A 55,196-nucleotide genomic window follows, 5' to 3' on the forward strand; every position below is an offset into this window, starting at 1 on the left:
CTGAAAAGGCTCTGGGCCGCGCGCATATCACCTGCAACAAGAACGGCGTGCCGTTTGATCCGGAAAAACCGACCATCACCAGCGGTATCCGTCTGGGCTCACCCGCCGGTACCACCCGCGGCTTTGGCGAGGTCGAGTTCCGCCAGATCGCCGACTGGATCATCGAGGTGGTCGACGGGCTGGCCGCTAATGGCGAAGACAACAACGGCGCCGTCGAAGCAAAGGTCAAAGCACAGGTCGCAGACCTCTGCGCCAAATTCCCTATCTATCCGAACCTGTAAGCCCCACTGCTTATAGTGATTTGAACGGCGTCCTTTGGGCGCCGTTTTCTTTGACCAGTTGTAATTAGATAAAGCCGCGCCAGCGCAGAACGATCAACGCCAGCGCCGAAAGGGCAAGGAAACCCAAGGCCAGCGACCCTAGAAAGCTCAGAAACCAACCCCAACGTCGATCAGCCAAGTTGATTCCGCTCAGATGGTTCTGTACCTCCTCCGACGCATGCGCCAATGCCGACGTATCCAGGACCAGACGCAATTTGGGATGAGCCGCCATTTGTTCGGCATTTGCCAGTAGCAGCGCCTGTTTGTAAATCCGTCGGGGCAGCTGCCGCTTGGCCTTTCTGACCGACGCTGTCAGTGTCTTGTCCCGCACGCCGAGCTTTTTCCGCATCATCTGCAGAGTGTGCGCAATTTGGCTTTGGACATCAGAATTTTCGGTCATGACAAGGCCTCCAAGGCCGCCAATCTAACCGCCCGGAAAGAGGGCGACAATGGGGCTGGCTGTTTCTGTTTACCGCAGGTATCACAGCCGCATGCTGAATACGATCATACATGGCGAACGTACCACGAACCCTCCTTTGCTGATCGCGCATGGTCTTTACGGATCGGCACGGAATTGGGGGGTGATTGCCCGGCGGCTGTCAGATGAGCGGCAGGTAATCGCAGTCGATATGCGCAACCACGCCTACAGCATGTGGACGGAACAGCACAGCTATCCGGACCTCGCTAACGATCTAGCTGAGGTTATCGACCATTTCGGGGGCAAAGCCGATTTGGTAGGGCACTCTATGGGCGGCAAGGCGGCGATGATGCTGGCATTGCAACATGGAGAGCTGTTGCACAAGTTGGTCGTAGCCGACATTGCGCCTGTTAGCTACAGCCATAGTCAAATCCAGTTCATTGAGGCCATGCGCGCCGTTGATCTGTCCAAGGTCGAGCGGCGTTCGGACGCGTCAGAGCAATTGGCGAAATTAGGCGTCGAGCCTTCACTACAGAGCTTTTTCACGCAATCTCTGGATGTGAAAGGGCAACGATGGTTGCTGAACCTCGACGTGCTGGCCGCCGAGATGCCGAAGATCATGGGCTTCCCTGAACTGGAAACAAGCTGGGCCGGTCCAACCCTGTTTTTATCAGGTGCCGAGTCCGACTATGTTCTGCCCGAACACCGTGACCTAATCCGCGCTCGGTTCCCAGCTGCCAAATTTGCCAAGATACCTGGCGCAGGACATTGGTTGCATGCTGAAAAACCTCGAGAGTTTGAAGCAGCTGTCCGTGCGTTCCTGAACGCCTAAGGCTTAGACACCTCACCGCCAGAATTTACCCAATCGGACAATCCCCCAAGGTTGTAAACCTCCTGATATCCCATATCCTTCAGCAGCTTACCCGCCAATGCAGCGCGACCGCCAGCTGCGCAATACAGGACAATTGGACGATCTTTTTGAAGCTCGGCGTCATGAGATTTCAAGGAGTCATCGGCCCTGAACTCCAACATGCTACGCGGAATATGATGGGCACCATTGGCCCGACCCGTTTGCTGTAACTCAACCGCATCGCGTACATCCAGCAGCAAACCGCCCTGCCCCAAGACCTCTTGGGCAAAAGCAATGTCTACGCGTTTGACGACTGCGTTTGCGGCTTCCATCATATCTTTAACAGTTAATGGCATAAGCGATCCTCTGCTGATTTTTACAGAAGGTTAACATGCAAAAAATGGAAGGTGTAGACCGGCCGTCGATCCAGCCGAGTCAATGTTCGCGGAACGCACGCGACATACTGTCTGTGACTGGCTTGGCGATATACGACGCGAACGTCCGTTCTTCGGTCTGGATCATGATTTCGGCAGGCATACCCGGGGTCGGGATAAAGCCGCGAACACGCTCAATCTCTTCAAGCTCAAGGGAGATACGCGCCAAGTACACCTCTTGCGGCGTACCTGTTGAATCCTCGACCAGAGCGTCAGCCGACAGATAAAACACCTGACCGTTCAGAACCGGCGTTGTTCGCTGGTTCAGCGCGATTAGTCGCACGGTCGCATCTTGTCCGGTCACAACGCTGTCAATTTCAGTACGCGGAATTTGCGCTTCGATAATCAGCGGGGCATCTGCAGGCAAAATCTCGGCAATGTGCTCGCCTGTTTCGATTACACCACCGGGTGTATGATAGTGCAACCGCACCACTGTTCCCGACACCGGAGCACGTACAACGGCGCGGTCCAAAACACTGCGTGCCTGCCGCGCTTTTTCACGAACACTTTCCAAATCCGCTTCGATAACACCCAGTTCGTCCAGCGCAGCCTCGCGATAAGCCGCCCGGGTACGAGATATCTGTTCTTCATATTTTAGAAGCATCTGGCTAATTTCAGAGGCTTCAGCCCGAAGACGTGCCTGTTGTCCTTCGGCCTCGGTCTGCACTCGACGGATCGTGTTCAAGTCGCCTTTGCGGACCAGTCCCTTTTCGAAAAGAACCTGCTTGGTATCGTATTCCTCTTGCAGGATTTCTGAACGCCGCACCATGCTCTCAAGCTGTGCTTCGAAACCGCTAGAGCGAATTTTCAGGGCCTCCATATTGCTTTCAAGCAGAGCGATGTCATTCAACAAAGTCTTACGAGACAGGTCGAAACTGATCTTCTGGCCGTCCAGAATGGTCATAACCTCGGTGTCGTCTGCCTTGGCTAGTAGGTTAGGTGAAAACTCAAGCTTTTGCAGTTCCCCGTATTCTGCGTTCAAACGCTCGGACATTGCTTGCAATCGAACCTGTCGGATGAACAACTCTCGCTCATTGGCTTCGGCCGACGTCTGGTCCAGCGTCATTAACACTTGGCCCTGTTTGACGGACTGACCTTCGACAACTTTGATGTCCTGAATGATGCCGCCTTCCAAGTGCTGCACGATCTTGTTGCGACCGGTGGCGACAAAGCTGCCCTGCGCGATGACGGCAGCGGCCAGTGGCGCACTGAAAGACCAGACGCCAAATCCACCGAAACAAACCACCAACAGGATCATTCCGACAACAACCAGACGATTTATCGAACGCGGAACTTCGGCGTACCAGACGTCTGGGTCTTTGGGATCGTTATTGACGGGAACAAGTTCATTCATAACGCACCCCTTTACTGGTTTTGGATGCCGGGCGTGGAACCGCGCGGCGCGTTCAGTTGTTGCAGAACCTGTTCGCGCTGACCAAACAGTGCCACCCGCCCATCCGTCAGCAGCATAATTTTATCAACTACGTTCAACAGCGTAGGCTTCTGCGTGATGACCACCACGGTGATTTTGCTTTCTTTGGCCTGCTCAATCGCTCGGGCCAACGCTTTGTCACCGGCCACGTCGAGGTTCGAATTCGGCTCGTCCAGAACAACCATGCGCGGATTACCAAAGAACGCCCGAGCAAGCGCGATGCGCTGCTTCTGACCTCCGGACAAAGGTGAACCATCAGCAGCCACGACGGTCTCATAGCCTTGCGGCAGGGTTGCGATCATGTTGTGCACGTCGGCAAGAACAGCGGCATCGTGTATCTGTTCATCCGTCGCATCCGAACGCATCCGGCCGATATTATCCTTTATCGTTCCAGGGAAAAGTTGAACATCTTGAGGTAGGTAGCCGATGCTTTCGCCAAACTGGCGCGGATCCCAGTTCCGGATATCCATTAAATCCAGACGCACGCTACCCGATGTAGGCAGGATCGACCCGACTAATGTTTTACCCAGCGTAGTTTTACCTGCGCCAGAATTCCCAATGATCGCAAGTGTTTCGCCCGGGTTAAGCGAGAAACTGATCCCGTTCAACACAACGCGCTTGGTACCACCGGGTACATATAAAAGCCGCTCGACATCCACGCGGCCTTCGGGGCGTGGCAAGCGCAGCTTTTCAAATTGCAGCGCCGAGCTGGACAACAATTGATTAATCCGGCCATAGGCCGCACGCGTCAGTAAGAAGCTGTTCCACCCTTCAATCGATCCCTCAATTGGAGCAAAGGCTCGGCCCGCAATTATCGAAGCTGCAATAACCATGCCGCCGGTTATTTCACCTTGCAGCGCCAAATATGCCCCCCACCCCAGAATGGCAATCTGAGTCAGCAGACGCACAGCGCGGGAAATCGCGGCAAAGACCACGTTGCGGTCCTGAGCGCGTACTTGCCAAGTCAAAGATTGCGCGGTGTCGTGGCCCCAGATGCGCACAGCCTCGGGGATCATCGCCAAAGCGTTGATGATCTGACTGTTACGCGACATGGAATCCAGATGTTGGTTTGCAAGCGACTGCGCCTTGTTTGCCTTGGCAAAAGGTTTCGCTGTCATGCGTTGGTTGATAAACGCAATCGTCACCAGCAGAAGCGCTGTGACGATCACAATCGTTCCAAGCTGTGGGTGCACGAGAAAGATCATCAGGATAAACAACGGCGCGAAAGGCACATCCAAGAAGGAGATCAACGTGCCTGAAACCAAAAAACCCCGCACCTGTTGAAGATCGCCCAACGTCTGATACTCGCGCCCTGTGCCATGCAGCGAAGCGTGAGCGGCCGCGCTGAGGACCGGCGCGCCGAGACGCGCGGCTACTTCAACAGCCGTGCGCATCAGCATGAACCGTCGCACGGCGTCAAATGCCGATTGAAAAATCACCGCACCGGCCACGATGGCTGTAAGCATGATGAGGGTATCCAGAGATCGGCTGGTCAATACGCGGTCACTGATCTGAAACAGATAAATCGGGATCGCCAGGATCAAAATGTTTGTTGCACAGGTCAAAACCAGCACAAAGGCCAGATTGCGGTAAATTGCCCGCAACGAAGTGCGTAGCGTTTTCTGAAAATCTTCAGGTGGCGTTCGCTTGTGAAAAGTTCGGGGTGGCCCATTCCCATCGCCGCCACCAGAAGTACTGCGCAGCAATGGTTCATTCGCCTTGGCCTCGATCGTGGTGCCTATGCGATCACCGTCATTCCCGCGCGACGCAGGGGGTGTGCGGTCGCTTGTTTTGTCGACGGGTTCCTGATCGGGGCTTTCGGCATCGGCCACCCCAGCAGCGCGGCCCTGTTGGTCTTCATCTTCGGTAGGCTGCGGCTGCTTGCGCCGGGAGGGAGAACCGGCGCGCGGTTGCTGTTCCTTTTCATCGTGACGAGCAGATTTTTCGTTCACGGACTTTCCAGCCTTCGCGTTGCATTGTGCGACTGCCGGTTTCACATCCTGTGAATCATGTATGCGTAAGTCTTCACTCAAGCGTAACCTAAGCGCTTTCTTTGACTTCTTTTCAGCATTACTTGCAATTGGCGTCTCTGAAGAAGCCCCACCATTTCGATCCAATGGACTGGGGTATCGTCTTGGACGCGACGGAAATTCAATCGACATGTCAAAACTTTCAGGTCACTCGTAAAAAAATCAGGTAGTCACGCTAGCATCGTTTGTAGGCCATCGTCGGCAGAAGCCATTTCAGAAGTCGTAAGATTGGCGCCACCGTTCACATCGTTGGCGTCACCCGTTGCATCCATTTCTTCCATCAGGATCGCTATAGCTTCGTTGACAAGTTCAGTGTTTTCTTCTTCCAGGTTGTCGATCAGGCTGGCCTGATGCAGCATCAGGTCCGGATAAGCTTCTTCTTGCGCCATGATCACTGAGTCGATGCCAAGTTTGTTCACGCTGGCCGTATTTAGAACGGCATTGCCGCCGCCCAATGCAGATACCGTCTCTCCGCCGGGCGTTTCGACGTAGATGTCGTCGTCGTCCAGCATCTTGGTGACCTGTTCGATGATGTTGACCTGAAGCAAGTCACCCTCAATCTTGAGAACTCGGAGCAGCTCTGTTCCTGCAAACAAAGGATCGTTAAGCAGCGCATCTTCCAGAGCCTCGGCATCCACTTCTTGCATGCCAACAGTGCTGGCCAAATTATCGGTCAGCTTTTCGTGGGTATCTTCACCGGTAGTCTTCAGCGACACTTCGTTCATAACCAGGTTATGATCCTCATCTGTCGCGTGCGCACCGTGAACCACGTCGTTGTCCGAGAACGCAATCGTCTGGTTCACGACATCAAGTGATACCATGTCACCGCCGACAATGATCATGTCATAGAAATTGCCGGACTGCAGGATGTTGGTCACGTTGGTCATGATATTCTCGCCCAACGTGTAAGCACTTGAATCAGCTGTTATTTCCGTGAAAATCTGATCGATATCCGTCGTGTCTATGACTTGCTTAATAAAATTTGTCACAAGCACGTCACCAGGAATCCAGTCAATTGTGACGATAGGGTCTTGATCGGGTTCGGCGGCGATATTGTGTTTCATCCAGGGCGCCGTTTTGGCCTCGACATCAACTTCCGAAGCCTGGATTACATGAGTGTTGCTCTGCAAACCTTCGTCGATATCCCTGACAACAGCGACTTGGCTTATGGCGGCCAGATTCATCACGTCCCCACCGACCACGATGTTGGGCGCGTCAACCCAGCTAACGGTTAGGTTCACCTCATTGATCGCCAGGTTACCACCTGCGGTGGCAGAGTGGCCCTCTTGAAACTCTGGTTCATCGGGCCGGTTCCACTCAACAGGATAAAGATCGGGCGTGTCGTCCTCGCCTTCTTCGTTTTCCTCTTCCGGCCTGAGATGGGCAGGCAGAAGGTCTTCATACTCGGGCATTTCATCGACATATTCGCCATTGACGATTATGCCGGTTGCTTCGTCGCCGTGGAACTGATGCACTGTGGCCCCAGCAACCTCAATGGTTATGGGCGACTGAATCTGGTCAATCAGTTCTTCGACAGCCTCGCCAGACTGATAGTCTTCGATGTGTATGGATGGGATCAGGATTCCATGCAAAGACAACGCGAGGTCAAGCAACCCTTCGGCCTTTTCCATCAACGCTTCAACATCACGGAAGTCGCCTTCGCCAATAGTATCGTTATCATTTAAAATTATTGTCTGGAATGTGTATGTGACCGCTGAACCAATCAGTTCCTGAATGTACTCTGGCTCCAGGACTATGGTCAGCTGACCGAAGCCGCTGAAAGGCGGAGCTTCCGGAATTTGGAAATCGGGTTCAACCGCGGTACCAGAGATGACTTCCCCAAGCTTAAATAAAACCGGCAGCGGATCTTGAGGAGGCACTACACCCTGTGGCTCGGCAAATTTAAACGGAAGTGGGTCGTGTTTGCCCGGGTCCAACTTGAGGTCAGCTTTGATCTGAATACGGGTTGGATCGTCTAGATCCTCAAGCTCGGCTTTGCGCCTGAGAGCTGTAAATTCTTCGTACTGATCACGCAATCGCGCCTGCTCGGTTGTAATCTCAAATGCCCCAATAAAATGCGCAATTTGTTCCGTAATACTGTCGAGCGACATATCGGCTCCCTTCCCCGTTCCGGCTGAAATTTCCGGTTTGGGTTAAGTTGGGCCGAGGCCGCTTTTTCGCGGCCTCGGCGTTTTCTTGAATGAAAACAGAGCCCGCATGCGCGGGCTCTGGTTCTAGTTACACTTCTGTGTCGTCGCTGGCGTAGCTGGAAGTCATCGAACCACCAACCATTGTCGTATCGACAGAGTTTCCAAGGACATTGGCACCCATTACGATCGACTGGTTAAACGCCGAAGTATCGACAACTGCGGCTGCAGACGCATAGGATTCACCATTGATGATGCCGTCACCGCCGTTGTTGGAGCCCCAGGTTCCACCGTCTCCGCCGGCACCGCCGTCACCAGAGTATGCACCGGCCGAGCTACCGCCCGTAGCGGCACCACCCATGCTGTCACCGGATGCTACGTCGACGGTCGACTGACCACTCGCGCCACCTGCTGCTGATCCAGCAGCACCTGCACCGCCAGCACCGCTGGTTGATGTACCAGTGGCTTCACCCGTTGCAGACGAGTCCGAGTCATTGTCAGAAGCTGATGCGCCACCGTATCCGGCAATCGCTTCGGCCAAACTATCTGCGGAACCATTGGATTCGAATACCGAGTCCAAGGCGCCGGCACCGCCGCCACCACCATTGGCACCAGAATCCGCCGTGCCAGAGCCGTCAGCGGAAGCGTCGGACGCTGCAGAGCCGGTACCACCAGCACCACCAGCACCATCGGCTGCCGAACTACCAGTACCTGTTCCGTTACCGGTTCCGTTCGCAGTGTTTGTACCGCCAGCACCGCCATCGGCTGCTGCGTCCGTTGCGTTGTCGGCTGCACCTGCAACATCGCCAGAAGTCTGGTCGACATCCGGGCCAGAGGCAGACTGATCACCAACACCTTGACCATCAGCATTAGCAGCAGCGTCTCCGGCATTGCCGTCACCGCCGTTGCCGTCACCCGCCGTGGACGTATCAGAACCATTTTCGGCTCTGTTATCGCCGGTGCCCACTTCAGAGCTGCCAGGTCCACCTTCCGCGATTTCCTGCTGAAGACGCGCAATAGCTTCTTCTACGAGACGTGAGAAACCACCTTCACCGTCACCACCGGCTGCCGAAGTGTCGTTGTTGGAATCAGCGGTTCCCGAACCATCAGCAGTGTTGTCACCAGCATCGTTATCGCTGGCATCAGTGTTGTTGTCACTGCTGTTGTCTGCGCTGCCGTCAGCACTCGCATCACCGTCACCACCGTCTGCACCAGACGAGTCAGCGTCGTTGTCGGTTTCGCCGTAGCCCTTGGCCTTGGAAGCGGATTCATTGTCGCCGCCATCGGCGTCAGCATCTGAATCGCTTTCTGCTTTGGCTTTACCAGTGCCTTCCGCAAACGAGTCCGCGTAGCCACCGTCACCTGCGGTGTTGTCCGCGTCGCTATTGGAATCAGTCGCGTTGTCAGCACCCGAGTCACTGCCAGCTTCGCCACCGTAGCCGCCTTCGCTCTGGCCATCTGCTTCAGACTTTGACTTGGCTTTGCCGGTGCTTTCATTGTCCGCATCACCAGTGTCTCCACCCGATCCGCCTTTGGCGCGTGCGTCTGCACTGCCGGTATCACCGCTATCACCGTGGGCATCGCTTCCGATGGTTTTACCACCAAAGCCATCGCCACCACGGCTGTCGCCGCCCATACCAGAGCTCGCACCATCCGCAGATGATCCGATACCTTCCTGGGCATAGGCTTCACCACCATTGGCGTCGCCGTTCTGCTGGAAGTCTCCATAGTTTCCAACTTCGGCATTACCGAGGTTGTCGTTATCCTCAAGATCAGCGATCTGATTGTTGACAGCAACCATACCGGTTCCGGCACCGTCCAACGAGATGTTGATGTCATCGCCGGGGTCATAGTCAAGATCCCGACCAGCGACGACCACGTCGCCCATGCTCGCATCGTCGCCTAGATCCAGATCGACCTGATCGTCATCACGCGGAATCCATTCGCCACCACCAAAGTCGATGTTCACAGCGTTACTGTTGGAATTGTCGTTGCTGTCGTCACCACCATTATGGTTTTGTTGGTTCTGATCTTGGCCTTGCCCCTGATCTTGAGCCTGATCTTGGCCTTGGCCCTGATCTTGCGCCTGATCTTGGCCTTGGCCCTGATCCTGTGAGTCCGAGTTGTTTGCTGAGTTTTCGACGTCCTGAGCCTGCTCTTGTTCTTGAGCGTTCAGGTCGGCCTCGACAAAGGCTTCGTCCACTTGAATGTCAGTGGTTACATCAGCATCCAGGTTTTCTACTAGAATTTCGTCAACGGTCGTTACGTGGGTATTGTTTACATTGCGTCTCATATCAATTTTCCATTTTTAGAGCGCCTGACCGTTATTCATCTGCAAAACGGTTACCGGCGCGGCTCAAACAAAACTTCAAACATCCATGCGGATAATCCGCACGTGTGCGACTTCCATGTGTCGTGACGCTGCACCTCCCTTCCTCGGCCAAGCCGATGCTGTGGCTGCGATATTGAAACTCGCGCAAATTCGCGAATCGCAGCCAAGTCAGGAACAAAGCTTCCCAAATTGAAGCTCGTTCATGGTTGCAGCAGGAAAGTGTTCTGAATAGCTGCCCTAAAGCACTAGACGCCTTATGGGGTTATTTTTAAAAGATAAGTAATCCATTTGCCTTAAAATTGCCCCAATTTTGCAATTCGAAACGGCAAGTAAACCTATACTCACTTAAGCCCCTAATTTTCTTCGACTTTAAAATGAAGATCATTAATAAACCTATACAAAAGTGTTAGTCTGTTTAGTTATAGTTAATCTGATTGTTGATGATTTTTAGACTTTCAGGTATAATAACGCCTTATTTTATATCAATTTACTGACAGTTAAGTCCCGAAGCTTCGACGAGTTCGCCCAAAATATTGCGGCGTGGTTTCAAGGGGGTAGTGATGACCAATCCTTTGCAGGATAGTATTGCCCAAGAAAATGTTTGCACTGAAGATTTCTCGATCAATTTCATTGGTAAGGAACTCTTCTTCTCAAACCAGACACTTCGCAGCGTCGAAACAGAGTTCGGCGTCGCGGCACATCGATTTGACGACATCGCAAGTTTGAAAGCTGGTGGTCCGCTTGGTACGCCCGCTGGCAAAGTGGTTGTCGTAGACCAAATCATGCTGGATGATCTGCTAAACCGCCCAAACGTTTATACCGGTGAGGCGGGGTCCGGATGCCTGGCCTTCGCATATCGTAAAGACGACGCGGCCCGCCATTTGTTCGAAAGCTGGGACCGGGGGCAATTCGGAGACATTGGCTATCTCCCTATGAACGTGGCACCGGACGTCTGGAGATCCGTTTTACGCCTTCTAATGCATGAAGAACTTTATTTGCCAAGTTTTCTGGCCGACTGCGTGTCACTACCGAACGGCTCAAACGACGCCCCCAGCCTGACGAGAAAAATTGCTGAGCAGCCTAAACCAAAAGAACCCCATCCCGTTTTCTCTCGGCTGACACGGCGGGAAAAGCAGGTGCTGAGCCTCGTGTCAAAAGGTCAGAGCAATAAAGTCATTGCTTCGAACCTGGGCATAACCGAACACACTGTAAAGCTGCACATGCATAACATCGCGGGTAAAATCGGCGTAAGCAACAGAACTGCAGCTGCCCAGTTTTATTTTGAGGTGACTTCGGGAGAAATCCACGGCCAGGCAGATGGTTGAAACCTTGGAAACCCGGTTTGATCGACTGATCCTGTTGGTCGGCAAGCTAAATTACATGTGGACCAATACCGAAAGCTTGTTGATCCACCTTATTGCCGGCCTCAGCGACACGAAAAAAGATGTCGCTGTCATCATCTTTCTAACTTTGAACACAACGCGTGCCCGAATTGATCTTGTGGAACGTCTCGCCAAAATGGAAGGACGTAAACCTGAAATCCGGGATCCGATATTGGAACTCACCCAACGGCTAAGCAAACTGTCGTCAATCCGAAACAAGTATAATCACTGCATTTACTCGTTCGATACTGAAAGCGGAAATCCAAAAACAATTCTTATGCGCATAGCTGACAGGAAGACTGATATAAAACTTGGACGTGAAGATACCGTCGATGAACAAGCCATTCAGGATATCGAGAGCATCGTGGCAGAATTGTCTTCTGCGAACCGAGATATCTGGCGACTTATAGGCCAATTGGGGTTTCCGATCTGAATACCAAGGGTCAAAAAGGACAGTCTCTGTTTGCTGAATCCTGCGCCTCCGACCCAACCGTATGGCTAGAAGCAATGTGGGGCATTCAATTCGGCCAAACACGTAGATTCTGAGACGAAAACAAAACAAGTGCAGAACAGGAAAGTGTGATTTAGCTGTGTGAGTAAAACACTTCGAGCTATTCGGGACGTATCGGAACGACCCTGCAACTTATTGTTTTTAAACGTGGTGCGGATGGCGGGGATCGAACCCGCAAGCCCTAAGGCGAGGGATTTTAAGTCCCTTGCGTTTACCAGTTTCGCCACATCCGCATGCCACCAAACTTGCCAAGCGGGTGACGTCTGAACCTCTTACTGCTAACCGAACTAATTGAAAAGCCGTTAAGTTGGAATTTCCAATTTGAAACTGCGTGTGCTTAGCAATCCAACCGGTTGCATGAACAAGGGGGATGGCCTGGCACTGAGTATTGAAAATACTAAGTTAGCGCTGGACAAGTGGTGCCCCCACACAGCACCGAACACCTGACACCTTGTAACACACCATTTCACAAAAAGCCTTGTAATATTTGTGGTTTACCTTCAATTACACCTCTCAATACCACAGGACACCACAGAGTATATAGGTTAAGAATGGCGGGTAAAACGGCGGGTAAGCTAAAAGCGGCACAAGTGATGAAGCTGCCGGATGGTCGTCACTCAGATGGACGCGGATTGTACCTGTATGTGACGGGTTCAAGCCGCTCGTGGTTCTACCGCTATACCGACGAAAATAAGAAGCGACGCGAGATGTCCCTCGGCACCGTCGAGGTGTTGACGCTCAGGGAAGCACGAGACCGGCGCGACGAGTTGGCAATCAACAAGCACCGAGGTCGCGATCCGATGAAGGAGCGAGCCAAGGGTGGCCGCACGGTCGAGGAACTGGTCGAGGAAGCATTCGAGGCGATCCGGGGTGATCTCAAGGATGACGGGAATGCTGGCCGCTGGATGTCACCGGTGAAAGTCCACATCATACCGAAGCTAGGCAAGAAGGATGTCACCAAGCTGACCGCCATCGAGGTGCGCGACGCTCTGGCTCCGATCTGGCGCACCAAGACGAGCGCAGCATCCAAGGCTCTGAACCGCCTCGGCATCACCATGCGCCACGCTGCCGCCAAGTTTCCCGGCGAGGTCGACACGACTGTGGTGCCGAATGCGCGCGTCCTCCTCGGCTCTCAGGGGCATAAGGTGAAGCACATACCTGCAATGCCATGGAGAGACGTTGCCGCCTTCTACGCCTCACTGAGGCCGCAGACGGCGGAGCTTGCACTGCGGTTGCTGATCCTGACTGCCAGTCGGTCGACGCCTGTACGCCTCGCACACGTCGATCAGTTCGATGGCGACACGTGGACCATACCCGCCGAGAACATGAAAGGCGGCCAAGAGTTCCGCATCCCTCTATCGGAGGAAGCGCAGCGCGTCGTCGAAGCGATCAGACCTTTCGCCAGAGATGGTTTCCTGTTCTGCGCGCTGCGAGGTCAGCCGATCAGCGATATGGCCATGACGAAGGTCATGCAGCGCCGAGGGCTCGTCTACCGGCCACACGGGTTCCGTTCATCGTTTCGCGATTGGGCTGCCGAGACGGGACAGGATTGGACGCTTGCGGAGACGTCGCTCGATCACCGTGTTGGTGGTGCGGTGCAACGTGCCTATCAGCGCTCCGACCTATTGGAGCAGCGTAGATCACTGCTCAATGAGTGGTCAAATCTTTTGCTGACTCAAGAAAAACTACGATCAGAACCCCAACAATAGTCCTGGACGGCGTTCTAGCTTCCGGAAGTGCACTCGCTCCTTTACGCGAGAGCGCTCTATCTGTGTACGCTTCAAAAAACCCACTGTTATCAGGCTAACCAAATCTGCATTACAGGCGTCAGTTACCGACTTCCTCAACAGGCGCATCCCGACCAAAACTGCGTTACAGTAACTTGCCGAATGCAAATTGGTGTTGCTAGAAGGGGTGCGCCTTGTAGATGCTACAAAGGTCTGCTTAGGGCTCAACGCGATCATCCGCAGCAGTTCGCATGAACGACCACTTCGCGGACGAAACAGACGTTGGATTTTATTCGGCTAAACGCTGCAATTCTATGTCTGTAACTTTTGGAACTCAGCACATTTGAACGTGTTTTTGATAATCTGACGGTACAATCGAATTTGACGAGGTAGGACCGATTGATCCGCGACAACCCTAGAAAAAATGATCGAGCCATCAATCAGAGCTGGCAACATATCCGCTAATTCCTCCAAATCGATATCGAAGCTCTCCGGGTGACTTGCTGCGATCCTGTTCAACTGCTCCAACAAAATTTTACGCCACTGAAGCAGAATGTCAGATGCGACTTGCCGGACGCTATTGTTCAGAAGGCGGTCCTGATAACAACACGCGGTCGTCATACACCCAGGATGCCCGTCAGGCATGCCACTCATTTCTTCGGCAAGTAATTCCAAAAACGTAAGAAACTGCTCAAGCGGGTCTTTGCCGACTTCTTGTGACTTACTGATCAGGTCCGAGAACCACGTTTTGTCAATCTCATAGTTGCGGTCCAGAATGGCCTCAATCATCTGGGTCTTATCTTGGAAATGATAGAAAAACCCGTTCTTTGAAACGCCCACTTCGGCGATCAATTCCTCGATAGTCGTTGCTGAAACGCCCTTCTGAAGAATTGCGCGTTCTGCCGCATCAAGTATTTGATCTTTTTTCGAAGATCCCGTGGTCCTGGTTTGGTATTTCATCGTCTGAGCCCCTGAGCGACGCGCATGTGAAGTGGCATTATGTGTTTTGGACGGCGAATGGTCTACTGCACCATCGGTGAACTAGACGAGACCAATCACTCTCTGGCCCTTTGTAAGAAAGCGAGGTTCGACGCGAGCCGCTGTTCGACAACATTTAGGAGAGAACAATGCCCGGTCAGGAAGCCAGCAACAACTTGTCGTCGGTATTCGCGGCTCGCGGAAACGAGGCGCTTGAAACGAAGTACGATGACTGGGCAAAGACATATGATCTGGACAACGCGGCAATGGGATTTCGGCTTCCGGTTCTGGCAACGGCCTTCTTTGCGCGATGGGTTCCCACCGGCGGGAATGTCCTCGATGCTGGGTGCGGAACAGGTCTGGCCTCTGAAAACCTCCACATTCTGGGTTATCGCGATCTAGTTGGGATCGACCTGTCAAATGCAATGCTCGATAAGGCGCGTGAAACAGGTGTTTTTTCTAACCTGCGCAGGATGGTTATGGGTCAGCCACTAGACTTTGCATCGAATGCTTTTTCCGGTGCTATCGTCAGTGGCGTTTTCACCGAAGGTCATGCCCCGCATTCCAGTTTTGATGAATTGATCCGGGTCGTGAAATCAGGCGGCTACATCGTCTTTAACGTCCGGGAAGATATTTACGAAAATCATGGCTTTCGCGAGAAAATGGACGGCCTCGAAGCCGACGGATTTTGGAAGCTTTCGGAGAAGAGCGGTCCTTTTCGACCTTTTACAATCAGCGAACCTCATGTGATCGCCCGAATTTTCGTCTATCAGGTGACAAGTTAGTTACGTTCTGGCTGTAGTTGTCGGGTTTCGCAAAAAAGAGTTTTAACGGCAGCTTCGGGCTCGCAGCCGTTCCCGACAAGTGTCTGCTATGCGGACAAACCCGCCGTTCTCCACGAAAACGGATAGGCATACCTTTTGAATGATCGCCTCCGCGGTCTTCCGACAATTCGAGACCTTAGCTACCGATCTTTCCACCGCACGTTCACAGGTATTAGGCAAGTTGCCGGTTCTAACAATCTATGAAAGTGGTAGTGTCTTCGAGCCAACTTGCGAGAAGTAACCATGAGCCAACGTCGCCTTGCTGCAATTATGTCTCTGGATGTCGTCGGCTTCAGTCGGATGATGCAGGGCGGCTCCAAGCTACTTCTCAAAACACTGAACACCTTGTACCGCGATTTGGTTACGCCGATCGTTGAACAAAAATCTGGCAGGGTGGTCAAGCTGTTGGGCGATGGAGCATTGATTGAATTTCCGTCAGCAGGGAACGCTTTAGAAGCGGCAATTGCGATTCAAACCGAGCTAAGAGATCCAGACCATCACTATCTGGTTCCGGAACGTATCCAGCTTAGAGCGGGTTTGCACGTCGGCGACGTCACCGTCGATGGCGACGATATCTTCGGAGATGGAGTCAACATCGCTGCGCGGCTCCAATCGGCAGCTGAACCCGGGGGCATTCTGGCCTCAAAGGTAATTTGTGATCTTGCCGGAGCGGATTATGCCAAACGTTTGCGCCGAGAAGGGCTACACACGTTCAAAGGCATTGAACAGCCGATCGAAGTGTTGTCGATCAACTTCACCGATGAACATGTGTCCAAATCGCGCGCTAACTTCGCCAAAACACAGGAAATTCGTTTTTGCAAAACTGACGACAACATTAGTCTGGCCTGGAGCTCAGTTGGAGACGGTCCTCCGGTCGTAAAGGCGCCAAGTTGGATTGGACACTTGGAGCTTGACTGGCGCAACCCGGGGAAAGCTCCAATTTACACTTCCATCGCTCAACGACATCGTTTGGTCCGTTTTGATGCCAGGCTCAACGGTTTATCTGACTGGAACGCCGAAACATGCACGTTCGAACGGTTCGTTGATGACTTGGAAACCGTTTTCGACGCAGCGGGTATCAAGCGCGCGCCGATCCTTGCGATATCACAGGGGTCAGCAGTGGCAGCCGCCTTCGCAGCGCGCCGACCTGACCGCGTGTCGGCAATCGTAATGATTGGTGGGTTCCCCATTGGTCGGGCAAAAAGAACGTCACAAAAAGATGTAGAACGCGCCAACGCAATTAAGCAAATGATGACTGCCGGGTGGGACGATGATTATCCGTCTCTGCGAGATTTAATGGCGCAAATCATTGTGCCGGGCGCGAGCCAAGAAGAACGGCGGCAATATGCGGAAGATATGCGCAAGATGATCTCACCCGAAAACATGGGGCGGTATCGCGGCGTGATTGATAACATCGATATCTCACCGATATTGTCCAAGGTCGAGGTGCCGTGCCTCGTTTGTCATGGGACCAGTGACAGGATGCAACCGGTCGAACAAGGACGATTGTTTGCAAAGGGATTACCCAACGCGAAGTTTATTGCCTACGAAAGCTCGAACCATACCATCCCGGACAACGACCCGGAATGGCCACGTTTTGAGAGGGACGCCTTGGCTTTCTTGGCTGAACACAGCTGAATTGTTGCTCCAAGTGCCTTCGGGTCTGGAGCTATATCTCTCAAAACAAATGCTACAAGAGTACTTCGCCAGAGTAATGGAACATAGAGTTGCGATAAATGCAGTCAGGCTACAGGGGTTTCGCAAGACGAGAGACCGCTTGGGCTCTTATCCAGTCATTTACTGCAGTCGGTTGAACGGCTGCTATGCGGACATAGCTGTCACTCGCACCAAGCGCGCGAATGACAGCTTCCAGAATTATGCGCCGACAGGCACCCACGCCCCTATCCCATGTCTGCCTATCCTTTTCCTCCTTAGTCTTTCGACGAACGGTAGAGTCCAGCATCAATGTCTGCAATCAGACTTGGCTCTGATGGGGACCAGTTCAGGATCTCTCGGGTCCATTTGCTCGATGCCGGGCTGTCTGATGCAGCCAGGAAGTGGAACCAGTCGAAATAGGCTTGCGCATCGTCGCCGGTTTTGGACGAGACTGGCAGCTCCAGACTGCGACCTAAGGCCTCGGCGATATCCTTGAAAGGTACGCCTTCTTCGGCAACTCCGTGGTAGTGAACACCGCCTTCGTTGCGCTCCAGGGCCAGTCGATAAAGCCGTGCCGCATCCAAGCGATGCACTGCGCACCAACGGTTCTGCCCTTCGTCAATGTAAGCGCATTCATCATTTTGCGTTGCGAAATCCGCCAGCATTCGGACAAAGCCGTGATCGCCTGCGCCGTGTACCGAAGGAGCGAGACGCACAGCAGCAATCTTCACACCTTTTTGCGCCATTTCCGCGCCAGCATGTTCAGTCGCTACGCGGGGGTTTACCATGTCGCCAGTCGGAGCAAGATCTGTTTCCTGGGACTTAACACCTGGCGTCAGTATCGCTGTGCCGGATGTCGCAAGGAAAAGCCGGTCAGAGCCTGCCAATTCGTTCCCAATGGCGCGGACCACTTCGGCATCATGAGCGCAGTTCTCTGCAAATTTCGAGAAGTCGTGGTTAAAACCAAGGTGGATCACAGCATCTGCCTTAGCTGCGCCTGAGCGCAAGCTGTCCAGATCCTCAAGATCGCCGTGATGTGCCTCAGCACCGGCTTTCTTCAAAGCCTCGGCTGAGGATTCTGAGCGAGCCAACCCGATGACCGAGTGGTCGTGATCCAATAATTCGCGGACGACGGCAGACCCGACATAGCCGGTGGCTCCGGTTACAAAAACGCGCATTGATATCTCCTATGACGTGTTGAAGCCTGCGTAGCGGCTCAGGCTTTTCGTCAGACAAAATATCTGCGAGGCTGAATCAAACAATAAGTGAATGTCTCGATTATCTTCGCAATCGTCCCGACCGATTGGCGACCATGACTAAATTAGATAGGGTTCAGACACGAACCAAAACGGCAGAGATCACATGGACCCTCTTTCTGACATTCTCTCCATCTTGAAGCCTCAGAGCCATCTCGCAGGCCTTTTGGATATTGGGCATCCCTCTGCGATTGGCTTTCCCGATCAGGCGGGTGCTCTGAAATGCAACGCCATGATTTCTGGTGATGCTTGGGTGTCTGTTGAGGGCCGCAAAGAATCCGTTCTGGTTAGGGAAGGCGACTTTTTTATCCTACCGACGGGTCGTCCTTTTGCGATCAAGACCGATCCTTCTGTTGAAACCGAACCCGCAGAGCAGCTTCTGACAGCGCCACTTTCAATGGAGCCAGCGGTTATCAACGGTGGCGGGAGCACAATGATTGCAAGCTGCCGTTTTACGGTTTCTCAAGCTCACGCATTCAGGCTCATTTCGATGCTGCCGTCGATTATGGTTATTCCGGCGCAAGAAGAGATCGCCGCCCATCTGGTTCACTCAGTAGGATTGATCCTGGAAGAGCTAGCTGATGCTCGTCCGGGTAGTGCCTTGGTTGCTCATCACCTCTCGCACGTGGTCTTGATCCAGACCCTACGTCATCATCATGCGGAGAAGGATACCCAACTGAGCTGGCTTAAGGCGCTCGCTGATGCACGCTTAGCGTTGGCGCTGACTGCAATGCACAGTGATCCCGGCAAGAAATGGACACTGGGCGAATTGGCTGAAGTCGCAACTATGTCGAGATCAGTCTTTGCGAGGCGCTTCCAAGAAGCCGCGGGGCAAAGTCCCATGGAATATCTTGCCGTTCTTCGAATGATCAAAGCAAGCGACCAACTCCTGTCATCCCGATGCACCATCGCGACCGTCGCTGATGCCTTCGGATATAAGTCCGAAAACGCATTCAACACGGCTTTTAAAAGAGTGATGGGTCGCCCCCCACGTCAGTTTGTGAAAGAGCGTTCCAACGGTAGTTCGGACACTGTTTTGAACTGATGCGTTGGAGAAATAGGATGTGACAACTATCACCGATAGCGGTCATTCAAAAAAATCTCAACATTGGGCAACTTGGGCTCAACGTAGTCTTTTGCCGCGTAGTGCATCAATGACCGCTGTGCGGACTTTGCTGCCATTAGGCTTGACCAATCTAGTTTCCGGAGTGAGGAGTGAACAAAATCTCAACGCCTGTCCGTCTCAGCTTATCGTAACTCGTTTGTGTCGTTCTCGACCTCCCAAATTTCCCGCGTCAGCCTGAAGCCGGGATACTTGCCTGCGAAAGCTGGTATCAGCCCGATGTCACGCATCCCAGATTTCCTGAGAACACTCTGAGAGGCGAGGTTCTCAGAATCCGTTGTCGCAAATACAGCATTCAAATTGGTTTCCGAAAAGAAGAACTCAAGCAACCGAGTACATGCTTCTGTTGCATAACCAAGTCCCCAAAACTCTCGCTTGAAAACAAAGCCAATCTCGATGTCTCGATCTGGCCAGTCATTACTTTCAAGAAGCTCAAACTCAGTGTCTTCCGCTTCTACAGGCAGCGGCAACAGCGCAGCGTGCCCAATCTTCTCTTGGATTGACCGTTCAGTTATGCACCAAAGTCCAACGGCACCGCCTCCACCCCGTTGAGTCACTGCAGGCATCAATTTCTCGATTTCGTCGACTGATGAGGTCTCGCCAGTGATGTATCGGGTGACTTCGATATCTGTCCAAAGTGAAATTTCCAGATCAAGATCATCGGTTGTCAGGGGGCGAAAACCAAGTCTTTCGCTTTCGAACTCCAATTGCATCCTATCCCTCCCACCGCGACTGAAACCGGACGTTCGCTACACTGTCAAGCTTTGGTAGGTTTGGGCTCGGAACGGTCGTTCGGAAAATTTGATTGAGCGTCTGCTTCGCGAACGGAGCAGACGTTCGACTTCCATGGGCCATGCTCCGCTTTGCACACTTCGAGACGGGGAGAAAGGCACATAAGGAGGAAGACAGCATTCGACGCGGATGCAGAATACCCCTCTTTCCGGATGGAAGCGGTCGTTCAAAATATCTGTTGTGCTTTTTGACTATTCACGGGCCAAGGCAAAGCTCGCTTCTAAAGGAATGTGCTGGTCGATACTTCAATCTACTAGAACCTGACGCAGATAAGCGGGAGAAGGTACAAGTTGAAGTATGCCTCAAAGAGCCTTCAGAAAATCGAACTCAGCTTGGTCTGCGAGGTCGGTGGATTACTGAAAGCCGGAGAGGACTTGACACCAAAGGCACCAAACTGGCGGTCAAAGTACGATCAGATACCGCGCTGCGTCTGCCAAAGCTCGTAATGTCCGCGAACTTTCAAAAAACAATCATTCGAAAAAGTTCGGATGGGTCTCATGAATAAACTCAATCGTCTCATCCAGTCGCGACAGATGCGACCGGATCGCGGCCTGAGCTGCGCCAAGATCTCTTGATGCTAAACTTTCAGAGATCGTGCGATGGTCTGCCAAAATTGACGTGGCTTCGCTGGATTTTTCGAGGCTCAAAAGGCAGAGGCGATCCACCTTTTGTTTGCAGTCAAGCATGACTTCGAAGGCCGAAGGATTGCCACTAAGAACATAAATCAGCTTGTGAAAATCATAATCCAGCGCGTGGAATGCCGTCAGATCACCGCTCTCGATGGCCTGTTCCTGCAAGCGTATGTTCTCGGCCAATTGAGCTTGGCAGGATGCATCCCAAACGCCCACCGCGCGGTAAATGATCTCCAGTTCAACAGCCAGGCGCACCAATCGGGCGAGTTCCACCCGCTCCATCGAAAATCCGCGGACTTCGGTTGCTTTTTGCGGCCTGATCAACAACAGATCGTCATTGCCAAGTCGTGTGAACGCATTTCTGACGGGTTGACGCGAGACGCCAAATCGGCGCGCGACTTCGGACTCCGACAGCTTTGTGCCGGGAAGAATTTCAAGCGAGATTATTTCGTCATGCAGTTTTTCATAGACCGCGTCGGTTGTGGTTCGTCTGACTATATCTTCCACGAATTCTCTCTCGCATCACAATGGCATCGGCAAGTCGAGGCCTGCCATAGCGCCTCTAAACATCTGAAACTACTCCAAAATACAACCCTGTTCCAAGGGCGCAAATCGGAACCGATCTCTGCAGCTATGAAAAGTCCAAAGAGGATCTGTGTCAAGTCAACTGGGATACTAGGCGACTACTGTTGACAAAACTTGGATACTAGTACTCGATAAAGGGACAGTGATTCCGGCTCTGGGAGGAAGCAGGAAGCGTTGCTTCTATCGAACTCCCAATCTTCGAAAAGCCAGGTCCTGTCCAAAATTCAACGGGGAGGAGAACCCATGACTTTTACGAAATCGCTATTTGCAGCTGCCACCGCGGTTGCTGTCATCGCAACTTCGGCGTCCGCGGAGAGCTGGCGCGCCTGGAACATTCACAACGACGGCCACCCTAACACTGCAGCCATGGACAAATTCGCGGAGTTGGTCGATGCGGCCACGGGTGGCGAAATCACCATCGACGTGTTCCACGGCGGTGTTCTGGGCTCGCAGCCTGACGCGTTGGAGCAAGTGCGCATCGGTGCCATTGAGATCGGCAACTTTAACCTTGGCCCCATTGGGCCGATGGTCAAGGAGGCGAACCTGGTGTCCTTGCCGTTTATCTTCAAGAGCGTGCCGCACATGTTCCGTGTCATGGAAGGTGAAGCGGGCCAAACCGTTGCGGACGCGATGGGTGAAGCGGGCGTTTTGCCTCTTGCCTGGTTTGATGCGGGCGCGCGGTCCTTCTACAGCCAGAAGCCGATCAACACACCGGCGGATGTTGAAGGTCTGAAGATCCGTGTGATGAACAATGATCTTTATACTTCGATGATTTCGGCCATGGGCGGCAACCCGTCCCCAATGGCATTTGCCGAAGTACAGCAGGCGTTGAAGACAGGCGTTGTGGACGGTGCTGAAAACAACTTCCCCTCGTTCAAGAACGTTGGCCACTACGAAGTGACCACCCACTATTCGCTGTCTGAGCATCTGATCATACCTGAATGCATTTGCGTGAACACCGCCAAGTTCAACGCGTTGTCTCCTGAATTGCAGGAAGCTGTCCGCGGGGCTGCGCAAGAAGCAGCCCTTGTTCAGCGCGAGCTGTGGGCGATTGGCTCCGAGCAGGCGCGCAAGGACGTGGAAGCCGCCGGGATCGCCGTAAACGAAATCGCTGACAAAGCGCCGTTCCAGGCGGCAATGGATGCGGTTTATGCCGATTATTTGGCGGCAAACCCTGACATGCAGGCCTTAGTCGATATGGCGAAAGCCACCGAATAAGCTGGTCTGATCATTCAAAAACGAGCGACCGGCTCCCACTATGGCAGCCGGAAGCTTTATCAGCAGGGGGGCAAATGAGCGAGTATAGAAAAGCACCGGCGTTTTTGCGACCAATGGACAGAGCCTTCGATTTTCTTTCGCGAGCTTGTGTCCTTATCGCGGGGATCGCGCTTGTTTGCATGACCGCGATATTCGCTTGGTTAGTCTTTGGACGTTATGTGCTGAACAACACTCCCACGTGGGTCGAGCAAGTCTCGCTGCTTCTGGTGATGGTCATTGCGTTCTTGGGTGCAGCCGCCGGGGTGCATAATCACACACATCTATCCGTGGTGATCTTTCGCAACATCGTCCCGACACCAGTGCGCACGCTTTTTGTCATTGTCTCGGACGTTCTGATGGCCGGGTTTGGCGCGATGATGTTCTGGTACGGGATCGAGTTGACCAAGTTCAAATGGAACACGCTTATACCTTTGATCCAGTGGTCCGAAGGTCTGCGCTCGCTACCGTTGACGATTTGCGGCGCGCTCTTAATTCTCTTTTCTGTCGGTCACCTCATCCGCCTGTTTCTTGGCAGGGATGAGCGCCAAGACAATATAGACCAGGGCTAATCATGGGACTGATGCTTCTTCTTGGGGTTTTTGCCCTGTGCGTCATAATAGGCACGCCGGTGGCCTTTGCCCTAGGCATCTCTGCTTTGGCAGCGTTCTGGTACGAAGGTCTGCCGCTTTTTGTGGGGTTTCAAAGGATCGTTTCGGGGGTCAACGTCTTTTCTCTGATGGCTATCCCGTTCTTCATCTTTGCGGGCGAGCTTATGTTTCATGGTGGGATCGCCATGCGACTTGTCAAATTCGCTCAGGCCGCGGTCGGCGCGGTTCGCGGCGGCCTGGGGATCGTCAACGTGTTTTCATCGATGCTTTTTGGGGGCATCTCCGGATCTGCCATCGCGGACATTTCAGCGCTTGGATCAATCCTTGTTCCGGTGATGAAAGACAAAGGGTATGACGCCGACTACGCTGTAAACGTCACGGTGACCTCCTCTATTGCTGGGATCATCATTCCGCCCAGCCACAACATGATCATCTTCGCGCTGGCCACAGGTGGAGCGGTGTCGATCTCCAAGTTGTTTCTGGCCGGTGTAGTGCCTGGCGTGCTGATGTGCTGCTGCCTCGCGATTGCAGCCTATGTCGTGGCGGTCAAACGCGGCTACAGGGCCGAACAATTCCCTGGTTGGACGGCACTGGCCATCGCTTTTGTCGGCTCGATCCCCGGATTGTTGACAGCGGTGATAATCGTTGGCGGAGTTCTTTCTGGGATCTTTACCGTGACCGAGTCCGGTGCCTTTGGGGCAATGTATGCCTTCATCGTGACACTTGTCGTCTACCGAAGCCTCAGTTGGGAGGGTTTCAAGGAGGCGGTAATATCTTCCGTGCGCACCACCTCGATGGTCATGATTCTGATCGCCTGTGCAGCTGCCTTTGCCTACATGCTCACATTCAATCGCGTGCCCACCAAAACTGTCGAATTCCTTTTGGGCATCACCGAAAACCCGATCCTCATCCTGCTGATGATCAATGCCGTTCTGCTGCTTTTGGGCATGATCATGGACATGGCAGCACTGATCCTGATCTGTACACCGATCTTCCTTCCGGTCATGAACATGCTCGGCATCGACCCGGTGCAATTTGGCATGATCCTTTTGGTGAACCTTGGTTTGGGACTATGCACGCCGCCAGTGGGCACCTGCCTTTTCGTGGGATGCGCGGTCGGCAAGCTGCCTATGGAGAAAGCTGTAAGAACGATTTGGCCGTTCTACCTGGCGATCTTGGCAGCGCTCATGCTCATCACCTTCATACCGGCGATTTCCCTGACTTTGCCAAACTTTGTGATTGACCAATAACCAGCGGAGTGCGCAGCCCATGTTGACAATCAAGAGACTGGACATAAGCGACGCCCAGAGGCTGATCGGAGGCGCGCGCGCCAAGGCACATCGGATCGGCGTGCCAATGTGCATCGCTGTAACCGATGAAAGCGGCAACCTCATCGCCTTTGAGCGGATGGACGGCAGTAAGATAACCAGCATTCAACTGGCGATTGACAAAAGCTTTACCGCAACCGGGATCCAGAAAGGCACCGATGCTTTGGCCGAGGTTAACCAACCTGGCATGCCCGCGCATGGAATCTCGTCCGCTTTAGGCGGACGGATGGTTGCTGTTGCGGGCGGTTTGCCGGTCACATCAGGCGGTGTTGTAGTTGGTGGCATCGGCGTGAGTTCCGGATCACCTGAGCAAGACCTTGAAGTGGCGAAAGCGGGCGTTGCTGCGTGCGAAAACATGCCCACGTGACAGAATGGAGGAGCGACTTATGACAGACCCAATAATTGGATTTATTGGCCTTGGCCTGATGGGTGGCAATATGGCCGCATGCCTGCAAACGAATGGGTATGACCTTGTGGTGATGGGCCGAAACCGTGCCGCTGTTGATGCCACACTCGCGCGCGGCGCAGTCGAAGCCAACACTGCGAAAGAAGTCGCAGAAGCGAGCGATATCGTAATGCTCTGCGTAACGACATCGGAAGTCGTCGAAAGCTTGATCTACGGCGATGAAGGGATCCTTGCCGGCATCAGACCGGGTGCCACAGTCATTGATTTCGGCACGTCCATTCCGTCATCCACCCTAAAAATCGGGGCTGATCTAGCTGCAAAAGATGCGGGCATGATCGATGCACCATTGGGCCGCACGCCTGCACACGCCAAGGACGGGTTGCTCAACATCATGGCCGCAGGTCACATGGACACCTATGAAAAGGTGAAACCTGTGCTCGACGTGCTTGGCGAAAACGTCTTTCACCTCGGTGCGCTTGGGTCAGGCCATGTGACGAAGCTGATCAATAACTTCATGGGCATGACTACGGTTTGCGCGATGAGCCAGGCCTTCGCTGTTGCCAAACGCACCGGAATTGATGTGCAGCAGTTGTTCGACATCATGTCGGCGGGCCCGTCCAATTCACCCTTCATGCAGTTTTGCAAGAACTATGCTGTCGATGGGGTCAGCGATCTTGGTTTTTCGATTGCGAATGCTGCCAAGGACATCGGATATTTTGTGCAGATGACAAAAGACATGAATACCCGGGTCGAGATCGCAGAAGGTACCGCTGCTAACCTTGCCTCTGCTCTTGACGCAGGCATGGGCGATGGCAATGTCCCTGAAATCTATGATCTTTATGTGCAACGCGGCGCATAAGTCTTCCCCGACTACCGTCCCCTCTATTTCGCACCGATTTCAGCTTTGAAGAACTTACCATGAAACTCGAAGGAAAAACCGCTATCGTCACAGGAGGAGGCCGTGACATCGGTAGGGCCGTCGCCGAGAAATTGGCCTCGGAAGGCGCAAGTACCGCGATCAACTACTTCTCAAGCTCCAAAGGAGCGGATCAGGCCGCCGAAACCATCACAGCGAAAGGTGGCCGTGCAATCGCTGTTCAGAGAGTTCTGAACAACAAGGTGGCCAGCACGTTTCCTATGACGCAGGCTTGCCTGGCGCAAATGAAAAGCGAGGCTATCGTGAATCTTGCAAGTCAGGCAGATCGCGACGGACGTGGTCCAGGGGCCGTCGCCTACGCCGCCTCAAAGGGTGCGGTGATTTCTTTGACCCGAGGGCTGGCCAAGGAGGTTGGTCCCGAAATCAACGTTAACGCGCTCTGCCCCGGCATGATCGACATGGATTTCCACAACATTCACACACTGGAAGCCTGGCGAAGCGGGCTTCGAGGCAAACGCCCCACTCAAGCGCTATGGGCATGTTCATGATACGGCAAATCTCGTCCTGTTTCTTGCGTGCGACTATAGCGCCTTCATTACTGGCACGAATATCGAAATCAACGGTGGCATACTGTTCTCGTAAAACACAAGGATCACAATATGTCTGAGTATCCCATTGTCTCAACCGGGCCCGATGTGACGCGGCAAGTCTTGTCGCAACATGACCAGTTGATGGTTGTTGCCTTCACGTTTGCTGCGTCGGGAGCTATTGGAGCCCTTCACAGCCATCCCCATGTGCAATCGACTTACGTCGAAAGCGGCCGATTTCGGTTTACGCTTGGTCGGGAAGAGCGGGAAGTAGGTCCAGGCGACAGTTTTGTGATTCCTTCCGACCAGACGCACGGCTGTGTCTGTCTTGTGCCGGGAGTTCTAATTGACACATTTACTCCGCGCCGTGACGATTTTCTGTGACCGCTGTGGTCCGACACGTTTTGTCGATTGGTGAGTGTATGGTCAATCTCGCTCCGACGGGTAGTGCAAGATTGTCCATGTCGGATCTGTTCTGGCTCGACCAAGAGCACATAAATTGAAGCTAGCATATGTGTCCAACATCACGAGGCGTCGCCAGGTCGGTCTGATACGCAGGCTAACAGCGGATGTATTACAGCCTCCATTGGTTTTTCCGAGAAAATTTTGCAAGGCGCTCTGCCAAGCAGACACCCGGCCTTTTGGTCGAGGGGGGGGTAAGGGTAGCGCCCCCCCCTTACACCCCTTAAGTCAATTAATATAAAGGATTTTAACCAGGGCGCAGGGGGTGTAAGGGTCGAAAATATCCAGCCGGTGGCTGCAGTCGTTTCCGAGTGCTCTGGCTCTATGCTCATCTTTATTATCTTTCTGTTCTCTTAATCTTTTATCCTTACCCCCCTTACACCTTTAAAGATAAACATATGAAAATAGACAAAAAAGGGGGTACAAGGGCTGCTGATTTACCCTTGCACCCTTGCTTACACCCCTTACCCTTTTTTACTCGGCAGCCACGAGACTGGTGTCAGGAATGCACAGATTTGACTGCACGCCCTGCTCTAGCGCCCATGTGATGAACGCCTTTGCATCCTCCTGATTGGTCTCCCGGTTTCCTGCTGCGCCCCACGACAGCGCTTCGTAAAATTGAAACGATGAGCCGTTCACCTTAATTCGACCACCCTCTCGCCAAGATGGCCGCGTGCAGTTTCTTTCCATCCACGCCCTGACCTGACCGTGTACATTTGGGCTGCGCTTGGTTTCATCCAGATGCATCAGGATTTTCTCCAGCTTCGTCTGGTTCACTAGCGGGAACACCTCGGTGATCCGCTCCAGAACGCGATCCACTGGCGACTTCATCGCCTCGATCATGGCCGCACGTCCTGACGTCTCTGGACAGCTTGAGAAATTGAACGCCGACACATCCCTCGCCTTCAGGAAATTGTAGATGCGCGTGAACTCGTCGTCGTCCAGAGACGTGATCCACTCGATCAAGTCAGGCCGCACCTCCTCCAGCGATTTGTCGTTCCCTCGGCACACGGCAAACCGTCTGTCGCTCTTGTCGAGCGGGAGGCCGTTGTGTGCGTTGGTGGCGAACATGTAGCTGCAGAAGGTGGTGGCGTTCATCTTATCCACGCCCTTGCCTTCGATGGCGACGCTGGTCTCGTTGGGGTCCACGATTTCTTTCAGCTTGTTGTAGGTGGCAGAACTCACCCGTGGCCTATCGTTTGCAGTACCATCAATCTCGCCGACTGTGATCAGCAAGTTTGTCAGGTGCTTGTTGAACTGATTGCTGTCCTTGCCGAATAGCTGGTCAGCCGTCAGGTTCATGGTGTTAACACCGAGCAGCGTGCGCATGATGGCGTGGACCGAGTTTCGACCGGTGCCACCCTTCGGAGTGTAGTTGACTAGCGCCACGCCCCGCTCGTCTGGATGCTGCAGCTTGTAAGCCATCCAGTTGAGCGCATACTCGCTGTCGTTGGGGTAGACGTGCTCGATCAACTCGACGAACGCGTCACTGTACCCCGCGACGCCCTCGACAGGCTCGAATGGCTGATAAGTGTTCAGGAAACTGCCGGTCCAGCCAGTGCTTTCTGTGGGGTCCATGCGAGGATCGCAGTTACTCACCTTGAGATTACGATGGGCAAGCCATGCGTCGACGGGGTTCGCCCGCCGAGCACCACGCCCCTCGCCGACTGTAAGCTCATAACGCCTGTTCATGTTCCTGAACCCATCCATGCCGATCTTGGGCAAGTTTGGTGCGTTCAGGTTCATGGCCGCGTTCTGGTGAGGAATGTAGACGTAGGTGTCGAGAAGAACCCGCAGCCTGCCCTCGGCTTCTGTGTCCCGCTCCACGAACTCTGGCTGCTGCCGTGCCTTGGTGCCGATAGCGCCGTTCTGCGTGTCGCGCTGCGGCTCGTGTGGGCTGCGGTAGCCAGCTTTCTCGGTCTCGGTCAGCAGGTGCATGAACGTGATACCACCCTGCTTGCTGTCCTTGGCCCTATCCCACTGGTACAGGTTGCCACCTTCGACATAGCCGTCGCTTTTCATGCTTCGATCATCGAACATGGCGAACACATCGCAGTTCACGTAACTCTGCAGGTTCTTGCAGGCGAACATGAAGTCACGCCACTCGGTGTGATCTGCCACATCAGGGAACGCGGCGATGATGCCTGCGATGGCGTCTGCCTGCTCGTTGCCACTCAGCTTCGACAGCCAGTGGTTCGTCCATGTCTTGTGCTGTTGCTCGACTGTCGTGCCACTACCGTGGAAGATGCGGCCACGAAGCTCGACCACACGGTCGCGCAGTCCCTCGTCACGCTGGTTGGCGTCCAGCATCGAGACCAGAGCGAGCGGCACGGTGAAACCTTTCGCGTGCGTCGAGAAAAACCCGACGTTGTTGCGCTCCAGAGCGCCACCCACAGCCGCGTCACCATCGGCGCGAGGCATCATCAGCCGCACGCCCTTTCCCGATGGTGTGGTGGCGTAGGCAAGCGGTGTGTCGCCGAGCAGATCATAAGCCCAGTCGACAAACTTCCCACCCTCGACTGCATTGTCGAGGTCGAAGCCCACCCAATAGCTACCTTCGCGGGGAAGGTAACCGATTTCATACCCATCTCTACGCGCCGCCAGAGCATCCTCCAGCGATGCCGTGAACGCCAGCTTGACGTCCTGCACCACCATGGTCGAGGGGTTCACCGGCTTCTTATCCGGCTTTCCTTTGTCCTTTTCGTCGATCCTGAACAAGCCCCAATTATTATCAGTCATCACACACCTCCCCTTTTCGAATTGGGAAATATTGCTGTGTGAACAACCCGTAAGAACGTGCGCATTTGGTGGCTGAAGAACCCACACTCCGACTTGCTGAAAGCGCAGAACCACTTCGTGCAGTTTTTTGCAGCGCAAACGCCGGAAGCCGTCGTCGTCGATGTTGTCATCACTTATCCCCCTCGTGATCGAGTGGGTAGTAACGGATCATTCCGCCGTACTGGACGTACTCCGGCCCAATATCTGCCAAGCGCCAACGGCGCAGCGTTTCACGGGAGACACGAAGCTCCCGCATTTTCTCTTCGATTGTAAGTAATGTGACAGGCATAGTCAGCCTCCATCAAGGAGACCTGTGTCTGACTGACTTCTTCACGCCTCTGGCGACGCTTCTGTCGTTCTGCCTACTGCCTTCAACCTTCCATGGATGGCACGTGATCCAGACACGCCCTTCCCCTGCAACCTTCCGCTATACACAGGGCAAATCACCCCGTTTGCACAGATCGGAGCTCACTATGTCTCAGATTGACCCTATTTACAACAAAATAAACTAACGGCGGGAAAAAAGGCGGGTAACGCCATCAATACTCCGGTAACGTATTGTATTTATTTAATTTTCTGGATTGTAGTGGTGCCCCCACACGGACTCGAACCGCGGACCTACTGATTACAAATCAGTTGCTCTACCAGCTGAGCTATAGGGGCGCTGGGTGTCGATTACTTTTTCTTGCAGAGGACTGCAAGCCCATATTTCCACCTCAACTCAGCGATTTTTATTTTTCTTAGCTGGACAATGCTTCAACACCGTCAAGCAGGGCGGATTTGACTGTTCCAGTCCCAGATTGTAACCCATCACCCGAGGTCAAAAGCAAGGACAAGAACCGACGATGCAGGTTGCTATCCACGCAGGCGTAGCTTTTACCGACGAAGGCCGGGTGCTGAACTCATTGAAGAAAAACTCTGGCACTCTTGCGGCGAACGGTGTTTCGTTTTTTGGACCGCGAAGATATAAAACTGTATTCAAGCCCGTTCTCGACAAGCTGGATACGCCAGTCGCTGACTTAGCCTCACGACAGAAGCTCAAGTCCCTTTTATCAACCGGACCCGACGCACGACGCACAATCTTCTCAAGCGAAAACTTTGCATCTGAGCCCCCTTCCGCCCTGCAAGATGGGCAGCTTTACCCACTGGCTGGTCGTCGAATGGCCTTGTTGGATCACGTCTACCACGATCACGAAGTCGAACTGTTCTTGGGTTTACGCAACCCAGGCAGCTTTCTCCCCAAGCTTTTGATGTCGCTACCGGAACAACCACGCGCAGAGATCATTCGAAATACTGATTTGAGCTGTCTTGGCTGGATAGGAATGATCGAAGACATCCGCGATCTTGTACCTGACGTTCAGATTACGTTGTGGAGCAATGAAGATACCCCTTTTATCTGGGGTGACGTAATACGTTCCATTGCTGGCCTAGGCGAGGATGCGGCCTTGGCGGATGAACACGACCTACTGCTTTCGTTGCTAGACGAAACGGGCAGAAAAATAGCGTTGGAACTTACAGAACAAGGTGCGTCGAATGACAAGGCCAACTTACGAGAACAGTTGGCCGATATTTTCGAAAACCACCTACAGCCAGAAGAAATCGAAGAAGAGTTGCATCTACCCGGATGGAGCGATGAAATTGTGGATGCGTTTTCTGAGTTGTACGAACAGGATTTGGAACGGCTCAGCAACTTGCCCGGAGTTCGGGTACTCAAGCCCTGACAGCGTGATTGAGGTTCATCCCGTCACACCATGTCGATAACTCAGCCAGCGTGATTTTCTGACAGACCTTGAAGAATAAGATTGTTTCGCCCGTATGACAAAATATGCCAGACGGGCTGACACCCATATCAGCTCATTCCCAGAGCTTCTTTGTACATCTCCAGAACCGCCTCTTCCTCGGCAATGTCATCCTTGTCACGCTTGCGCAGCGCAATCACTTTGCGCATGACCTTTGTGTCGTAACCGCGCGCTTTGGCCTCAGCCATTACCTCTTTCTGCTGTTCCGCCAAATCCTTTTTTTCAGCGTCCAGGCGTTCAAAACGCTCAATGAATTGGCGCAGTTCGCCCGCGGTAACGCGGTAGTTGGCAGCGGCCTGATCTTCGGTCATGTCGTCCATTTACGTCTCTCCCAGAGGTGGATTTTGATACTGTGGCAGCGGGCACTACGCCGGATACATTGCCGTCGCTCAGGCTGCAAGCACGCAATCTCGTCGGTCTTGTGTGACCCATGACGATCCGCTAAGCGCAGTTGAGTTAGACAAGTAATTGTGAGGGACTATGTTCGAACTCATCACCTGGGGCGGAGCCGCCCTGTCATTGGCCGGGTTGTTTGGCCTTGTCTGGTGCATTCTGCGAGTGATGAAGGCGCGCAAGTCCGGATTGACGGATGATGAACTGCGCGCCGTCGTTCAAGGTGTATTGCCGTGGAATCTGGCTTCGCTTTTCTTGTCGGTGCTCGGCTTGATGGCAGTAATCCTTGGGATTTCCTTCAGCTAAACAAAAGCATTAGACAGGCAGATTGTCGAAGCGCGCTTCCATTGCGTCTTCGCAAAGCGCCGCATCCAACTGACGCAGACGCGAAGGGATATGCATTCCCTGTTGTCTCATCCGCTCAATCACTTTGGTTACACTGGGTTGAAGGGCAAGACGCGTGTCGAGGCATGCGCCTTTGAGCTTTTGCTCTAATTGTTCGGCTTCCGAGTACAAATTGATTGATGACATCTCGATCCTCCCAAATACCTACATTTACCCTGATATAGGTAACCGTTTTAAGACCCGCTTAGATTGCCCGACAATAGCGCGGAAAACCGCCTGTTCATTAGGTCGACTCGGCAACGAAAGGGCTATTTGATTAAATTTTATCCACATCACACCCAACTTGCTTTGACCGACATCAATTCGCATACAGTTGATTGAAACATATTCTGTGATTGAAACATATTCTACAATCACTATATGAATGAAATCATCGGCGGAGGGTCCCATGACTCCAAAAGTAAAAGCATTCTTCGATCCCGCGACCTTTACGGTCTCGTACTTGGCACAGGAACCTGAAGGGCTAGCCTGCGCTATCATCGACAGTGTTTTGGATTTTGACCACGCCTCAGGTCGAACGGACACGCGATCGGCCGATCAAATAATCGACTACATACAAGCAGAGGGTTTACGCGTCGAATGGATTTTGGAAAGCCACGTTCACGCCGACCACCTGTCCGCTGCCCCCTATTTGCAACAAAAGCTGGGTGGTAAAATCGGGATCGGCGATCAAATCGTCGCCGTGCAGGAAACCTTTGGCAAAGTCTTTAACGAAGGCACCGAATTTCAACGTGATGGCAGTCAATTCGACGCTTTGTTCCGCGAAGGCGACAGCTTTCACGTTGGCCAAATGCGCGGTGACGTGCTGCACACGCCCGGACACACACCGGCCTGCCTGACCTACGTTATCGGTGATGCTGCCTTTGTTGGCGACACTCTGTTTATGCCAGACTTCGGAACGGCGCGCTGCGACTTTCCGGGTGGATCATCTGAGATGTTGTTCGCTTCAATCCAAAAAATCCTTTCGCTGCCAGATCAGACACGTGTCTTTGTGGGGCACGATTACAAGGCACCCGGTCGCGATGAATTCGCTTGGGAAACGACAGTCGGTGAACAAAAGGCATTGAACGTTCATATCGGACAGGGCCGTTCGGTCGAAGAATTCGTCGAAATGCGCGACGCTCGGGACGCCACCTTGCCAATGCCGCGTCTCATACTGCCGTCTTTGCAGGTCAATATGCGCGCCGGCCAGATGCCGCCAGTGGATGAAAACGGTGACGTTTTTCTGAAACTCCCACTTAACAAACTCTGAATTGCTGACGGCAACCAGACGCAGGATACAACATGCAGATCGAATGGCTTTGGGGTCTTGGCGGAGGCCTACTTATTGGGCTAGGTGCCGCCGTCTACTTGCTGGGTAACGGACGCATCATGGGGGCAAGTGGTATTCTGGGAGGGGTGGTTGACAACACCGACCGCTCGTTAGAACGGCTAAGTTTTCTTGTTGGTCTAATCGGGATACCCGTTTTGTTGCGGCCCTTGCTGTCACCCGCCCCAGAGACGCACCTGACCAGCAACCTGACGGTCGTGATTTTTGCCGGGTTGTTCGTGGGGCTTGGAACACGTATCGCCAATGGTTGCACTTCGGGTCACGGTGTCTGTGGCATTTCGAGATTTTCCCTGCGGGGTATCATTGCAACTATCGTCTATATTGCATCCGGGATAGTGACTGTCGCTGCGTTGCGTCATGTCTGGGCGTGGATCTGATGCGAGTGATCGTTTCCCTACTGGCAGGATCTTTGTTCGGCGCTGGTCTGCTGATCTCGGGCATGACAGACACCAGAAAGGTGCAAGGTTGGTTGGACGTTTTCGGACAGTGGGACCCAACGTTGGCCTTCGTGATGGGTGGCGCGATCCTTCCGATGTTGGTTGCGTGGCGATTGACGAACAACCGAAAGCCCTTAGCCGGAGGGCAATTTCCACCTAAGACCACGGTCAAGCCTGACCGCCGCCTGGTCGTGGGATCCATCTTGTTCGGCGTAGGTTGGGGGCTTGCAGGATTGTGCCCCGGTCCTGCACTCGCCTCGATAAGTTACGGTGGAGTTGGCGGCGTCATTTTCCTGATCTCAATGATCGCAGGGATGTATGCAGCACCCATCCTGGGCGCGCAACTGGACACAACCGCCAACGCGGCATAAGCAAATGTCATGGAGATTCGCCCGATTACCCCCCGCTATGCCGTCTCGCCGCAAATCACGGTAGAGGACGTTCCAGCCATTGCCGAAGCCGGTTTCGTCAAGGTCATCTGCAACCGACCGAATGTTGAAGTTCCGGCGACCATGCGATCCGACGCAATCGGAGAAGCGGTGCGCGCAGCGGGTCTGCAATACGAGGTTCTTGAGCTGACGCATCAGACCATGACACCTGAAAACGTAGCCTTACAACGAGATTTGGCAGAAAACTGCAGCGGTCCAGTTCTGGCATATTGTGCATCGGGTACGCGGTGCTCGGTGGTTTGGGCATTAGGGCAATGCGACCATATGAGCACCGACGAAATTTTGGATGCTACGCATAAAGCAGGTTACGCGCTGGATAATCTGCGCCCGATTCTTGATCAAATCCGCGGCGGCGTTGAATGATTTAACCAACGTCGTCTGGCTCATGGCGCGGATGCGCCAAGCCAGCAAGTTGCGAAATCTCTGCAACCATCTGATCTGAATTGGTAAAATTCATATCAGACTCGGTGACATCGACCACACTGGTATCTGCCCTAGGCGGTCGTTCCGATACCCTCGCCGGCATGGGCCTATTGGGTTCATGCGTTGCCGGAGCAGCAGACCGCGCTTCGGAAAACTCTTGGGCGTCGGAATGTGTCAACGCAGACGCCGCTGCCTATTCGTTCAGACGAATCGCGCGCATTCCACCGCTCTGACCTAGGCGTCCAATTGCAGTGCGCCTGCGGTCGATTGCCAGAACATCGATTTTATCCAACCTTGATCCAGTAAGGGGTAAAACTTCACCTTCCCTAAGATTTGTTAGTGTCCCAAGCGACAGCGACAAACGACAAATCGCCGTATCCAACTCGGCCCGCAAAACTCCTGAAGCGCGCTCCAGATTTGGACTGGCCACAGCATCAGCTAGTTCGGTTTCATCATCGGCAGATCGGTCGGGCAAAAAAACTGCAATCCGTCCCTGCAACGACCCTCTGCCCAACTCGACGGTCAATTCGAACACCCGGTACAAGTCCTCCGACAATGCCAACAACAACGTGCGAAGATCAGCCAATCGGTATGAAAATTCGTAACCCGACAAGCTGGACTTATCCGCCTGAGAATCCACTAATTCGACCGAGCGTTTCAGGGCGTCGACGACAAGAGGGGCTACCATGGCCCCGTCCGTATGTGTGAAGGCGCGCGGAGAGGGGGAAGTACTTACCACTTCTCCGATCGTTTGAACCTGAACGACTGCGGCAGCTACCTCCAAATCTACGCAAGCGGCAGCGACATCGCCATCCTCGTTCAAGAACTGCAGCAACAGCCAATCATCACCAATCCGGTCCACCAACGCGTCGGGGGTACCCACTGATTGTTTTACGCCGATGACTGACAGGGGTAGCTGTAAACCGTCACTAGCCGCCCGAGCAAAACCAAGGCGTAACGCACGAAGGACTGACCGCGGCTTATCGCCCTGCTCTTCCTGTCCTGCTGTAAGCTTGCGCGCCAAAGCAGCGCTGGCCGTTTGCGTCATGCCCGAAATCGTCGTTAGTTGCTGTGCCTACCCAATGATCTAAACCGTCTAGGGTTACGAATGTCTTTACATCCAAATCATTGAGCGGCCTGCCTATAGGCCATCGGCAACCGGACGCGGAACGCTGCCCCGCCCTGCCCCGGCAGATAGGTGATCTCACCTCCCAACCGTTGCATGATCTCGCGGCAAATCGCCAACCCCAGCCCGGCGCCGCCTGCCTTGTCGCCACCTACACGCGCGAATTTCTCAAAAACCATCGACCGCGCCTCGGGCGGGATGCCGCTACCATTGTCTGCGAAATCTATGACCACCTGACCACCAACGTCATGCGCGGAAATCGTCAACTCTGGCTCTTCGGCGTCACAGTATTTCTGCGCGTTCGAAATTAAGTTGATAAAGACCTGTCCAAGGCGATCCAGGTCCGTTTGCAGCGGAATGCGTTCAGACGATTTCGAACGACGAACTGTCAATGTCTGGCCAGTTCCGGCCAACGCGCTGGAGACCGCCCGGTCGAGCACTGAGCGCAGGGTATCTCCACCCAAATTCAGACTGACCCGTCCGCTTTCCAATACGCTCAAGTCCAGAAGATCGTCGAGCAATCTAGTCAGACGCAGCGCCTCGTCATGAATGATCGCCGCATAGCGGGTCTGTTCTTCGGCGCTAAGTCCTTCGGTGTCGCGCATGATCTCGGAAAAAGCCCGGATCGAGGTCATTGGGGTGCGCAATTCATGACTGACCTGACTGAGGAAGCCGTCTTTTTGCTCTGAGATTTGCGTCAATTTCGTATTGGCTTCTCGCAACTGTCCTGCAGTTCTGGTTAGCTCGGCCGATTTCGCCTCAAGCTGGCTTGAATACTCCAGCAATTGTGCGGACTCATCAGCCACTGCCAACAGGTCTTCCACCGAAACGGAAGACCCTCCAACGATCTGGCCGATCATTGCGTGGGCCGCGGCAGCGCCGACAGAACCACTTAGTTCTCGTTCCAGCCGCTCAAGAAAGGCAGGTGTGGGTTCGGGCAGGCTGGCCCGCCCCCCCTGCTTTTCTGCTTCGGCCTGAAAGAACTCCTGCGCTGGTGCAGCTCCCAATATGCGCTGGGTCATTATCATAAGGTCTTCACTCTGCGCCACAGAACCTGTCCAGCCTCGCGGCGCGACCGAGTGGTCAAAGACATTGACAAATTGCGCACCTTGCAGACGTTCGAGCGGGCTGGGAAAGCTCAGCAGAGACGCTGCGCAGAATGCAACCGTGTTCAGGCAGAGCGACCACATTACGGAATGCACCATCGGGTCCATCCCATCGATTCCGAACAAGGCTTGAGGGCGAAGCCAGCCCAAGCCAAACGGACCGTTTTGCAAGACCGTAACAGGCATCAAAGCTCCGCCCATGCCCGGCAGCAACAAGGTGTAAATCCAAAGCAGAAAGCCCACAGTCAGCCCGACCAACGCGCCGGTTCTCGTCGCTCCTCGCCAGAACAGGCCGCCGACCAACGCGGGAAGAAGCTGGGAAAAACCAGCAAAAGCCACCAAACCGATTGAGGCCAAAGCCGCTCCGCCTCCGGACAAACGATAGTAAAAATAGCCCAGTGCCATGATAGCCGCGATGGACACCCTGCGTGCAAGCAGCACAACGTTCCGCACGTCACCGGAAACGGAGCCACCACCCTCCTGAGTGCTCAACCAGATCGGCATCACAACGTGGTTCGATACCATCGTTGATAGCGCCATTGCCGTGACAATAACCATCGACGTAGCAGACGAAAATCCACCAATGAAGGACAACATCGCTAACCCGTCGTTGCCCTGCGAAAGCGGTACCGTCAGCACGAACAAGTCAGGATTCGATCCTTCCGGCAGCAAGTCCAGACCGACCACGGCGATCGGCACCACGAATAGGCTCATCAATAAAAGATACAGTGGGAAGGCCCAAGCAGCGGTTCTCAGATGACCTTCATCGTCATTTTCGACCACCATGACCTGAAACATGCGCGGCAAACAGACAAACGCTGCCGCGGACAAGAATATAAATGTGGTCCACCGCCCGGCATCCACGTTCCACTGACCAATTTCTGACGCGTCAATGCGGTCCATCATAGGGCCGACACCCCCCGCAACACCCCACACAACAAAAGCGCCTACTGCAAGCAGAGCGAACAGCTTGACCACCGACTCCAACGCGATGGCCGTTACGACACCGTGATGGCGCTCGTTGGCGTCTAGATTGCGTGTGCCGAAAAGAATGGCAAACACGGCGAGGCCTGCAGCCACCCAGAACACACTTGAACCTTCACGGTAGAGGCCTGAAGGGTCCGCTTCGGCAAAGATCGAAAAGGACAGAGTGATAGACTGTAGCTGTAACGCGATATAAGGCGTACCGCCCAGCACAGCCAGAATAGTAACGCAGATTGCCAGCATGTTGGACTTGCCGTAACGGGACGAAATCAAGTCGGCAATCGACGTCACTCTCTGGCTTCGCCCGACCCGCACGAGCTTGCGTAGCCCCCACCACCAACTGACCATCACCAGTGTCGGACCCAGATATATCGTCACGAACTCAAGCCCAGACCGCGCGGCGTTTCCCACAGCCCCGTAGAACGTCCAAGCGGTGCAATAGATAGACAATGAAAGCGTGTAGATCAGCGGAGACCGAAGCCACGCACCCCGACCGGCGGCTGCCATCCGATCCGCGGCGAACGCGACGCCAAATAGCAGCACCACGTAGCCCAAGCACACCAGAATTAGAACGTTCAGCGTTGCCATCAGTCCATCTCGGGATCAGACTCTTCTTGAGCTGACATACGTTTGGCGGCGAAACCAAACAGCAGGCTGGCTACAATCAAGACCGCCCAACAAGTAAAAATATAAAAGATCGCAGATGACAGGGTTACCCCTTCTTGATCGCTCTGAGTGTCTGGCCAAAGTAGAGGGATCGCCAGCAGCGCTGCTCCCATAATGGGTAGTAACCGCGCAGCGTCGGACAACCTGCGGCGACGATAACTCTGTCGCTCTAGGAAAAGCGAAGGCCTAGCACCAGAAGCTGGTAGGTCTTCGCCCGAACTCATGACTGCGTCGCTTGCGCATGCAGATCGCGCACTGCCGTCAGCATCTCGGTGTTTGAAAATGGCTTGGTCATGAACCGACTAACTCCGGCGTTCTCGGCCATTTCGCGATCGCGGGACTGGCCGCGCGCGGTCAACATAAGAACCGGCAGACCGCGCATATCTTCCAGCTCGCGCAAATCCCGCAGAATCTCCATTCCACTTTTACCCGGCAACATCACGTCCAGAATAACCAAGTCAGGATTCGCACCCTGAATGATCTGCAGCGCGTCCGTGCCTTCGGCATGAGTTTCGACCTGCCAACCCTCGCGCGTCAACAGGAAACGAATGGCCTCGGCAATGTTCGGCTCATCCTCAATTAACAGAACCTTACGGCTCATGATTGTCTGTCCTCCCCGTGACAGGTCGTAGACTGGCAGACCTGTCTACGCCAGCTTACGCGCAGTGTCAGGAAACTGTCAAAAACCTTCGCTCAAAATCGAAGGCTCGCGCCGCGACGTACAGTCCGTGTTGGGGCAGACCCGACAACTGGGACCGACCCTTGCAACAGCCTGTTCGTCCTGTGCGACATCTTCTATCGACTGCACCAGCATGACCGAGCGGTAAACCGGTCCCTGATCATAGCCTGAGATGGTTTGAGGCCATGCATAGGCGTAACAGTCAAAAACCGCGGCTGTTCGCCCAAGCTGCACTACCCTTTGGCGGATTGGAACCAAAGGCCGGTTCAGCGCCTGAAACACCGGCCACAGTGGACAAGCCTCGCCAAAGCGCGGCATCGCAAAACCGGGCACTGGTTTGCTGAACAAAATACTGCCAGACGCATCACAAACCACCAGACCGGTTGGCCGCCCCAAATACCCATCTGGTAACGCGGCGAGCCTGCGCAGCACTGTCGCGACATCCACAGAAAACTGTGAAGCCAATTGCAGTGGATTCGAAGGGGTTTCGGCAAGTGCGGCCTGTAACTCTTCGATAGGAACCGCACGAGCATCCGCGGCATAGATACCTAAAAAATCCCGGGTTAACGATTTTGCGGCGGTCGAATCCAGGTCACTTAGGTCAATCTCGGCTTCATCACCGCCCTGTTCAATATGCGGGAAATGGTGTCCATTGGCACCGAAAAAGGCCTCGACGTCTTCCAGCGGCACGCCGCGATGATCGCCCGCAGAATCACTTTCATCCAGATAGGCAACCAACGACTTCGAACTCTCGGCCAACCGTTCGGCATCTTGATGCAAGTTGTTATGAAACCGATCCTGCCATTCCGGCTCGATCTCTTGCGTGTCGGCCAAAATTGCAGCGGTCGAGCGAATCGCGGCAGCGGTCGACAGGACCTCATGCATCGAAGCGGCCAGGTGCGGGTCATGGGTCAGCCTGTCAGACAAGGTTTCAACCGTACGCTCCAACGACACGACGCGGCGGTGCATTTGCGCCAGAACGCCTGCCCACCCAGGGAACCGGCTGGCAAATTCTTCCAACCCGTCCAGTTCGGCCTCTTGCCCAACAGCATCCGCGGCAGCCTCGCGCAGCGCCGAGATCAGTGTGGCCTCGATCCCCTGCGTCAGTACAGATGGTTCAACCATCAAAGCTGACGCGATATCGACCAGCAATTTGCCACCAATCCTGCGGCGGTTGTGCTCGATCAAGTTCAGATAAGAGGCTGAAATCCCCACCTGGTTGGCTAGTTTCGCCTGCCGCAGACCTGCGATCTGACGCCTTTCTCGAATCCGGCTGCCTGTCAGCGTATCGCGCATGCCCTCGCCCCTCCCAAAGCGAAACCATTCATTCATGCTTGTGCATGATTTTCAAAAGTCTTGATATATTTCTATTGGTTAAGCGTAAATTTTCATAGACCCTTTACAAAATTAACAGCACTGCGGCAAAGACGATCAAGCCGCCAAATCCAAAAACTACGTGCTGCCCCTTCTAATTTCGCTGAATTCCCGGCACGATAGCCGAATGAGCGACCCTGCGTTTGAATATGCGCCAATCGGTCTTGTCGAGTTGGAAAACCGGATCATCCGGCGCTGCAATTTGCAGTTCGCCCGGACGTTCGGTGGCGAAGCTGCGGACTACCGCAACATGCCGCTTCTGCATCTTTATCCGTCCGTTGCCGACTGGGAACGTATCGGCGAGCGCAGCCTGCAAGTTATGCGAGACACCGGATATTACACAGACGAGCGCGTCATGCGTCGCCGTAACAGCGATCTGTTCTGGTGCCGTGCCAGGGGGCGATCGCTAACACCGGATGATCCATTTCGCCATGGAATCTGGAGCTTTTCGGACATTTCGGAAGAACGCCCACTGGTCGAACTCACCGCTCGTGAACGCGAAGTTGCTATCTTGTCCTGCCGTGGTTTGTCCGCAAAGGAAATTGGAATGGAACTGGGCTTGAGTTATCGCACAATCGAGGCCTACCGCGCCCGGCTGCTAGAGAAATTCGCAGCCCGTAAACTGCCCGAATTGGTAGCGAAGCTGTCCGGAATGCCGCTGTAACCCTTTTCCCCACCTGAACTGTTGAATAAAACCGCCGTCTGACATGCCGAGACTGCGCTTTTCATGACCGTACGCTTGGCTTATAACGCTGCGTAATCAGACCAAAGCCCGCAGGAACAGACGGGCCAAAGGGGAACCGTCGAGGACACTCATGACAGACACCAAACACGAAGCGGATGTGGCATTCATCAAGGCACTGGCTGAATTGCTGCGCGAAAACGACCTGACCGAACTGCAGGTAAAACGCGAATACGGCGAAGAAGACAGCCTAAACGTACGCGTTAGCCGCATGACCCCGGCCGCAGCCGCTCCGGTTCAAGTCGCTGTTCCGGCTGCTGCAGCACCTGCCGCTGCTCCTGCTGCCGCTCCAGCCCCGGCTGCTGCGGAAGCACCCGCCGTGCAGGAAGACCCGGCAAGCCATCCCGGCGCGGTGACCTCGCCTATGGTTGGAACCGTCTATATGCAACCGGAGCCAGGCGCGCCTGCGTTCATTTCGGTTGGCGCCTCTGTTTCGGAAGGCGACACGCTGCTGATCGTCGAAGCTATGAAAACCATGAACCACATCCACGCACCAAAATCGGGCACCATCAAGCGTATTCTGGTCGGCGACGGCGATGCTGTGGAATTCGGCACCCCTCTGGTCATCGTTGAGTAAGGCGGGCCCATGTTCGACAAGATCCTGATTGCCAACCGAGGCGAGATCGCCCTGCGCGTCATCCGCGCCGCGCGCGAGATGGGGATTAAGACGGTCGCCGTGCATTCGACCGCCGACAGCGACGCGATGCATGTGCGCATGGCGGACGAATCGGTGTGTATCGGCCCGCCACCCAGCCCGCAAAGTTATCTGTCAGTACCCGCGATTATCTCGGCCTGTGAAATCACCGGCGCGCAAGCGATCCACCCCGGTTATGGCTTCCTGTCCGAGAATGCCGAGTTTGTTCAAATCGTCGAAGACCACGGCATCACCTTCATTGGCCCCACCGCGGAACATATCCGCATCATGGGCGACAAAATCACCGCCAAAGACACAATGAAGCAACTTGGTGTGCCTTGTGTTCCGGGTTCGGATGGCGGTGTTCCCGATCTGGCAACAGCCAAGAAAATTGGTGAGGAATTCGGCTATCCCGTCATCATCAAAGCCACTGCCGGCGGCGGCGGACGCGGTATGAAAGTCGCGCAGAGCGCCGATGAGATGGAAAGCGCCTTCATGACTGCGCGTGCCGAAGGCAAGGCCGCCTTTGGTAATGGTGAGGTCTACATTGAGAAATACCTGACCACGCCGCGCCATATCGAGATTCAGGTGTTTGGCGACGGCAAAGGCAAAGCCGTGCACTTGGGCGAACGCGACTGTTCACTGCAACGTCGCCACCAGAAAGTATTCGAAGAAGCCCCCGGTCCTGCCATCACTCCGGAAGAGCGTGCCAAGATCGGTAAGGTCTGCGCGGATGCCGTGGCTAAGATCAACTATATCGGCGCGGGCACCATCGAGTTTCTGTACGAAAACGGCGAGTTCTATTTCATCGAGATGAATACCCGCCTGCAGGTGGAACACCCTGTCACCGAGGGCATCTTTGGCGTCGATCTGGTGCGCGAACAAATCCGCGTTGCCGCCGGAGAGCCGATGTCGTTCGGTCAGGACGATCTGGAAATCAACGGCCACGCCATTGAGGTTCGGATCAACGCTGAAAAGCTGCCCAACTTCTCGCCCTGCCCCGGCAAGATCACGGCCTACCATGCGCCTGGCGGTCTGGGCGTACGAATGGATTCGGCGCTTTATGACGGGTATTCGATCCCACCCTATTACGACTCGCTGATTGCCAAGCTGATCGTACAAGGCCGCGACCGAGCAGAAGCGCTAGCGCGACTGGAACGCGCGCTGGGTGAGTTGATCGTAGATGGCATCGACACGACCGTGCCTCTGTTCCACGCGCTGCTGCAGGAACCCGACATTCACAGCGGCGATTACAACATCCACTGGCTGGAACACTGGCTTGCGGAAAACATGGACGAGTAACACACTGGGGGCGAAGGGTTTTTACCTTTCGTCCTTTGAGCATTCTGCATGAGTATTTCTCCGGAACTGTTACTTCACGGCTATTCAATCGGCATTTTCCCAATGGCCGAGCACCGCGAGGCCTCGGAGCTGTTCTGGGTTGATCCCAAGTTTCGCGGCGTTTTCCCACTGGATGGTTTCCATGTCTCGCGAAGCCTTGCGCGGCGCATCCGCAAATGCGGATTTTCTGTAACCATCAATCAAGACTTCTCTGGCGTAGTCGATGGCTGCGCAGATCGTGCCGACACCTGGATCAACGCAGAATTGCGCGATTTATACTTACAAATCCATCGCTCTGGTAACGCGCACTCATTAGAGATCTGGGAAAAGGATCAATTGGTGGGGGGAATTTACGGTGTCTCTCTTGGGGCCGCATTCTTTGGCGAAAGCATGTTTTCGCGCCGCACGGATGCGTCAAAAATTGCGCTTGCTTACCTAGTAGACCGACTGCGCCAAACCGGTTTTTTATTGTTCGATACACAGTTCTTGACCGCGCACTTGGCATCCTTAGGCGCAATCGAAATTCCGCGCGCGCAATACAGACAAGAGTTGGAAGAGGCGATCAACGCCAGTGCAGACTTCACCGCGCCATTGGCTCAGTCAGCAGAGGGCGTGATACAACGGATTACCCAAACGTCGTAGCGGGCATGATCCAACGCGTTCAGCGCTGGCGACGTGGCGATCATCCACCCATCAAATAATTGATCCGACTTTCCTTTTTCCCAAATCGTCAGGTAAGCAAACGCATCCCCTGTTGGGTTCTCCGGCGGATAACGGCAATCTCCCAAGGCAACGTCCAGCCCAAAAATCTCGCCACTCTGACCGCTTTTCATTTCGACATCAACTGTCTGACCGTTGACCTTGTCCAACCCCCGCAGGATCGCTCCGGGACCGGACTGAACCTTTTGTTGCGCACTGGCGCTCGTGGCTGCCAGCAGCGCGAGGATTAGGGCAACTCGCTTCATTCGCCGCCGTCCCCTGCAACGAACTTGACAAGCAATGAGATCAAGCTAACCGCGCCTTGCGTGTCTTCAACCTGATCGCCGGGTTCAAAATAGAAAGGTGAACCACCCGGCATCACTTCGACGAAGTTACCGCCAAGCAGCCCTTCTGAAGAAATCACGATGGCGCTGTCATCTGGCACCAGAATGCCGTCGCGGATCGTAAACGTCGTATCAGCACGATAGGTGTCTGGGTTCAGGTCCACGCCCGTCACTGTACCGATCTTGACACCGGCCAGACGTACATCCGTGCCTACCCCCACACCTTCAAGCGAACGGAATGAGGCCTCTAGCTGATAGCCCGTACCGCCTTGAGACAAACCAGTAGATTGGCTTGCATAGACGCCAAAAGCTACAGCGCACGCCAAAACGGCACCACCGACAAGAACTTCGGTCACATTGTAAGTCGACATTACTTGCCTCGTTTATTCCGGGCTCCAGGCCTCGTAATCAGTGCGATCGACCGGTTCCTGTCGGCGCAATGAACCCGCCGGGGTATACGCCAATGCGGTGCCGGTCAGGTTTTCCTGATGTGGCTTTTCCCAGGATTTATGCTGCAACGGTTTGTCGGTCGGCGGCTCATCCCAAGTGCGATGCAGCCACCCATGCCAATCCGGGTCAATACGGCTGGCCTCGGCCTCGCCGTTGAAAATCACCCATCGTTTGCTGTCATCCGCGTTGCGATAGAACACATTGCCTTCGTTGTCTTCACCGACTTTCATACCCTTACGCGCAGTGTAAATCTGCGTGTTGAGAGTTGCCCCGTTCCACCAGGTTACGGCCCGCAATAGACTGTTCAAAATACCCATCGGCTGCCTCCGACATTTCTATCCCCGCAGATATGGACCAAAGGCTCGCCAAGGTCCAGTGTCACAAGGGTCTCACCTACTGTTGTGGCAATACTGCGGTTACTTCAATTTCGATAAGGTCTTCAGGGGTTATAAGGTTACATTCGGTTACTGTCGCTGCAGGCGGATTGGCGCCAAACGCCTCGACCAACAGCGGATAGCACAATTCAAACTCGCTCATTTTCGGAAGGTAATAGTTTACTCGGACCACATGCGCGAAGTTTGTTCCAGCTTCGGCCAGCGCTTTCTCAATAGCCTCAAGAGCTGATTTACACTGACCGACAATATCATTTGGCACATCATCACCCTGTGCACAGGTTCCAGCAACGAAGACAAATCCATTTGCAACGACAGCTCGGCAGTAACCTACCTTAGCCTCGTATTCTCCACCTGATGAGATGCGCCTAATCTTCATGGTACCCCCATAAGAAAACGGCGCGGTGATTGCCGCGCCGTATGTGTTAATTCGTTTCCGTCTTATCCGGCCGAGGCAGACTCCGCTGCGTCAGCGTAGATGATCAATGGTTGTTTGTCCGATGACACTGCTTCTTCGTTCACCACAACCTCAGTCACATTTTTCATGCCAGGCAGTTCGAACATCGTATCCAGCAGGATATCTTCGAGGATCGAACGCAGCCCACGTGCACCGGTCTTCCGTTCGATTGCCTTCTTGGCAATTGCCTTAAGCGCATCGTCTGTAAAGGCCAATTCGGCGTCTTCAAGCTCGAACAGGCGCTGGTATTGCTTGACCAACGCGTTCTTTGGTTTGGTCAGGATGGTAACCAGCGCGTCCTCATCCAGATCTTCCAGCGTCGCCAGTACTGGCAGACGACCAACAAATTCCGGGATCAAACCGAATTTCAGCAGGTCTTCGGGTTCCAGATCCTTAAATATCTCACCCACGCCGCGTTCGTCATTGTCGCGCACATCGGCCCCAAAGCCCATGGCCGAGCCCTTGCCGCGTTGTGCGATGATCTTGTCGAGACCCGCAAACGCACCACCGCAGATGAACAGGATATTGGTGGTGTCCACCTGCAGGAACTCCTGCTGAGGATGCTTGCGACCGCCTTGCGGCGGAACGCTAGCTACCGTGCCTTCCATCAGTTTCAGCAGCGCCTGCTGTACGCCCTCACCCGACACGTCACGTGTGATTGATGGGTTTTCTGACTTGCGCGTGATCTTGTCGACCTCGTCGATATAAACGATGCCGCGCTGCGCACGTTCGACGTTGTATTCGCTAGCCTGCAACAGTTTGAGGATGATGTTTTCAACATCCTCGCCAACATACCCTGCTTCGGTCAGCGTGGTCGCATCGGCCATTGTAAATGGCACATCCAAAATGCGCGCCAATGTCTGCGCCAACAGTGTCTTGCCGCAGCCAGTGGGGCCGATCAGCAGGATGTTGGACTTCGCAAGCTCAATATCGCTGCCAGCTTTCTGGGCGTGATTCAGACGCTTGTAGTGGTTGTGAACCGCCACTGACAAAACCCGTTTGGCTGTGGCCTGACCAATCACATAGTCGTCCAGAACCTCGCAGATATCCTTGGGCGTCGGCACTCCGTCCGAGGATTTCAGCCCACTGGCTTTGGTCTCTTCGCGGATGATATCCATGCAGAGTTCGACGCATTCATCACAGATAAACACGGTCGGACCAGCAATAAGCTTGCGTACCTCATGCTGGCTCTTGCCGCAGAAGCTACAGTAGAGCGTATTTTTGCTGTCGCCGCCTGAATTCGTCGCCATGTTCTACCTTTCGGGCTTCGTCCTAGCGGCCCGCTTTGGACCGCGCTTGCCGCTTGTTGCTGCAGCTTAGGCCAGCACAAAGTCGGCTACAATCTCAAAATGCGCCCCGCGCCATCGGCACGGGGACTTAAACTCAGGCCTCGTCACCATCTAATTTGGCGCGGTTTTCGACGATTTCGTCGATGTGACCCCACTCCTTTGCCTCTTCTGGGCTCATGAAGTTGTCACGATCCAGCGCTTTTTCAACCGCCTTTTTGGTTTGGCCGGTATGACGAACGTAAATATCATAAAGGCGATCTTTCAATTTCTGCGTCTCGGCGGCGTGAATCATGATGTCGCTCGCCTGACCCTGATAGCCGCCGCTGGGCTGGTGCACCATGATCCGGCTGTTGGGCAGCGAAAAGCGCATCCCTTTCTCACCACCGGCCAGCAAAACCGACCCCATCGAGGCCGCCTGACCGATGACTAATGTTGAACATTTCGGCTTGATATACTGCATTGTGTCGTAAATCGACAAACCGCTTGTCACAACACCACCCGGCGAGTTGATGTAGATCGAGATCTCTTTGCTCGGGTTTTCAGCCTCAAGATGCAGCAACTGGGCAACAACCAGATGACTCATCCCATCGTGGATCGGGCCGTTGATAAAAATGATCCGCTCTTTCAGAAGGCGCGAGAAAATATCGTAGGCGCGTTCACCCCGGCTGGTCTGTTCGACCACCATCGGGACGAGCGTATTCATATAGGTATCAACTGGATCGAACATTCTGAACCTGCCTGCTTTGCTAAGGATCGGGACACTACCCCAAGAAACGTTACCCGAGTCTTAGTGTCGCCACCGAGGGGCTGCAAGGGGGGTGCCGGATACTTCGCTCTGAGCAACCTTGTTTTATGGTTCGGAACTGCCTGTTCGATAGGCACATTCAAGCGCGAGCAAAAAAATCTGTTATCACATCACTTAATTTTGATCCTTGCATATGGAAATACGTGATCAAAATAGGTATCTAGGTACATCGCATCAGCGACGCCACTCACACCAGTCTTCGCCCGACAAACGGGCAAACAAGGAAACACACGATGGCCCTTCCCCAGCTCTCGCAAGATATGCCTCCTGAATCTTTCGATAAGATTGTTGACGAAAAGATGCTTGAAAACGCGACTCAGGCGTCAAATTTCCTCAAAGCCATCAGCCACGAAGGCCGACTGATGATCCTGTGCCATCTTGTTTCCGGGGAAAAATCCGTCACAGAGTTGGAAGAGCTTTTGTCAGCCCGTCAGGCCGCCGTGTCCCAGCAATTGTCACGCTTGCGTCTGGAAGGTTTGGTGACGCCGCGCCGCGAAGGTAAGGCAATCTATTATCGTCTGGCAGATGACCGCCCGCGCCGCATGCTTGAATTGGTGTACGACATGTTCTGTCGTGACGCGAAAGGCTGATACGTTAACCCTTCACGATGTGTTCGAGCGTTTTTGTTGCCGTTGGTGCAAGCACCCTGCTCATTCAGCTGATCCGCAAGGCTGAATGCTGTCCTTAAGACTCTGGTGACAATCGGATAAAGCTGCTACGAAATAGATGGCTAATTTAAATGGAGACGCCAATGATCCGTGTAATTCTGGTTGGGCTCGCCCTCTTCACCTTAACCGCCTGTGAAACCGCTAAGGGCGCTGGAAAAGATATTGAGAATGCGGGTGACGCAATTCAGGATGCGGCCACAGACGTTCAAGAAAATATTTAAACCTAAGTCGGGCGTATTAGTTTCACAGAACTTGCGCCCGCAAGTGGTTTATCACTGACGCAAAGACGGGGTTCTTGTCAGAAGACAAGAACCTCGTTTCATTTCAGCTGAGAGGTCGAGTGGCAGTCCGTTTCAGTCTTAAACCCGTAAAAGGAAAAGGCGTCAGGTGCGCAGACATGGTCCATGCACGTATCCTTTCGGATACTCCTGACGCCTTGCAGGGTCGAAACATCAAAAGACGCTCCGAGCCAGTTGCCCCGATCCCCTAAGAGATCAAAGCTGCTGTTTCGCGCCAAACGGCGTTAAACAGCGCGCGCCAGCCTTCTGAGAGGTTGATCCGCTGATCCAGACACAAGATCCAGTTCAGCTGAACATCCACCGGTAAGTCTTTTCAGCGTAATACAAGTTCTGGAACCTGCCATTGCCGCCTGACCCCCTGGCCTTTGCGCCCCACCCTAGTTCCTAAGAACCGTTGCGGTATACAAACTGTCGCACTGAGGTTTCTGTTGGGCAAGAAAATAGCACTGCAGCATGAAAATTAGCCGGGGATAACGTGTTGATATCCAGCGGGAAAGTTTTGTGGATAACTCTGGAAACTGTGGAGCCACGAGAGCTTGATGCCGGAAAAGTCAAAATCGCTTAAAAAAGTCGAGTTTCGCAGGATTTCTGCAAGTGCGAAATGCCCTAGGCATCGATAATTAGCAAACACTGGCGTAGTCGCCGCCTTGCAAGCACCATATTTTTCGAATCGCGCGGTCTAATTTCCAGAAAACAGAACATGGGTCGGACGAACCTGTATGTTGCCAACAACACCGCGCTGAAGGTTCGCGAAGTCCAAAGGCCACATTCCGGGGAACGCCGCTGTCCGGCATGGGTTTCTCTGAACCCTGTCGCGGGCAATGATGAGACCGCCCGACCCCGTCCCCTCCCATCGGAGACACCGGTTCCGCTTTTGAGAAGCGCTCCGACCTGACCGGGATTACCTACTACGCGCTGCGTTTAATTCGCAGACAGTACCCCCTACAGCCCGGCCAGGCCGAAGTCGCTTCAGTTCACCTGACGTTCCAGAACAGTGCTGTAGGTTGTTCCATTACGTAGGCTACGGAAATCCGCATAAATCTTACCGTCTTCGTACTTGGCATCGATCAAAGCGTTTGCACCGATGATCTGTGGGGCGGTCTCAACGATTCCGATCGTGCCGGATCCATCCAGACTGACCGTTCCGGTGGCTTCGTATTCGGTCCAATCGGTGTCACCGTCGCGACGCCACTTGCTGGGGCCCCAAAAGACATTGCCGTCCTGCATCTGAACATCCAGCATCCACTCGGCCTGATTGAACCGAGGTTGGTCGCCGCTGTGATAATGCGTTGGAGAAACAGTGGTGTACGACCCATGCCATGTACCGCGCAGGTCAGGCGTATCGGCCAGAGCGGCCGTTCCAAGGGTGAGGGTCGTGGCCAGAGCGGCTGCTCCGGCAGTCATGAATCTGGTCATTGGCTCTCTCCTCCAAAATTCGGGGCCGTTCTTGGCCTGCTGAACAGATTGGAAGCGGAAAAGCCGTTTGCAACTTACTTAAGGGAAACTTCATGAAGCGTTCAGTGATACCTTAGGAAACGAGCGATCCAGCCTTGTGGCTTGACTCAATGCTGCACTGCGGCGGAAACTCAGATTTATTTACTATCAGGAGATTTTGACATGTTTGGTCCGTTTTCGGTCTGGTCCCCCGAGTTCCGCTTTCCGCTGAGTGGGGATGTGCAGCAGGATATCGAACCCACCATAAGCGTGCGCGGCGTGCCCGAGATTGAACACAGGGTGCAGCACGAGGTGGCAAGCTATGGTAAACAGCTGGGCAAAGTGCTGGATGCACTGCAAACGCTGGCCGAGGCCACGAAGGTCAAGCTCGAAGATATCGATACGCTGGTCGACCAGGTGGACACGATCAAGGCCGAGTGCAAGGACGCCCTGCGGGAGCAGGCCCAAGAGGCCCTGCGCAAGCTCGAACAGGCGGACCCCAAAGGGTTTCAGGCGGTCATCGCCGGGTTGGACGCCCGCTCTCACTAAAATCGGTCAGGTGCTGGCCCAACAGAGGGCACACTTTGTCGGCCGACGTCTTGTAACAGACGCGCGGGTCACGTGCGGACCCGCGCGCCCTGCCCTTTAGTCGGTCCACACTTAGTCGACAGTGATACTACCATTAATCGTGTTGACGAATTTATTGGTATCGGGATCGGTGAGGGATGAGAACGTGCCGCCACCCGTTGCACTTGCCCAATTGCCCGAGCCGCCCGAAACGGTCCAGTCCCCGGCCAAAGCGCCGCCCTCGCCAAACCCGGTGGCGGTCCAAGTCATCACCGCCTTTTCCCCGGCGGCGGTGTCAAACACGCAATTTCCGGTGCCCGAGACCCCGGCCCCGTTGATCAGCAACGCGCCGAAACACGTGCCCGACGCCCCCTCCAGAGGGTGCCCGGACTCGACCTCAAAGCTTTCATAATCCGTTTGGGTTTTGACCACCGCATTCCCATCCGAGATGCCATAAACCGCATTATTGTTGACGCCCATCCCCTTGGATGTTCCGTCAAACGTCTCGGCCCACACCAAGCCTGCGGACAGGCCAAGGGTCAGGACTGTGGTTGCGGTCGTCGTAAAAAACTTGTGCATTATAACCTCTCATTTCTGAGGGTTTGGCGTTGCAAGCATGTAAAAATAAAACCGCCTGAACGCGGCCCCCGCGCTCATACTAACATATTCCAATCTGAGCGTCTAAATCAGGCGCTCAGACCGCGTATTTCAGTTGGCCTTTGGGGCGCTCACCCTTCGAGCTTGCGAGCCACCAGAAACGAAACCGGGAACGCCGCCACAAAGCCCGCAACCGCAGCGATCAGGATGGACGTCCAAGACGAATATCCCATGACCAGAACCGCAATCACGGCGGACCCGGCAATGGTGGAACCAAGGAAGATGTGAATGATCAGTGTCAGGGGCGACATAGCGGCCTCGTTTATTCAGTCTGTTTGTGCGGACCCTAGAACCGAGGCTGGGAGTGGTCCTTGATCTGGGTCAGACTGCGCGTCGTAATCAAGCAAATGCCAATGCCGTTCCAACCATGACAAGACCAATCCCTGAGCTTTTTCACCAGAACATCATTGCGATCATTACGCTGGAACAGAGGCCTGCCGATCGGAAAGCGATCAGGTGAACCAGCGAAATGGACGCAAGAGCCTCCTGCTGAGGTAACCGTCGGGTCAACTGTCGCAGATGGGCTTAGTCAGGCTGTGAGGAGGGTCACTGTATCAAGTCCCCTACCCGTTTTTCGGCAATGCTTTTTTGCGCCCCTAACTTGCAGAAAATGGCTGACTTGCTGTAAATTCAATTATTCATATGTCATTTTTCTGAAGAGGGGGGATGGAATGACAAAACTTTGCGAAATAGGCCGGACCGGAGTACGAATCCCACGAATTGGCTTTGGATCAACCGGAATAGGCAGCATTCCACAGATTTATGGTTACGAAGTTGATGAGGAAAGGACGCGAGACACCTTGCGTACCATACTTGCCCGTAGCGACGCGTTTGTCGACACCGCCCGAGGCTATGCACTGGGGCGAAGCGAGGAGCGCATCGGGAGTGTCATCCGTGAACTCGGTGGCCGGCCGGAAGGCTGCGTTCTGTCCACAAAAGTGGACCGTGACATGGAAACGAGCGTTTTCGACGCCACCCAAGTACGGCGCTCCTTCGAACAGAGCCTCAAAGCGCTCGGCGTAGACCGAGTAGACATCCTTCATCTACACGACCCGGAATACGCTGGAGATGTTAATGAGATCACCCGCAGCGGAGGTGCGCTGGATGAGCTATTTAAGATTAAAGAAGAAGGAATTGCGAGCGCCGTTGGTCTGGCGGGAGGGCGCTTGGATGTGCTGATGCCGATGTTGCATGACCGGGGTTTCGACGTTGTGATGACTCACAACCGACACACGCTTGTAAACATGAACGCGGCACCTTTGATCGAACTGGCCAACTCGAAGGGCGTTACTGTGTTAAATGCAGCGCCTTACGCGGGCGGCATCCTAGCCAAAGGCAGCGCAATCCACCATTTCTACGTCTACCGGCCAGCAACAGAAGAAATGCTTGCTCCTGTGCGTGCGGTCGAGGAAATCTGTGCCCGCTATGATGTGCCCATGGGTGCGCTAGCCCTTCAGTTCTCACTGAAAGACGCGAACATTGCTTCAACCGTTTGCGGAGTGACCTGGCCACAGCATGTGGAACAGACGTTTGAATGGGCTGATTGGGATATTCCAGAAGCGGTCTGGAGCGAACTCGCCGACCTCGGGCAGTCCGACGCAGATCCAGAAGCCGCATAGAAGCAGTCAAGTTGGAGGGGAGAATATGGACAGCCTTAGCTGTCCATCTTCAACGCAGAAATAAACGCCTCCTGCGGGATATCTACCTTCCCGAACTGGCGCATCTTCTTCTTACCCGCCTTCTGCTTGTCCAGCAGTTTGCGTTTCCGCGTCGCATCTCCGCCATAACACTTCGCAGTCACGTCCTTGCGCAGGGCCGAGAGGGTCTCGCGGGCGATGACCTTGCCTCCGATGGCGGCCTGGATCGGGATTTTGAACATGTGGCGCGGGATCAGGTCCTTGAGCTTTTCGCACATCGCCCGGCCCCGCATCTCGGCCCGGTCGCGGTGAACCATGGTCGACAACGCGTCGACCGGCTCGTCATTCACAAGCACCGACATCTTGACCAGATTATCCTCGGTATAACCGGTCATCTGGTAGTCGAACGAGGCATAGCCCTTGGTCACCGATTTCAGGCGGTCGTAGAAATCAAAGACAACCTCGTTCAGCGGCAGGTCATAGACGACCATGGCGCGGCTGCCCGCATAGGTCAGGTCCAGCTGGATGCCGCGGCGGTCCTGACACAGTTTCAGCACGTCACCGAGGTATTCATCCGGCACCAGAATGGTCGCCTTGATGCGCGGTTCTTCGATATGGTCGACCTTCGAGGGGTCGGGCATGTCGGCGGGGTTGTGCAGCTCGATCATCTCACCGTCTTTCATGTAGACGTGATAGATCACCGACGGGGCGGTGGTGATGAGCTCGATATCATATTCGCGTTCGATGCGGTCGCGGATGACCTCAAGGTGCAGAAGGCCAAGGAAGCCGCAGCGGAAGCCAAAGCCAAGTGCTGCCGAGGTTTCCATTTCAAAGCTGAAGCTGGCGTCGTTCAGGGCCAATTTGTCAATCGCGTCGCGCAGGTCTTCGAATTCGGAACTGTCGACAGGGAAGAGGCCGCAGAACACCACCGGCTGCGCGGGTTTGAAGCCGTCCAGCGCATCCTCGGTCCCGTTGCGGTCATTAGTGATGGTGTCGCCGACGCGGGTGTCGCGGACCTGTTTAATCGAAGCGGTCAGGAAGCCGATCTCACCGGGGCCGAGGCTGTCAACCATCTCCATTTCAGGGCGGAAGACGCCGACGCGGTCCACATGGTGCAGGGTGCCGTTCGACATGAACTTGACCCGCATGCCCTTTTTCAGCGTGCCGTCCATGATACGGACCAGAACGATGACGCCGAGATAGGCGTCGTACCACGAATCCACCAGCATCGCCTTGAGCGGCGCGTCGAGATTGCCCTGCGGCGCGGGCAGTTGCTGCACGATGGCCTCAAGCGTCTCGTGGATGCCCTGCCCCGTCTTGGCCGAGACCTGAATGGCGTCGGTCGCGTCGATACCGATCACGTCCTCGATCTGTTCGGCCACGCGGTCACAATCCGACGCGGGCAGGTCGATCTTGTTCAGCACCGGTACGATTTCGTGGTCGGCATCGATGGCTTGATAGACATTCGCCAGCGTCTGCGCCTCGACCCCTTGGGTCGAGTCGACGACCAGCAGAGACCCCTCAACCGCGCGCATGGACCGCGAGACCTCATAAGCAAAGTCCACGTGGCCGGGGGTGTCGATCAGGTTCAGCACATATTGCTCGCCATTATCGGCGGTATAGTCGATACGGACCGTGTTCGCCTTGATGGTGATGCCACGCTCGCGCTCGATATCCATGCTGTCGAGCAGCTGTTCCTTCATGTCGCGATCCTTGACCGTTCCGGTCTCTTGGATGAGCCGGTCAGCAAGGGTGGATTTACCATGGTCGATATGCGCGACGATGGAGAAATTGCGGATATGAGCGAGGTCTGTCATGGGTTGGGGATATGATTTGTTTTATTAAAGGGGTCAATGCCCCGAGTGACTAGCTTTGGGT

57 protein-coding genes, 2 tRNA genes and 1 pseudogene are annotated in these 55,196 nt (G+C 54.3%); 30 read left to right on the plus strand and 30 right to left on the minus strand.

The window, feature by feature from the left end; translation table 11 throughout:
• A pseudogene (gene glyA, locus ACR0L3_RS12725) lies at positions 1-281 on the plus strand (serine hydroxymethyltransferase); the annotation flags it as partial.
• Positions 282-345: 64 nt separating this feature from the next.
• Here glyA and ACR0L3_RS12730 read toward each other — a convergent pair.
• The gene (locus tag ACR0L3_RS12730; protein ID WP_480746112.1) at positions 346-720 is read right to left on the minus strand and encodes a hypothetical protein; all 375 of its coding nucleotides are present in this window, start codon (positions 718-720) and stop codon (positions 346-348) included.
• A 91-nt stretch (positions 721-811) separates the two neighbouring features.
• Between ACR0L3_RS12730 and ACR0L3_RS12735 the strand changes: the two genes are divergently transcribed.
• Positions 812-1,570: an alpha/beta fold hydrolase gene (locus tag ACR0L3_RS12735; RefSeq protein ID WP_480746113.1), complete on the plus strand. Its 759-nt coding sequence runs from the start codon at positions 812-814 to the stop codon at positions 1,568-1,570.
• Here ACR0L3_RS12735 and ACR0L3_RS12740 read toward each other — a convergent pair.
• From ACR0L3_RS12740 to ACR0L3_RS12760, 5 genes are all read right to left on the minus strand, one after another.
• The gene (locus ACR0L3_RS12740; protein WP_480746114.1) at positions 1,567-1,944 is read right to left on the minus strand and encodes a rhodanese-like domain-containing protein; all 378 of its coding nucleotides are present in this window, start codon (positions 1,942-1,944) and stop codon (positions 1,567-1,569) included. The two genes, ACR0L3_RS12735 and ACR0L3_RS12740, sit on opposite strands and share 4 nt — an antisense overlap.
• Before the next feature lie 79 nt (positions 1,945-2,023).
• Positions 2,024-3,376: an HlyD family type I secretion periplasmic adaptor subunit gene (locus ACR0L3_RS12745; RefSeq protein WP_480746115.1), complete on the minus strand. Its 1,353-nt coding sequence runs from the start codon at positions 3,374-3,376 to the stop codon at positions 2,024-2,026.
• Positions 3,377-3,387: 11 nt separating this feature from the next.
• Positions 3,388-5,406: a type I secretion system permease/ATPase gene (locus tag ACR0L3_RS12750; RefSeq protein ID WP_480746116.1), complete on the minus strand. Its 2,019-nt coding sequence runs from the start codon at positions 5,404-5,406 to the stop codon at positions 3,388-3,390.
• Between the two features lie 248 nt (positions 5,407-5,654).
• On the minus strand, positions 5,655-7,595 hold the full coding sequence (locus ACR0L3_RS12755; RefSeq protein ID WP_480746117.1) for a type I secretion protein: 1,941 nt from the start codon (positions 7,593-7,595) through the stop codon (positions 5,655-5,657).
• A 127-nt stretch (positions 7,596-7,722) separates the two neighbouring features.
• Entirely contained in the window at positions 7,723-9,924 is a 2,202-nt protein-coding gene (locus ACR0L3_RS12760; RefSeq protein ID WP_480746118.1) for a hypothetical protein, read from the minus strand.
• A 599-nt stretch (positions 9,925-10,523) separates the two neighbouring features.
• Here ACR0L3_RS12760 and ACR0L3_RS12765 point away from each other — a divergent pair.
• Complete coding sequence (locus ACR0L3_RS12765; protein WP_480746119.1) at positions 10,524-11,288, plus strand: LuxR C-terminal-related transcriptional regulator; 765 nt, start codon at positions 10,524-10,526, stop codon at positions 11,286-11,288.
• On the plus strand, positions 11,281-11,778 hold the full coding sequence (locus ACR0L3_RS12770) for a hypothetical protein (protein WP_480746120.1): 498 nt from the start codon (positions 11,281-11,283) through the stop codon (positions 11,776-11,778). Before ACR0L3_RS12765 ends, ACR0L3_RS12770 begins: the two co-directional genes overlap by 8 nt.
• Positions 11,779-12,004: 226 nt before the next feature.
• On the opposite strand, the gene ACR0L3_RS12775 is transcribed toward ACR0L3_RS12770, so the two are convergent.
• Positions 12,005-12,089 (minus strand) — tRNA-Leu (locus ACR0L3_RS12775).
• A 318-nt stretch (positions 12,090-12,407) separates the two neighbouring features.
• Here ACR0L3_RS12775 and ACR0L3_RS12780 point away from each other — a divergent pair.
• The gene (locus ACR0L3_RS12780) at positions 12,408-13,565 is read left to right on the plus strand and encodes a tyrosine-type recombinase/integrase (protein ID WP_480746121.1); all 1,158 of its coding nucleotides are present in this window, start codon (positions 12,408-12,410) and stop codon (positions 13,563-13,565) included.
• Between the two features lie 330 nt (positions 13,566-13,895).
• Here ACR0L3_RS12780 and ACR0L3_RS12785 read toward each other — a convergent pair whose 3' ends face one another.
• Positions 13,896-14,543, minus strand: a complete 648-nt coding sequence (locus ACR0L3_RS12785) for a TetR/AcrR family transcriptional regulator (protein ID WP_480746122.1) — start codon at positions 14,541-14,543, stop codon at positions 13,896-13,898.
• 167 nt (positions 14,544-14,710) lie between these two features.
• Here ACR0L3_RS12785 and ACR0L3_RS12790 point away from each other — a divergent pair, with 167 nt between their 5' ends.
• Both ACR0L3_RS12790 and ACR0L3_RS12795 read left to right on the plus strand, forming a co-directional pair.
• Positions 14,711-15,346: a class I SAM-dependent DNA methyltransferase gene (locus ACR0L3_RS12790; RefSeq protein WP_480746123.1), complete on the plus strand. Its 636-nt coding sequence runs from the start codon at positions 14,711-14,713 to the stop codon at positions 15,344-15,346.
• Positions 15,347-15,628: 282 nt separating this feature from the next.
• Positions 15,629-17,023 carry an alpha/beta fold hydrolase gene (locus ACR0L3_RS12795; protein WP_480746124.1) on the plus strand — a complete coding sequence of 465 codons (1,395 nt, stop codon included), beginning with the start codon at positions 15,629-15,631 and terminating at the stop codon, positions 17,021-17,023.
• A gap of 293 nt (positions 17,024-17,316) precedes the next feature.
• Here the strand turns inward: ACR0L3_RS12795 and ACR0L3_RS12800 are convergent, their stop codons facing one another.
• Positions 17,317-18,219 (minus strand): SDR family oxidoreductase, encoded by a 903-nt coding sequence (locus tag ACR0L3_RS12800; protein WP_480746125.1) that lies wholly within the window; start codon positions 18,217-18,219, stop codon positions 17,317-17,319.
• A gap of 184 nt (positions 18,220-18,403) precedes the next feature.
• Here ACR0L3_RS12800 and ACR0L3_RS12805 point away from each other — a divergent pair, with 184 nt between their 5' ends.
• The gene (locus ACR0L3_RS12805; RefSeq protein ID WP_480746126.1) at positions 18,404-19,342 is read left to right on the plus strand and encodes an AraC family transcriptional regulator; all 939 of its coding nucleotides are present in this window, start codon (positions 18,404-18,406) and stop codon (positions 19,340-19,342) included.
• 203 nt (positions 19,343-19,545) lie between these two features.
• Here the strand turns inward: ACR0L3_RS12805 and ACR0L3_RS12810 are convergent, their stop codons facing one another.
• The gene (locus ACR0L3_RS12810) at positions 19,546-20,133 is read right to left on the minus strand and encodes a GNAT family N-acetyltransferase (RefSeq protein ID WP_480746127.1); all 588 of its coding nucleotides are present in this window, start codon (positions 20,131-20,133) and stop codon (positions 19,546-19,548) included.
• Positions 20,134-20,682: 549 nt separating this feature from the next.
• Positions 20,683-21,351, minus strand: coding sequence for a GntR family transcriptional regulator (locus tag ACR0L3_RS12815; protein WP_480746128.1), 669 nt, complete (start codon positions 21,349-21,351; stop codon positions 20,683-20,685).
• A 321-nt stretch (positions 21,352-21,672) separates the two neighbouring features.
• On the opposite strand from ACR0L3_RS12815, the gene ACR0L3_RS12820 reads away from it, so the two are divergent.
• The 8 genes from ACR0L3_RS12820 to ACR0L3_RS12855 all read left to right on the plus strand — a co-directional run bounded on the left by ACR0L3_RS12820 (position 21,673) and on the right by ACR0L3_RS12855 (position 26,876).
• Positions 21,673-22,647, plus strand: a complete 975-nt coding sequence (locus ACR0L3_RS12820) for a TRAP transporter substrate-binding protein (protein WP_480746129.1) — start codon at positions 21,673-21,675, stop codon at positions 22,645-22,647.
• 74 nt (positions 22,648-22,721) lie between these two features.
• Entirely contained in the window at positions 22,722-23,255 is a 534-nt protein-coding gene (locus ACR0L3_RS12825) for a TRAP transporter small permease (protein WP_480746130.1), read from the plus strand.
• Positions 23,256-23,257: 2 nt separating this feature from the next.
• A complete protein-coding gene (locus tag ACR0L3_RS12830) occupies positions 23,258-24,544 on the plus strand; it encodes a TRAP transporter large permease (protein WP_480746131.1) in 1,287 nt (428 codons plus the stop codon).
• A 19-nt stretch (positions 24,545-24,563) separates the two neighbouring features.
• A complete protein-coding gene (locus ACR0L3_RS12835) occupies positions 24,564-24,989 on the plus strand; it encodes a GlcG/HbpS family heme-binding protein (RefSeq protein WP_480746132.1) in 426 nt (141 codons plus the stop codon).
• 19 nt (positions 24,990-25,008) lie between these two features.
• A complete protein-coding gene (locus tag ACR0L3_RS12840; RefSeq protein ID WP_480746133.1) occupies positions 25,009-25,887 on the plus strand; it encodes an NAD(P)-dependent oxidoreductase in 879 nt (292 codons plus the stop codon).
• A 59-nt stretch (positions 25,888-25,946) separates the two neighbouring features.
• Positions 25,947-26,453: an SDR family NAD(P)-dependent oxidoreductase gene (locus tag ACR0L3_RS12845; protein WP_480746134.1), complete on the plus strand. Its 507-nt coding sequence runs from the start codon at positions 25,947-25,949 to the stop codon at positions 26,451-26,453.
• Positions 26,368-26,547, plus strand: a complete 180-nt coding sequence (locus tag ACR0L3_RS12850; protein ID WP_480746390.1) for an SDR family oxidoreductase — start codon at positions 26,368-26,370, stop codon at positions 26,545-26,547. Before ACR0L3_RS12845 ends, ACR0L3_RS12850 begins: the two co-directional genes overlap by 86 nt.
• Positions 26,548-26,564: 17 nt before the next feature.
• Positions 26,565-26,876 (plus strand): cupin domain-containing protein, encoded by a 312-nt coding sequence (locus ACR0L3_RS12855; RefSeq protein WP_480746135.1) that lies wholly within the window; start codon positions 26,565-26,567, stop codon positions 26,874-26,876.
• 552 nt (positions 26,877-27,428) lie between these two features.
• On the opposite strand, the gene ACR0L3_RS12860 is transcribed toward ACR0L3_RS12855, so the two are convergent.
• Both ACR0L3_RS12860 and ACR0L3_RS12865 read right to left on the minus strand, forming a co-directional pair.
• Positions 27,429-29,693, minus strand: coding sequence for a primase-helicase family protein (locus tag ACR0L3_RS12860; protein ID WP_480746136.1), 2,265 nt, complete (start codon positions 29,691-29,693; stop codon positions 27,429-27,431).
• Between the two features lie 626 nt (positions 29,694-30,319).
• Positions 30,320-30,395: transfer RNA gene (locus ACR0L3_RS12865), tRNA-Thr, on the minus strand.
• A 182-nt stretch (positions 30,396-30,577) separates the two neighbouring features.
• Between ACR0L3_RS12865 and ACR0L3_RS12870 the strand changes: the two genes are divergently transcribed.
• Positions 30,578-31,453 carry a hypothetical protein gene (locus ACR0L3_RS12870; RefSeq protein ID WP_480746137.1) on the plus strand — a complete coding sequence of 292 codons (876 nt, stop codon included), beginning with the start codon at positions 30,578-30,580 and terminating at the stop codon, positions 31,451-31,453.
• A gap of 128 nt (positions 31,454-31,581) precedes the next feature.
• On the opposite strand, the gene ACR0L3_RS12875 is transcribed toward ACR0L3_RS12870, so the two are convergent.
• The gene (locus ACR0L3_RS12875; RefSeq protein ID WP_170493552.1) at positions 31,582-31,851 is read right to left on the minus strand and encodes a DUF2312 domain-containing protein; all 270 of its coding nucleotides are present in this window, start codon (positions 31,849-31,851) and stop codon (positions 31,582-31,584) included.
• Positions 31,852-32,011: 160 nt separating this feature from the next.
• On the opposite strand from ACR0L3_RS12875, the gene ACR0L3_RS12880 reads away from it, so the two are divergent.
• Positions 32,012-32,230 (plus strand): hypothetical protein, encoded by a 219-nt coding sequence (locus tag ACR0L3_RS12880; protein WP_480746138.1) that lies wholly within the window; start codon positions 32,012-32,014, stop codon positions 32,228-32,230.
• A gap of 9 nt (positions 32,231-32,239) precedes the next feature.
• Here the strand turns inward: ACR0L3_RS12880 and ACR0L3_RS12885 are convergent, their stop codons facing one another.
• A complete protein-coding gene (locus ACR0L3_RS12885) occupies positions 32,240-32,455 on the minus strand; it encodes a hypothetical protein (RefSeq protein ID WP_480746139.1) in 216 nt (71 codons plus the stop codon).
• 262 nt (positions 32,456-32,717) lie between these two features.
• Here ACR0L3_RS12885 and ACR0L3_RS12890 point away from each other — a divergent pair, with 262 nt between their 5' ends.
• Genes ACR0L3_RS12890 through ACR0L3_RS12905 form a run of 4 tightly spaced genes read left to right on the plus strand, consistent with a single transcriptional unit; the run spans position 32,718 to position 34,908 of the window.
• A complete protein-coding gene (locus tag ACR0L3_RS12890; protein ID WP_480746140.1) occupies positions 32,718-33,581 on the plus strand; it encodes an MBL fold metallo-hydrolase in 864 nt (287 codons plus the stop codon).
• 32 nt (positions 33,582-33,613) lie between these two features.
• Positions 33,614-34,036 carry a YeeE/YedE family protein gene (locus ACR0L3_RS12895; RefSeq protein ID WP_480746141.1) on the plus strand — a complete coding sequence of 141 codons (423 nt, stop codon included), beginning with the start codon at positions 33,614-33,616 and terminating at the stop codon, positions 34,034-34,036.
• Positions 34,036-34,467 (plus strand): DUF6691 family protein, encoded by a 432-nt coding sequence (locus ACR0L3_RS12900; RefSeq protein WP_480746142.1) that lies wholly within the window; start codon positions 34,036-34,038, stop codon positions 34,465-34,467. The genes ACR0L3_RS12895 and ACR0L3_RS12900 overlap by 1 nt, the downstream gene beginning before the upstream one ends.
• Positions 34,468-34,476: 9 nt before the next feature.
• Positions 34,477-34,908: a protein tyrosine phosphatase family protein gene (locus ACR0L3_RS12905; protein ID WP_480746143.1), complete on the plus strand. Its 432-nt coding sequence runs from the start codon at positions 34,477-34,479 to the stop codon at positions 34,906-34,908.
• A gap of 253 nt (positions 34,909-35,161) precedes the next feature.
• Here ACR0L3_RS12905 and ACR0L3_RS12910 read toward each other — a convergent pair whose 3' ends face one another.
• The 5 genes from ACR0L3_RS12910 to ACR0L3_RS12930 all read right to left on the minus strand — a co-directional run bounded on the left by ACR0L3_RS12910 (position 35,162) and on the right by ACR0L3_RS12930 (position 40,825).
• A complete protein-coding gene (locus ACR0L3_RS12910) occupies positions 35,162-36,016 on the minus strand; it encodes a FliM/FliN family flagellar motor C-terminal domain-containing protein (RefSeq protein WP_480746144.1) in 855 nt (284 codons plus the stop codon).
• A gap of 77 nt (positions 36,017-36,093) precedes the next feature.
• On the minus strand, positions 36,094-38,772 hold the full coding sequence (locus ACR0L3_RS12915; protein WP_480746145.1) for an ATP-binding protein: 2,679 nt from the start codon (positions 38,770-38,772) through the stop codon (positions 36,094-36,096).
• Positions 38,772-38,963, minus strand: a complete 192-nt coding sequence (locus tag ACR0L3_RS12920; protein ID WP_480746146.1) for a hypothetical protein — start codon at positions 38,961-38,963, stop codon at positions 38,772-38,774. The genes ACR0L3_RS12915 and ACR0L3_RS12920 overlap by 1 nt, the downstream gene beginning before the upstream one ends.
• Before the next feature lie 107 nt (positions 38,964-39,070).
• Entirely contained in the window at positions 39,071-39,451 is a 381-nt protein-coding gene (locus tag ACR0L3_RS12925) for a response regulator transcription factor (RefSeq protein WP_480746147.1), read from the minus strand.
• A gap of 78 nt (positions 39,452-39,529) precedes the next feature.
• Positions 39,530-40,825: a short-chain fatty acyl-CoA regulator family protein gene (locus ACR0L3_RS12930; protein WP_480746148.1), complete on the minus strand. Its 1,296-nt coding sequence runs from the start codon at positions 40,823-40,825 to the stop codon at positions 39,530-39,532.
• A 205-nt stretch (positions 40,826-41,030) separates the two neighbouring features.
• Between ACR0L3_RS12930 and ACR0L3_RS12935 the strand changes: the two genes are divergently transcribed.
• The 4 genes from ACR0L3_RS12935 to aat all read left to right on the plus strand — a co-directional run bounded on the left by ACR0L3_RS12935 (position 41,031) and on the right by aat (position 44,262).
• Complete coding sequence (locus ACR0L3_RS12935) at positions 41,031-41,567, plus strand: LuxR C-terminal-related transcriptional regulator (protein WP_480746149.1); 537 nt, start codon at positions 41,031-41,033, stop codon at positions 41,565-41,567.
• Between the two features lie 151 nt (positions 41,568-41,718).
• On the plus strand, positions 41,719-42,222 hold the full coding sequence (gene accB, locus ACR0L3_RS12940) for an acetyl-CoA carboxylase biotin carboxyl carrier protein (RefSeq protein WP_480746150.1): 504 nt from the start codon (positions 41,719-41,721) through the stop codon (positions 42,220-42,222).
• A gap of 9 nt (positions 42,223-42,231) precedes the next feature.
• Positions 42,232-43,581: an acetyl-CoA carboxylase biotin carboxylase subunit gene (accC, locus tag ACR0L3_RS12945; protein WP_480746151.1), complete on the plus strand. Its 1,350-nt coding sequence runs from the start codon at positions 42,232-42,234 to the stop codon at positions 43,579-43,581.
• 48 nt (positions 43,582-43,629) lie between these two features.
• Positions 43,630-44,262: a leucyl/phenylalanyl-tRNA--protein transferase gene (gene aat, locus ACR0L3_RS12950; RefSeq protein WP_480746152.1), complete on the plus strand. Its 633-nt coding sequence runs from the start codon at positions 43,630-43,632 to the stop codon at positions 44,260-44,262.
• Here aat and ACR0L3_RS12955 read toward each other — a convergent pair.
• The 6 genes from ACR0L3_RS12955 to ACR0L3_RS12980 form a co-directional block, all read right to left on the minus strand.
• Positions 44,217-44,585: a DUF2155 domain-containing protein gene (locus ACR0L3_RS12955; RefSeq protein WP_480746153.1), complete on the minus strand. Its 369-nt coding sequence runs from the start codon at positions 44,583-44,585 to the stop codon at positions 44,217-44,219. The two genes, aat and ACR0L3_RS12955, sit on opposite strands and share 46 nt — an antisense overlap.
• The gene (gene mlaD / locus ACR0L3_RS12960) at positions 44,582-45,034 is read right to left on the minus strand and encodes an outer membrane lipid asymmetry maintenance protein MlaD (protein WP_480746154.1); all 453 of its coding nucleotides are present in this window, start codon (positions 45,032-45,034) and stop codon (positions 44,582-44,584) included. Before mlaD ends, ACR0L3_RS12955 begins: the two co-directional genes overlap by 4 nt.
• 12 nt (positions 45,035-45,046) lie before the next feature.
• Positions 45,047-45,430, minus strand: coding sequence for an NADH:ubiquinone oxidoreductase subunit NDUFA12 (locus ACR0L3_RS12965; protein ID WP_480746155.1), 384 nt, complete (start codon positions 45,428-45,430; stop codon positions 45,047-45,049).
• Between the two features lie 76 nt (positions 45,431-45,506).
• Complete coding sequence (locus ACR0L3_RS12970; protein WP_480746156.1) at positions 45,507-45,884, minus strand: Rid family hydrolase; 378 nt, start codon at positions 45,882-45,884, stop codon at positions 45,507-45,509.
• Positions 45,885-45,946: 62 nt separating this feature from the next.
• Positions 45,947-47,212 carry an ATP-dependent Clp protease ATP-binding subunit ClpX gene (gene clpX, locus ACR0L3_RS12975; RefSeq protein ID WP_170493494.1) on the minus strand — a complete coding sequence of 422 codons (1,266 nt, stop codon included), beginning with the start codon at positions 47,210-47,212 and terminating at the stop codon, positions 45,947-45,949.
• Positions 47,213-47,345: 133 nt separating this feature from the next.
• Positions 47,346-47,978 (minus strand): ATP-dependent Clp protease proteolytic subunit, encoded by a 633-nt coding sequence (locus ACR0L3_RS12980; protein WP_480746157.1) that lies wholly within the window; start codon positions 47,976-47,978, stop codon positions 47,346-47,348.
• 311 nt (positions 47,979-48,289) lie between these two features.
• Between ACR0L3_RS12980 and ACR0L3_RS12985 the strand changes: the two genes are divergently transcribed.
• Positions 48,290-48,646: an ArsR/SmtB family transcription factor gene (locus ACR0L3_RS12985; protein ID WP_480746158.1), complete on the plus strand. Its 357-nt coding sequence runs from the start codon at positions 48,290-48,292 to the stop codon at positions 48,644-48,646.
• A 161-nt stretch (positions 48,647-48,807) separates the two neighbouring features.
• On the plus strand, positions 48,808-48,945 hold the full coding sequence (locus tag ACR0L3_RS12990; protein WP_480746159.1) for an entericidin A/B family lipoprotein: 138 nt from the start codon (positions 48,808-48,810) through the stop codon (positions 48,943-48,945).
• 1,047 nt (positions 48,946-49,992) lie between these two features.
• Here the strand turns inward: ACR0L3_RS12990 and ACR0L3_RS12995 are convergent.
• Positions 49,993-50,439, minus strand: a complete 447-nt coding sequence (locus ACR0L3_RS12995) for a hypothetical protein (protein ID WP_480746160.1) — start codon at positions 50,437-50,439, stop codon at positions 49,993-49,995.
• A 201-nt stretch (positions 50,440-50,640) separates the two neighbouring features.
• Here ACR0L3_RS12995 and ACR0L3_RS13000 point away from each other — a divergent pair, with 201 nt between their 5' ends.
• Positions 50,641-51,006 (plus strand): hypothetical protein, encoded by a 366-nt coding sequence (locus ACR0L3_RS13000; RefSeq protein ID WP_480746161.1) that lies wholly within the window; start codon positions 50,641-50,643, stop codon positions 51,004-51,006.
• A gap of 111 nt (positions 51,007-51,117) precedes the next feature.
• Here ACR0L3_RS13000 and ACR0L3_RS13005 read toward each other — a convergent pair whose 3' ends face one another.
• Positions 51,118-51,603 carry a hypothetical protein gene (locus ACR0L3_RS13005; protein ID WP_480746162.1) on the minus strand — a complete coding sequence of 162 codons (486 nt, stop codon included), beginning with the start codon at positions 51,601-51,603 and terminating at the stop codon, positions 51,118-51,120.
• Positions 51,604-51,752: 149 nt separating this feature from the next.
• Positions 51,753-51,932, minus strand: a complete 180-nt coding sequence (locus ACR0L3_RS13010) for a CTP synthetase (protein WP_480746164.1) — start codon at positions 51,930-51,932, stop codon at positions 51,753-51,755.
• A 420-nt stretch (positions 51,933-52,352) separates the two neighbouring features.
• Between ACR0L3_RS13010 and ACR0L3_RS13015 the strand changes: the two genes are divergently transcribed.
• Complete coding sequence (locus tag ACR0L3_RS13015) at positions 52,353-53,300, plus strand: aldo/keto reductase (RefSeq protein WP_480746165.1); 948 nt, start codon at positions 52,353-52,355, stop codon at positions 53,298-53,300.
• Positions 53,301-53,335: 35 nt separating this feature from the next.
• On the opposite strand, the gene lepA is transcribed toward ACR0L3_RS13015, so the two are convergent.
• A complete protein-coding gene (gene lepA / locus ACR0L3_RS13020; protein WP_425082176.1) occupies positions 53,336-55,135 on the minus strand; it encodes a translation elongation factor 4 in 1,800 nt (599 codons plus the stop codon).
• Positions 55,136-55,196 lie beyond the last annotated feature (61 nt).

This window comes from Ruegeria sp. CK1 (assembly GCF_056536545.1).

Coding starts and splice junctions, on each gene's coding strand:
- ACR0L3_RS12805 (WP_480746126.1), top strand. CDS start 18,404: ATGGACCCTCTTTCTGACATTCTCTCCATCTTGAAGCCTCAGAGCCAT.
- ACR0L3_RS12745 (WP_480746115.1), bottom strand. CDS start 3,376: ATGAATGAACTTGTTCCCGTCAATAACGATCCCAAAGACCCAGACGTC.
- ACR0L3_RS12840 (WP_480746133.1), top strand. CDS start 25,009: ATGACAGACCCAATAATTGGATTTATTGGCCTTGGCCTGATGGGTGGC.
- mlaD (WP_480746154.1), bottom strand. CDS start 45,034: ATGTCGACTTACAATGTGACCGAAGTTCTTGTCGGTGGTGCCGTTTTG.
- clpX (WP_170493494.1), bottom strand. CDS start 47,212: ATGGCGACGAATTCAGGCGGCGACAGCAAAAATACGCTCTACTGTAGC.
- ACR0L3_RS12765 (WP_480746119.1), top strand. CDS start 10,524: ATGACCAATCCTTTGCAGGATAGTATTGCCCAAGAAAATGTTTGCACT.
- ACR0L3_RS12740 (WP_480746114.1), bottom strand. CDS start 1,944: ATGCCATTAACTGTTAAAGATATGATGGAAGCCGCAAACGCAGTCGTC.
- ACR0L3_RS13005 (WP_480746162.1), bottom strand. CDS start 51,603: ATGCACAAGTTTTTTACGACGACCGCAACCACAGTCCTGACCCTTGGC.
- ACR0L3_RS12915 (WP_480746145.1), bottom strand. CDS start 38,772: ATGGCAACGCTGAACGTTCTAATTCTGGTGTGCTTGGGCTACGTGGTG.
- ACR0L3_RS12825 (WP_480746130.1), top strand. CDS start 22,722: ATGAGCGAGTATAGAAAAGCACCGGCGTTTTTGCGACCAATGGACAGA.
- ACR0L3_RS12760 (WP_480746118.1), bottom strand. CDS start 9,924: ATGAGACGCAATGTAAACAATACCCACGTAACGACCGTTGACGAAATT.
- ACR0L3_RS12905 (WP_480746143.1), top strand. CDS start 34,477: ATGGAGATTCGCCCGATTACCCCCCGCTATGCCGTCTCGCCGCAAATC.
- ACR0L3_RS12910 (WP_480746144.1), bottom strand. CDS start 36,016: ATGACGCAAACGGCCAGCGCTGCTTTGGCGCGCAAGCTTACAGCAGGA.
- ACR0L3_RS12920 (WP_480746146.1), bottom strand. CDS start 38,963: ATGGGAGCAGCGCTGCTGGCGATCCCTCTACTTTGGCCAGACACTCAG.
- ACR0L3_RS12970 (WP_480746156.1), bottom strand. CDS start 45,884: ATGAAGATTAGGCGCATCTCATCAGGTGGAGAATACGAGGCTAAGGTA.
- ACR0L3_RS12935 (WP_480746149.1), top strand. CDS start 41,031: ATGAGCGACCCTGCGTTTGAATATGCGCCAATCGGTCTTGTCGAGTTG.
- ACR0L3_RS12985 (WP_480746158.1), top strand. CDS start 48,290: ATGGCCCTTCCCCAGCTCTCGCAAGATATGCCTCCTGAATCTTTCGAT.
- accB (WP_480746150.1), top strand. CDS start 41,719: ATGACAGACACCAAACACGAAGCGGATGTGGCATTCATCAAGGCACTG.
- ACR0L3_RS12780 (WP_480746121.1), top strand. CDS start 12,408: ATGGCGGGTAAAACGGCGGGTAAGCTAAAAGCGGCACAAGTGATGAAG.
- ACR0L3_RS12875 (WP_170493552.1), bottom strand. CDS start 31,851: ATGGACGACATGACCGAAGATCAGGCCGCTGCCAACTACCGCGTTACC.
- ACR0L3_RS12855 (WP_480746135.1), top strand. CDS start 26,565: ATGTCTGAGTATCCCATTGTCTCAACCGGGCCCGATGTGACGCGGCAA.
- aat (WP_480746152.1), top strand. CDS start 43,630: ATGAGTATTTCTCCGGAACTGTTACTTCACGGCTATTCAATCGGCATT.
- ACR0L3_RS12795 (WP_480746124.1), top strand. CDS start 15,629: ATGAGCCAACGTCGCCTTGCTGCAATTATGTCTCTGGATGTCGTCGGC.
- ACR0L3_RS12785 (WP_480746122.1), bottom strand. CDS start 14,543: ATGAAATACCAAACCAGGACCACGGGATCTTCGAAAAAAGATCAAATA.
- ACR0L3_RS12900 (WP_480746142.1), top strand. CDS start 34,036: ATGCGAGTGATCGTTTCCCTACTGGCAGGATCTTTGTTCGGCGCTGGT.
- ACR0L3_RS13000 (WP_480746161.1), top strand. CDS start 50,641: ATGTTTGGTCCGTTTTCGGTCTGGTCCCCCGAGTTCCGCTTTCCGCTG.
- ACR0L3_RS13015 (WP_480746165.1), top strand. CDS start 52,353: ATGACAAAACTTTGCGAAATAGGCCGGACCGGAGTACGAATCCCACGA.
- ACR0L3_RS12895 (WP_480746141.1), top strand. CDS start 33,614: ATGCAGATCGAATGGCTTTGGGGTCTTGGCGGAGGCCTACTTATTGGG.
- ACR0L3_RS12735 (WP_480746113.1), top strand. CDS start 812: ATGCTGAATACGATCATACATGGCGAACGTACCACGAACCCTCCTTTG.
- ACR0L3_RS12845 (WP_480746134.1), top strand. CDS start 25,947: ATGAAACTCGAAGGAAAAACCGCTATCGTCACAGGAGGAGGCCGTGAC.
- ACR0L3_RS12755 (WP_480746117.1), bottom strand. CDS start 7,595: ATGTCGCTCGACAGTATTACGGAACAAATTGCGCATTTTATTGGGGCA.
- ACR0L3_RS12820 (WP_480746129.1), top strand. CDS start 21,673: ATGACTTTTACGAAATCGCTATTTGCAGCTGCCACCGCGGTTGCTGTC.
- ACR0L3_RS12800 (WP_480746125.1), bottom strand. CDS start 18,219: ATGCGCGTTTTTGTAACCGGAGCCACCGGCTATGTCGGGTCTGCCGTC.
- ACR0L3_RS12925 (WP_480746147.1), bottom strand. CDS start 39,451: ATGAGCCGTAAGGTTCTGTTAATTGAGGATGAGCCGAACATTGCCGAG.
- ACR0L3_RS12830 (WP_480746131.1), top strand. CDS start 23,258: ATGGGACTGATGCTTCTTCTTGGGGTTTTTGCCCTGTGCGTCATAATA.
- ACR0L3_RS12790 (WP_480746123.1), top strand. CDS start 14,711: ATGCCCGGTCAGGAAGCCAGCAACAACTTGTCGTCGGTATTCGCGGCT.
- ACR0L3_RS12810 (WP_480746127.1), bottom strand. CDS start 20,133: ATGCAATTGGAGTTCGAAAGCGAAAGACTTGGTTTTCGCCCCCTGACA.
- ACR0L3_RS12955 (WP_480746153.1), bottom strand. CDS start 44,585: ATGAAGCGAGTTGCCCTAATCCTCGCGCTGCTGGCAGCCACGAGCGCC.
- ACR0L3_RS12965 (WP_480746155.1), bottom strand. CDS start 45,430: ATGGGTATTTTGAACAGTCTATTGCGGGCCGTAACCTGGTGGAACGGG.
- ACR0L3_RS12885 (WP_480746139.1), bottom strand. CDS start 32,455: ATGTCATCAATCAATTTGTACTCGGAAGCCGAACAATTAGAGCAAAAG.
- ACR0L3_RS12730 (WP_480746112.1), bottom strand. CDS start 720: ATGACCGAAAATTCTGATGTCCAAAGCCAAATTGCGCACACTCTGCAG.
- ACR0L3_RS13010 (WP_480746164.1), bottom strand. CDS start 51,932: ATGTCGCCCCTGACACTGATCATTCACATCTTCCTTGGTTCCACCATT.
- ACR0L3_RS12980 (WP_480746157.1), bottom strand. CDS start 47,978: ATGTTCGATCCAGTTGATACCTATATGAATACGCTCGTCCCGATGGTG.
- ACR0L3_RS12995 (WP_480746160.1), bottom strand. CDS start 50,439: ATGACCAGATTCATGACTGCCGGAGCAGCCGCTCTGGCCACGACCCTC.
- ACR0L3_RS12770 (WP_480746120.1), top strand. CDS start 11,281: ATGGTTGAAACCTTGGAAACCCGGTTTGATCGACTGATCCTGTTGGTC.
- ACR0L3_RS12880 (WP_480746138.1), top strand. CDS start 32,012: ATGTTCGAACTCATCACCTGGGGCGGAGCCGCCCTGTCATTGGCCGGG.
- ACR0L3_RS12835 (WP_480746132.1), top strand. CDS start 24,564: ATGTTGACAATCAAGAGACTGGACATAAGCGACGCCCAGAGGCTGATC.
- ACR0L3_RS12860 (WP_480746136.1), bottom strand. CDS start 29,693: ATGACTGATAATAATTGGGGCTTGTTCAGGATCGACGAAAAGGACAAA.
- ACR0L3_RS12990 (WP_480746159.1), top strand. CDS start 48,808: ATGATCCGTGTAATTCTGGTTGGGCTCGCCCTCTTCACCTTAACCGCC.
- lepA (WP_425082176.1), bottom strand. CDS start 55,135: ATGACAGACCTCGCTCATATCCGCAATTTCTCCATCGTCGCGCATATC.
- accC (WP_480746151.1), top strand. CDS start 42,232: ATGTTCGACAAGATCCTGATTGCCAACCGAGGCGAGATCGCCCTGCGC.
- ACR0L3_RS12870 (WP_480746137.1), top strand. CDS start 30,578: ATGCAGGTTGCTATCCACGCAGGCGTAGCTTTTACCGACGAAGGCCGG.
- ACR0L3_RS12930 (WP_480746148.1), bottom strand. CDS start 40,825: ATGCGCGATACGCTGACAGGCAGCCGGATTCGAGAAAGGCGTCAGATC.
- ACR0L3_RS12890 (WP_480746140.1), top strand. CDS start 32,718: ATGACTCCAAAAGTAAAAGCATTCTTCGATCCCGCGACCTTTACGGTC.